The following is a 57,671-nucleotide window of genomic DNA, read 5'->3' on the forward strand; positions in this document are numbered from 1 at the left end:
TTACCTTGCTGACCCTCAAGTGGATTTAAAACGAATAAATTCATTTAAGTCACAACACGTAGAGTCCTTGTCTAATCAGAAAAAGCCGTTGCTGCAAAATTACGATCGCGATACCATTATGTTTAACGAGATGGAAGGTGAAAGACAGACTTTCCGGGCACGTACTTTAGATAAGGTGGTAAACGGACAGCTTTACCGCGTTTCTATGTACATGTCGTTAAAAGAGTCGCAGTTGCTGTTGGGGGGATTATTACGTCGTTGTTTTACGTTTTCCTGGCCCTATTGGCTTTAATGCTGTTACTGAATTATTTGTCGTCGCGGTATTTATGGCAACCCTTTAACCATACGCTGGAGCAGATTAAACATTACTCGCTCAACCAGGGCACGGCCTTGGCCGAAGTGCCCACCACTACCAAGGAGTTTAAAGAGCTAAACAACTTATTTGCCCAAATGACCGGCCGCATTGAGCACGATTTCCGGAATATGAAGGAATTCACCGAAAATATTTCGCACGAAATTCAAACGCCGCTCGCTATTATAAAGGCAAAAATTGAAATGCTGCAAAAGTCGGAAAAGCTATCCGGCGAACAGGCTAAAACCATTGGCGCCATTTACCGGGCTACTTCTCACTTATCTAAGTTAAGCCGGACCTTGGGATTAATCAGTAAAATTGAAAACCAGGAATTTACCAACCGCGAAAAGCTGGATTTAAAGATCTTTCTGGAACCCTTACTTTTTAATTTCAAAGAATTAGCCGAGTTAAAGCAGGTTAAAATTAATTTTAAGGCTGTCGAAGATGCCTTTATTACCATTGATCCGTATCTTTTAGACGTGCTGCTGAGTAATCTGGTAAAGAATGCGTTAAGCCACAACTACGAAAAAGGCGAGATTTTAGTTTGTTTACAGCCGCAGCAACTCACCATTTGCAACACCGGTCCCGTGCTCGATTTTCCGGAATGCGAAATTTTCAACCGTTTCCGGCGCAACGGGCAAAATTCTTCTTCGTTGGGCTTAGGCTTAGCCATTGTTAAGAAAATCTGCTACTTAAATAACCTGGATATTTCTTATTCTTACCAGGAGCCGTTTCATTGCTTTATTCTACAATTTTAAATATTACTTGGCCAACCTTCGCCAATTCCGACGAGCAACGGTAGAGTGAGAAAATGGTCCATTAGCAAAGTAAATCCGGCATTTAGAATTAGCCGTAGTACTGAATTAAAAAGTATATGTTTTTTCCCAGTTCCGAGGGGTCTGCCTTAGGCCTGTTAATTCAAACTTTACCGCAAGTAGGTAATCTTACCTGGATCGGCATTCGTCCGGCGCGTTCGGCTCCGCTGCAAACCGTAGATACCGTAGTGGCTTTAACCGAGCAAGGTTTAGCCGGCGACCATTATAGTGGTAAAGCCGGCAGCAAGCGGCAAGTAACGCTTATACAAGCGGAGCACATAATGACCGTTGCTTCTATGCTGCACCGTAGGGAGTTAGATCCGGGTTTGCTCCGCCGGAATTTGGTGGTGCAAGGCATTAATTTACTGGCTTTAAAAGATAGGCAGTTCTGGGTAGGCGAAGTTTTACTCGAAATGACGGGCTTGTGCCATCCGTGTTCGCGCATGGAAACCAACCTGGGGCCAGGTGGGTATAATGCCATGCGGGGGCACGGGGGAATTACCGCCCGCATTCTGCAAGGAGGCCGCCTGAATTTAGGCGATGCCGTAAAGATTCAGGTTTAAAATTTACTAATAGCAGTTTTTTAAAGAAAGTATAAATATGTTTCACTTAAAAAAATAAAGCCCCGGTTTATTATAACCGGGGCTTCTGTCTTTATTACTAATGTTTAATACCTTATGCCGCTGCGTCGTTGGTTTTAACGCGGAAAGATACTTGCGCATTTTCCCATTTCATGGTAACCATGCCGGCATTTTTACCTTTTGGCGTAATTTCAAATTTCAGGCGCTCGGTCAATTCTTTGCTGGTCATCGGTTTTACTTTAACGCGTAAAGCATCCTGCGCCTGGTCGTATTTAAAAGCTCCCCATTGTTCAGCGGTTTTATTAAAAATTACGGTCCACTCGGTTTGGTTCGGAATAGTGAACAAGGCGTAGGTGCCGGCTTTCAGAGCTTGGCCTTCAATCACTACATCTTTATCGAAGGTGATAGTTGTAGCCTCGTTCGCACCGGTGCGCCATACTTTGCCATACGGCTCTTTTTCGCCAAATATTTTCCGGCCTTTTACCGAAGGAGAACTATAGTTAATGGTAACCTGGGTAGTACCAATTTTACCCGACGCAGTAGCCGGCGGACTCACCCGTTGGGCCTTATCTTGCTGGGCAAAAGCCAGCGTAGTAATAGCTAAAAATAAACCAAGTAACAGGCTTGCTCTTAATTGTTTCATTAACATAATAGGTTTTTAGTTGAATGTAATTTAAAATAAGAAAAAGGTAACAATTCTCTGACTTCTCCCGAGTAACGTTGTTACTGAGCAGATATTGTCAGCGCCATGCAAGAGTTCTATTGCTAAATACTAATAATAGTATTACTTGGATGTACCGGATTTTTATTGGGCATTAATCTTTAAAATATTTTGCTTGGTAGGCCTTGTAATACTACTTAAATATAACTAAAAACCACCAATAGTCGAGTTTATATTTTTTGTTCTTTTACAAAACCCTGTTTTTAGCTACTAGAGGTGGAAAATACTATTCTGAACGAACCGCATCCGAAAAATAAATTGTATAATTTTTAATTATGTATTCAAATAGAGTGGTTTGTTCAGAATCTTCTAGGATGTACTTCATAAACAACCAGTTGCATTGTGTAATTATTAAGTAAATGTTAAATTTTATGAAAATTAATTAATAATAATGCTAATTACTTGCGAATATGATAATGATTGATTTACTTTGTTGCATAATTTAAATGCAAACAAAATGAAAAAAGTAATTTACACCGCCCTACTGGTAACCGGGTTATCAGTAAGCACCTACGCCGCAGACGATTACAGATATAGTAAAGAAGCCAGAGTTACTTCTAATGCCCAAGCTCAGTTTAACGACTTGTACGCCAAAGCTACCAACGTAAACTGGGAAGTAACCGAAAAATTTCAGAAAGCTTTCTTTATTCTGGATGGAGTTACCATGACTGCTTTTTACAATTTAAACGGCGAGCACATTGCCACTACCCAACCTGGTAAAGTAGAGCAATTATCCGAAACTGCCTTAGCCAGAATAGCAAAAGCTTACAAAGGCTACGAAATCGGCAAAGTAATCGAGTATAACAACACTAGTACTGTTTATTTCGTGGAATTGAAAAAAGGCGAAAGAGAGGTTTTAGTGCGGGTAACTCCCGACAATTCTGTTTATTTCTTTAAACAGATAAAATAAAACCTATGCTTATAGTTCTTGATCCTCTATTAAAAACCTTACCTCTTATCTGGTAAGGTTTTTTTATGCCTTTAAACGTACCCGGTTACATTCAACTTCCTGAACCCGTCTTTCCTGTTTTCTTTTGATTACCTAACCTAAATCAGGTAAAACTTGGTAATAACAGCCAGCCATAATGGTTAGTACGGCCTTTGCCTGAATCAAAGGAGTATAAACCCGATTTATAAAAAATATTCGCTTAATTCCGCTATCTATTAAAATTGTTCTTGCTAAAGCTTGCTCTTTACGTAGGAGAGGCGCCTTTTTCTTGTAACTACCTTTTTGGTAAATGCGTTTGTGCTAGCAAAGCTGTTTTAGGCCGAAGAAATCTTCCGGGCAAGGGCCATCGCGCCGTATTTTATAAAACAGTTGATTTACGGGGTACCAATAGTAGGCTCAGGGCTTGTAACAGAAACAGCAATTGCTCCAGTATTACCAAATCAAAATAAAATTATGGCAGAAAAGAAGTTAGGCTGGGCACTCGTTGGGTTGGGTAAATTTGCGACTCAGCAATTAATTCCGGCATTTCCCAATTGTAAGAAATCAAAATTAGTAGCTCTGGTGAGCGGTTCCCCAGAAAAAGCTCAGCAAATCGCGGCTGAAAACGACATTCATCCGGAAAACATTTATGATTACCAGAACTTCGACCGGATTAAAGATAACCCCGCGGTAGATGTTATTTACATTGTGCTGCCCAACAGCATGCACGCCGAATATACCATTCGCGCGGCGCAGGCGGGTAAACACGTAATGAGCGAAAAACCCATGGCTACCAGCGTGGCCGACTGTCAGAAAATGATTGATGCCTGCCAAAAAGCTAACAAAAAGCTCATGATTGCTTACCGGGCGCAATACGAACCGTTCAACTTAAAATCGATGGAACTGATTAAGAGTGGGCAAATTGGCAAATTACGTTTTCTTACTTCCGACCACGGCCGTATGCTGGATCCCGAACAACCCGAAGATAAATGGCGCGCCAACAAAGAACTGGCCGGTGGGGGCTCTTTAATGGATATTGGCGTTTACAGCTTAAATGCCATGCGGTATTTAACCGGCGAAGAACCCGTAGAAATTTCCGCCATGATTCACAGCGACCCGAACGATGCCCGGTTTAAAGAAGTAGAAGAAACAGTAGCTTTTACGTTGCGTTTTCCAAGTGGGGTTTTAGCCAATTGCAGCTCCAGTTACGGGTACGAAGGCGTCAAGCGCTTTCAGGCCTTTGGCTCCAAAGGCTCGCTCATTTTAGACCCGGCTACCGATTACTACGAACACAACCTGGAGCTAAAACTGGAAGACGGTAAGCACGAGGTGAAAGTACAGGAAGAAAATCATTTTGCCGCCGAAATGGATCATTTATCGGAGTGCATTCTGGAAAATAAAACACTCAAAACTCCCGGCGAAGAAGGTTTACGCGATGTGAAATACATGATGGCCATTTACGAAGCTGCAAAACAAGGTAAACCGGTAAAAGTATAAATAGTTGTTCGTTGCTCGACTATTAATTTTTAATAATCAAAGATTTATTAGTCGAGCATAGTCTGAACTGGTTTTGTCGAAGTACTCAGTTTCTTTTACTGGATACTATTAAACAAAAAAGCCCGGTAGATTAATTGCCGGGTTTTTCTGTTTTAGAATAATAATCAGGAATTTAAATTACCCAGTTTAATCCATGAAACCCAACAAAAACGAATTAAAGGTAAGAGCCGGAAGGGGATTGTAAGAGTTTTTGATCGCCAGGTTTTACAAAGATTTAACTTACTTAGGTGCCTATTCGGGTATTTTCCCGTTATCCCGAAAAAGTAAAAGCCGTATACTTATCGCAGTAGTTCTGGGCCACTTTAACCAGATTGGTTTTAACGGATGTTCTTTTTATGCAAAATCTGGTAAACGGGTCAGCATTTATTTTACTATTATTGCAGCTTAAACTCTTCCTACATGAAAATTCACAAAGAAGGACGTAAAATTTTATTTTTTACCTTTCTGGGTCTCCTCATAGCGAACCTGCTTTTATTTCGGTTTAATGCTCCCCACGAAACCTTCAATAAAATTTTCCTGGCAATCTCCGGTATTGCGTTTCTGCTGTTATTGCAGTTTTTTCGGAGCCCGTTTCGCAATTTAATTACGCACGAAGATTTAGTTATTGCCCCCGCCGACGGTAAAGTTGTTGTTATTGAAGACGTACACGAACCGGAGTTCTTTAAAGATACCCGCAAACAGATTTCCATTTTTATGTCGCCAATTAACGTGCACATTACCCGTAATCCGGTTTCAGGAATTGTAAAATATTTTAAATACCATCCGGGTAATTATTTTGTCGCCTGGCACCCCAAATCGAGCACTAAAAACGAACGCACCACCGTAGTAGTAACCTCCGATGCCGGTCCGGACATTTTATTCCGGCAGATTGCCGGCGCCATGGCCCGCCGGATTGTGTGGTACGTAACCGAAGGCGACGAAGTAAACCAAGGAGAAGAATTCGGGTTTATTAAATTTGGCTCGCGCGTAGATATTTTTGTGCCCCTTGATACCGATATTAAAGTAAACCTCGGCACTAAAACCAAAGGTGGTCAAACCGTTATTGCCCAATTAAAAACCAGTGGCTCTTTTTTTGGGTAAGCCTACCGCGTACTTACTTCATTTATTTTTGTTTAAAAACCTGCCAGAATTAGAGCAACTTCAATCTTTGCTCTTTTTAATTTTTATCTATTATTTCTACCTTCTGAGGATTAATTATCTGAATAATAGATGTTTTTTTATTTACACTTATTTTAAATTCAGCTGGTGAGTTCCATTTGATAAACTTCAAATCATTAGTTTCTTCAGGAGAAATATTTAACTCTTTTTCTAAGTTAATCTTAAAGGTTGAACCTATTCTTTGGGAGCCTTCGCCGTAAGACTCCACTTTAGTTAAATACAAAGATTTATAAATTTCGCTTAAATAGATTTCAATTCTATAAGTAAAACCATAAGCTTCGTTGTCGTCCTTTGCCTCGGTGTCTGTAAATTCGCCGGATGATGCTTCAATTAAACTGTTAAATTCTCTTTTCCATCTTTGGAGTTCTGTTTTAAGCGAATCATTCGTTTTTAGAAGATTATTTAAGGTCAATCTTAAAGAATCTAGCTGCTCAACTGGATTTAGTTTTGTTAATTTTTTACGGGATGGGCTTACTTTATTGCAAGAATTAAAAGAAAGAATAAAAGAAGTCAGGAGTATTAGCTTGAATAAATATTGCATTCTTCTTTTTGATTACCCAATACAAAGATTTTAAAAGGTCTATGCAACTATTTAGTGATGCTTACCAAATGTTAAATACTTTTAGTTCAAAACCAATTCCCCATTAAATCTGCTAACCGTTCCAGATATACCTTATCCGTTTCATCGAAATCGGTTAATTGATCGCTGTCTACATCGAGTACCATGACTACTTCGTTATTTTTAAATACCGGTACTACAATCTCCGATTTTGAAGCGGAACTGCAGGCAATATGGCCCGGAAAAGCTTCTACATCGGGCACCAGAATAGTTTCGCGGCGGGTGTAACAGGCGCCGCAAACGCCTTGGTTAAAAGCAATGCGCGTACAGGCTACCGGCCCTTGAAACGGTCCCAATACTAATTCGCCTTCTTTAACCAGGTAAGCGCCTACCCAGAAAAAATGTAACCCGAATTTTAAGGCTGCCATTACGTTAGCCAGGTTGGCAATTAAATCAATTTCGCCGGTTACTAAAGCTTCTATTTGCGGTAGTAAGGTTTCGTACTTTTCTGCTTTCGTTAAATTTGAATCAACAATTACGCTTTCGGCCATTTAAGTAGTATGTTTTAGGTTGTACATTTTACGTTTCACGTAGAACATTACGGGTACTTTCGGTAAATAAACAGTTCATCGTCCCCGATTGTTGCCGTTTGGGTTAAACCGCAAAGGGATAGGGCAGGGGCTTTCACGCCGGCTTCCAGTTGTTGGGGGCTTCGCAAAATCCGGATTTCGTCCCAGGTATTCGATTCCAGAAAATAATTTAACAAAATGGTACCGCCCTCTACTAACACCGATTGTACGGTTCGCCGGTATAAATCAGGTAAAATTTGCTCTAGTAAATCGGCAGCTGGAGTTATTTTTACGTACTCCAGGTTAGGGTTATGCTCGTGGCGTTCGTAGTTGTAAACCAGAGTAGGCTGTTTTTTATCGAATATATGCAAGGTAGGCGGCAGGCGTAAATCTTTATCCATTACTATCCGGATGGGAGCATTGCCCGTCCACTCACGTACATTTAATTGGGGATTATCCGATAAAGCCGTACGAGTACCCACCATTATGGCTTGTTCTTCGGTGCGCCATTTATGCACTAACTTTTTGGCCAGCGGCCCACTGATAGCGGTTGGTTCTCCGTTGGGCCGGGAGATAAAACCATCGGCGGTTTCGGCCCATTTCAATATAATATACGGTCGCTTGTGCCGGTGAAAAGTGAAAAATCGTTTGTTTAATTCTGATCCTTCTTCCTCTAATAAGCCCACGTGCACTTCGCAACCGGCATCTAATAACTTCCTAATGCCCCGGCCGGCAACCAAGGGATTAGGGTCGGTGTTGCAGATAAAGATGCTCCGTATGCCGTGCTCAATTAAAAAATCGGCGCAGGGAGGCGTTTTCCCGTAATGCGAACAAGGCTCCAGGGTTACGTATACTTTACAATGAGGTAGTAAACTTTTATCGGCCAAACTGTTGATGGCATTTACTTCGGCGTGCGGCTCGCCGTATTTTTGGTGCCAACCTTCCCCAATAATTTTACCTTTATACGTTACCACACAGCCAACCATCGGGTTGGGCCGGGTAGTGTTGTGGCCGAGAGCAGCCAGTTCTAATGCCCGCCGCATGTATAATTCATCTGCAAATCTCATTTCAGAAATCCCTATTTTTGTAAAGTAAGTGATGAACGGAAGGAAACAAATATTTTCATCTTTACCGGATGCGCTGTTCTTTGGTTTACCACTCGCCGCTTACAACTTAAAACCTTCTAATTAAACTACTCCAACATACACCTTAAAAATTACTTTGTTTGAAAAATTTGCAAAATCTGTTGGATTATCTGACGCAGGAACTAAACTTGATTTACGATCTCTCCGAAGCAAATAGTATTGCCTGGTTATTGGTAGAGCACGAGCTAGGCTGGAACCGGACGCAAATTAGCCTACGCAAACAAGAACCTATTTCTCCGGAAATCTGGCAGAAATTTACGCCGTATCTGCAACGCTTGCAAAACCACGAGCCCTTGCAGTATATTACCGGGTACGCCCATTTTTACGATTTAGAATTACGGGTAACCCCCGATGTGCTGATTCCGCGACCCGAGACCGAAGAATTAGTGCAACTTACCATTCAGGAAAATAAAAGCTTACCAGATCTGCAAATACTGGATGTGGGTACGGGAAGCGGTTGCATTGCTATTGCTTTAAGTAAGAATTTGCCGCAGGCTACCGTGTACGGGCTGGATGTGTCGGAGCCGGCTTTAGCGGTAGCCCGCGGTAATGCCGAGCAGTATCAGTTGCCTATCCATTGGTTGCAGCACGATATTTTTACATCACCCTTGCCGTTGCCGCCGCAGAGCCTGCATGTACTGGTAAGTAATCCACCCTACGTGCTGGAAAGTGAGAAAAACCTGATGCGCCGGAATGTGCTCGATTTTGAACCGCCTTTGGCCTTGTTTGTGCCCGATACCGATGCGCTTATTTATTACCAACGGATTGCCGAAGTAGCGCAGCAGTTACTGTTACCCGCCGGTAAGCTTTACTTTGAAATAAACGAAAAGTATGCTACCGCTTTAGAAACACTATTGCAAGAATATCACTTTCAAAACATCCGGACTCATACCGATTTATTCGGGAAAGATCGTTTTGTGTCGGCGGCGTATCCGGACACTAAATGATTGGAATTGAATAAATAAAAGAATATAAAATCTGTCTATTTTCAAATTTAGTACTTAACTAATAAATATGTCGGTAAAGAGAACTTTTTTAGGCACCAATTGCTTAGCTTTGGGGCTTATACCTGGTTCGCTTTAATGCGCTGATATGGATTTAACTCCTGCTTACCTGGCCCACGAAACCGCCGTTATCGACGATAATTGTATTATTGGGGAAGGTACCCGGATTTGGCATTTTTCTCACATTATGTCGGGCTGCCGCATTGGGGAGCAGTGTGCTATTGGGCAAAATGTAGTAATATCGCCGGAAGTAATTTTGGGCAATAAGGTAAAGGTGCAAAATAACGTTTCGGTACACAGCGGCGTAATCTGCGAAGACGAGGTTTTTTTAGGGCCGTCGGTGGTTTTTACCAATATTAAAAATCCGCGTAGCGCTATCAGCCGTCGGCATCAATACCAGAAAACAGTAGTAAAAAAAGGCGCTACTTTAGGGGCCAACAGTACCATTTTGTGCGGTATCACCATCGGGGAATATGCTTTTATTGGCGCCGGCTCGGTTGTAACCAAATCGGTATTACCTTATGCGCTCGTATACGGCAATCCGGCTCGGCAACACGGCTGGATGAGCGCCTTTGGGCACCGCTTAAAATTCAACGAACAAGGTATGGCTACGTGTCCGGAAAGTCAGGAAAAGTATGAGTTAAACCAAAACCAAGTTATCCGAATTTCTCCCTCTTAAAATATGTACGATAAGTTAGTAAAGAAAGAAGCTACTTTGGCGGTAATTGGGTTGGGCTACGTTGGCTTGCCCATTGCGTTAGAGTTTGCGAAAAAGTTAAAAGTAATTGGATTCGATATTCACGCGGGGCGCGTTGAAATGATGCGCAACCACGTGGACCCCAGCGGCGAGCTCGCAGCCGAAGATTTTGCAGGCTGCGATATTACTTTTACCCATGAGTTGGCGGTTTTGCGCGAGGCTACTTTTTTTATTGTGGCCGTTCCTACCCCCATTGATGCCCATGCCTTACCGGATTTGAAACCGCTTATCGGCGCTTCTATCTCCGTGGGCAAAGTGTTAAAACCCGGCGATTACGTGGTATTCGAGTCCACGGTTTACCCGGGCTGTACCGAAGAAGATTGTATTCCAATTCTGGAGCGCGAATCAGGTTTAAAATTTAAGCAGGATTTTAAAGTAGGCTATTCGCCGGAACGAATTAACCCCGGTGATAAAGAACATACCCTGGCAACTATCGTGAAAGTAGTATCGGGCTGCGACGAAGAATCGCTGGAAAATATCTCCAAAACCTATGAGCTGGTCGTAAAAGCGGGCGTACACCGGGCTTCTTCCATCAAAGTAGCCGAAGCGGCCAAAATTATTGAAAATACCCAGCGCGACGTAAACATTGCGCTCATGAACGAGCTTTCCTTAATCTTCGACCGGGTCGGGATTAACACTTTTGAAGTGCTCGAAGCGGCCGGTACTAAGTGGAATTTTTTAAAATTTTTTCCGGGCTTAGTGGGTGGCCATTGCATTGGCGTTGATCCGTATTATTTAACCTATAAAGCCAAAGCCTTGGGTTACGATGCCAAAGTAATTCTGAGTGGCCGTACCATTAACGACGGCATGGGAGCCTACGTAGCCAATAAGTTAGTGAAGCTCATGATTAAGCAAGGCAAATCTATTTCGAAAGCCAAAATATTGGTGATGGGCGCCACTTTTAAAGAAAACGTAGAAGATATCCGGAACTCGAAAGTGGCCGATATTATCAACGAGCTTAAAAGTTTTAGCGTGCAGGTAGAAGTAGTCGATCCGTACGCCGACTCGCAGGAACTGCAACACGAATACGGTTACGGATTAGTAGAAAAACCAGCTAATGATTACGACGCCGTTATAGTAGCCGTAGGCCATAGGGATTACCTTAACCTGGACGATGCGTATTTTAAAGAGATTACCAACGGAAACGCCGTATTAGTAGATATTAAAGGCTTGTACCGAAATAAGATAAAGTCTTTAGAGTACTGGAGCCTGTAAGGGAGTTGAAAAGTTTTAAAGTTGAAAGGCTGGAAAGTTGCAGGTTTCAAGTTATAAACTATGATCTATTAACTTATTAAATTTATAAGTAAAATAAAGCGTATAAATTTAGTAAGTTATAATTTCGTTCGCTTGGTTTTGATTATATCTTTGGCCGGGAGTTTAGTTAAGGTGATATTAGGCTTAAGCTAGGCTGTTACTAATAAAGAAAAGCTAGTGTTTCGCCCATTTAAGGTATAGAATAAATCTTAGGAATAAAGTAATCAATGAAGGTATTTTGGCCTCATTTTTAATTCATCATTTCTAATTTTTAATTTAACAGAGCACTAATTACTTTGTCTATCTACTTAAACGAATTATAAGCTTTGGAAACAAAAGGTAAAATAGTAGTAACCGGTGGGGCCGGTTACATTGGGTCGCACGCCGTAGTCGAATTATTCGCAGCGGGTTACGAGCCAATTATCATCGATAACTTTGTCAACTCTCAGCAATCGGCCTTAGAGGGTATTCAAGCCATTCTCCACGCAACGGTGAAATGCCATCCTATCGATTGTACCGATATAGAAGCCTTGCGCGGAGTTTTCCGGGAAGAAGGTAGCATAGTAGGAGTTATTCATTTTGCGGCTTATAAAGCCGTGGGCGAATCGGTAAAAGAACCTTTAAAATATTACCACAACAACGTAGGTTCTTTGGTGGCCTTGTTGCAGGTAATGACGGAATTTAACGTAAATAAACTGGTTTTCTCGTCGTCGTGTACCGTGTATGGCATACCCGATCAGCTACCGGTTACCGAGGCAACACCGGTTAAAAAAGCCAATTCGCCGTACGGTAATACCAAGCAAATCTGCGAAGATATTTTAAGCGATTTAGCGCGTAGCGGGGGCAGTACTATTTACTCGATTGCCTTGCGTTACTTTAACCCTATCGGGGCGCACCCATCGGCCAAAATCGGGGAATTACCGCTCGGCGTTCCTAACAACCTGGTGCCGTTTATTACCCAAACAGCCATGGGCATCCGCGAAAAATTAACCGTATTCGGCACCGATTACGATACACCCGATGGCAGCAATATTCGCGATTATATTCACGTGGTAGATTTAGCTAAGGCCCACGTGGTAGCGGTAGATAGATTGGTGCAAAATAAAGGCGAGCAGATAGAGTTTTTTAATATTGGCACTGGCCGGGGCAATTCGGTACTCGAAGTAATTCATACTTTCGAGAAAGTTACCGGTCAGAAACTTAATTATGTGATTGGCTCGCGGCGCCCCGGCGATGTGCCGCAAATTTACGCCGATGTAACTAAATCTACCCAGGAATTAGGCTTTAAAACCGAGTTAGGATTGGAAGAAGGCCTAAAAAGCGCCTGGGACTGGGAAGTAAACCTAAAAAACAGCAACCGGCAAACGGTATAAGGATATAGCTAAATAGCCGTGGTAAGTAAAGAGGCAAAAATAAGTTAAGATAGATGTTCTTCCGGAGGAATTTATTTTTGCTACATAGCGAAATAGATTTCCCGACTCCATCAGGTTGTGCTTAGAGTTCGCGCTAGCAGTCTCTCCGCATAGCGAAGAAGGATTTTATACAAATAAAGCTCTACCCCTTCCAAAAGGAACATTTCACTTATGTGGCGTTACCCAATTTAACTTAGTTTATCATGAAAATATTAATTACCGGTGGGGCCGGCTTTATTGGTTCGCACGTGGTGCGGTTGTTTGTTACTAAATACCCCCAGTACCAGATTGTAAACCTCGATAAGCTAACCTACGCCGGCAATCTGGAAAATCTGCGGGATATTGAACAAGCTCCTAATTATTCTTTTGTAAAGGGCGATATTGTAGACGCAAGTTTTATCAGCCAGTTATTTGCGGAGCAGCAATTTGAGGCGGTTATTCACCTGGCGGCCGAGTCGCACGTAGACCGGTCCATTACCGATCCTCTGGCTTTTGTGTATACCAACGTTATCGGTACGGTAAATTTATTAAATGCCGCCCGCCGCACTTGGCAAAACAACTTTGAAGGGCATGTGTTTTACCACGTTTCTACCGATGAAGTATACGGCTCCTTAGGCGAAAGCGGGATGTTTACCGAAGAAACCAAGTACGATCCGCATTCGCCGTACTCGGCCTCCAAAGCCAGCTCCGACCATTTCGTGCGTGCCTACCACGACACGTATGGGCTACCAGTAAAAATATCCAACTGCTCTAATAACTACGGCCCCAATCATTTCCCAGAAAAATTAATCCCGCTGGCTATTAACAACATTCGCAACGGTAAACCCGTGCCCGTTTACGGCAAAGGCGAAAACGTGCGCGACTGGCTCTTCGTGAAAGATCATGCTACGGCCATTAACGCGGTTTTTCATCAAGGAAAAATGGGCGATACCTATAACATTGGCGGAGTAAACGAGTGGAAAAACATTGATTTAATCCGGCTGCTCTGCGACGTAATGGACGAAAAAACCGGCAAACCAGTGGGAACTTCGCAGCAGCTCATCACCTTTGTCACCGACCGGGCCGGGCACGATTTGCGTTACGCCATTGATTCGTCTAAAATTATGCGGGAATTAGGCTGGCAACCATCGGTTACTTTTGAGCAAGGACTGGCACAAACCGTAGATTGGTATCTCCAAAACACCGAATGGCTGGAACACGTTACTTCCGGCACTTACCAGGATTACTACGAACAGCAATACACCCGATAAGTAATTAGGAGTTAGAAATTAAAAATTAGAAATGACTCGTTGAGGAGCATTCACTAAAACTAATTTCTAACTCCTAATTTATAATTTCTAATTTAAAAGCACGTGTACGAAAACCCTTTTCACAGCCAACCCCTCAATAATTTATCATTTCTGGTAACCGGCGGCGGCGGCTTTATTGGTTCTAATATTGTGGAGTATTTATTAAAGTATAAGGTGGGCAAAGTTCGGGTACTCGATAATTTTTCGAACGGTTTTCCAAAAAATATTAAAGCCTTCCAGGACGATGCGCGTTTTGAATTAGTAGAAGGCGATATCCGCGACCCAGAAGTTTGCCAACAGGCTTGTGCCGGAATGGATATTGTGCTGCACCAGGCAGCTTTGGGTTCAGTACCGCGCAGCATTAAAGACCCTATTACCACCAACGAAGTAAATATTAGTGGTTTTGTGAATATACTTACCGCCGCCAAAGACCAGCAGGTAAAACGCTTTGTGTATGCGGCTTCCTCCTCTACTTATGGCGACAGCAAAGCCCTGCCCAAAGTAGAAGATAAAATTGGCCGGCCTTTATCGCCGTACGCGGTTACCAAATACGCCAATGAGTTATACGCCGATGTTTTCGGCAAAACTTACGGCATGGAAATCATCGGACTGCGGTATTTTAATATTTTCGGTCCGCGCCAGGACCCGAACGGGGCCTACGCGGCGGTTATTCCTTTGTTTATCGATGCGGTGTTAAAAGGTAAATCGCCTAAAATGAAAGGCGATGGCAATCAAACCCGCGACTTTACCTTCGTAGAGAATTGCGTGGAAGCCAATATCCGGGCCGCGCTGGTGCAAAATCCGGAAGCGATTAACCAGGTATATAATATTGCGGTAGGCGATCGTACTTCGCTCAACGATTTATTTACTATTTTAAAAGAAGAAGCCCAATCAGAGGTAAATCCAACCTACGGACCGGAACGAGCCGGCGATATCCGGGATAGTCTGGCCGATATTTCCAAAGCCCGCACGTTATTAGGTTACGATCCAAAAATTAAAATTAAAGAAGGTTTGCAGATTACTCTGGATTGGTTTAAAAACAATCAGGACTTTATTTATAATAGCTAGACATAATTCATAAAAATGGTAAGAAGTAAATACAGAATAGTTACTGCTGTAATTCTTATAATCATGATTATAGCTGGACCTATTTTAACAATTTTGTCATTTGTAGCTTTTAAGCTATTTTATAATGATCCAAAGCAAATTTTAATTTTAGTACTTCCAGTATTAGCAGTAACTACAATTTTGAGTGCTATTTATCATTTAAAATTCAAATGGGACATAATAGAAATTAGAAGCCAAATAATTAAAATTAAAAAAGTATTTGGCTTAGGAAGAGAGTTGAATTATAATTTAAATGCTTTAAAAATAACTCCTTCGTATGAAAGTGTAAAGGTTGGAACTGGTGAGATAATATTGATCGAAACAAACGGGAAAAGAATTTCTGAATTGTCTGACTTTTCTTACGCCAATTTTCAATCATTAAGAGAAACACTTAAAGAAAAAGTACCTTTTGCTCCTTATTCTAAAACTAATCTATTTGAAAGAATGAAATTGGCAATGAGTTAAAAAAGAACTAAGCTTTAACACGTATATTCTTCTCTTAATTCGCTGTATTTTTCCATACTCAAAGTATTGAATGGATGAAGAATTAGAATGTTTCATAGGAATATAACTTAACAATTCAACAATCTAACCATTCAACAGTATACTAAATGAAAGGTATTATCCTGGCCGGTGGTTCCGGTACCCGACTTCATCCGCTAACTTTGGCGGTAAGCAAGCAATTAATGCCGGTTTACGATAAGCCGATGATTTATTATCCGCTTTCCATTCTATTGATGGCAGGAATCCGGGATATTTTACTGATTACTACGCCCCACGATAATCCTTTGTTTAAAAAATTACTGGGCGATGGCCGCGACTTAGGTTGCAACTTTGAATATGCGATTCAGGCCGAACCCAACGGATTAGCCCAGGCTTTTGTAATCGGGGCAGATTTTATTGGCACCGATAAAGTAGCCTTAGTGCTGGGCGACAATATTTTCTACGGAGCCGGCCTGAGCGAATTACTGCAAAGCAACAACGACCCGGACGGGGGAGTAGTGTATGCCTATCACGTGGTTGATCCGGAGCGATACGGGGTGGTAGAGTTCAATAAAAATAATCAGGTAATTTCGATAGAAGAGAAACCGAAACACCCAAAATCAAACTACGCCGTACCCGGGCTGTATTTTTACGACAACGACGTTATTCAAATTGCCCGGGATTTAAAACCGAGTGCCCGGGGCGAGTACGAAATTACCGATGTAAACCAGGAATATTTGCGGCGGGGTAAATTAAAAGTGGGTATCCTGGGCCGTGGTACTGCCTGGCTCGATACCGGTACCTTTGACTCGCTGATGCAGGCCGCTACTTTTGTGCAGGTAATTGAAGAACGCCAAGGCCTTAAGATTGGCTGTATCGAAGAAATTGCTTACCGTATGGGCTTTATTAATGCGGAACAGCTCCAGAAAATAGCCGCCCCGCTGGTAAAAAGCGGTTATGGTAAATACTTGATGAATTTGCCCAACGAAAAAGTTCTGGAGCGCAGCTAATCGCAGATTATCACGGATTACTGGATTGAGCGAATTTTATTTCTCTACCTCACTATGGCGCGGATTTACTTCCGTGCCTTTCCGTTTGAAACGAGGAAAAAGCAGTTGCTACTAGGAAGCTTGTGCAAGGCACGGAAGTAAATCCGCGCCATAGATTTTCTTAGCTTGCCCGCAGGGCAGAAAGATTACTTTTGCGCTTCGTACTTTTCTTTGAATTTTTGGTATAAAGTTTTTTGCTTATCGGTGAGGTTGATTTTACGGCCTTGGATATAGGCCAAGGTAACCTCGTTGGTGCGCATATCCAGTAAATCGCCGGATGAAACAACCAGATTCGCATCTTTCCCTACTTCTATGGTGCCGGTTAGCTGGTCAACTCCTAAAATTTTAGCTGTATTCGCTGTAACTGCTGCCAGGGCCTGCTCTTTGGTAAGACCGTAAGCCACCGCGGTACCGGCAATAAAAGGCAAGTTGCGGTGCCCATGTAAGGCGCCGTCGTATTGAAGGCCGAATAAAATCCCGGCTTGCTGAAGCAGATACGGTAATTTATAAGGTAAATCCACGTCGTCAACGGTGCGGCTAGGCAAAGCGTGAATGCCCGATATAATAACCGGAACGTTTTGTTCGCGCAGAAAATCGGTAATCTTCCAACTATCGTATCCGCCAACTAACACAATCTTTTTAACGCCATTCCTTTTAGCGAACCGGATACCTTCCACAATTTCTTTCGCTCCGTCGGCGTGGATATATAATCGCTTACTGCCATCGAACAAGCCTTTTAAAGCGGAAAGTTTTAAATTTTGCTTGCCGGTAGCTTCCTGGGAGAAAGCAGCGGCTTCGGTAAATAGTTGTTGCAATTCCCGTAATGTTCTTTCCCGGTTGGTTAGTAATTCGCTTAAGTTGGGCAGGGCATCGGGTTGCGGCGGCCGGGGTATAGTGGGCCAGTTCAGGTGCAAGCCATCGTCGGCTTTTATTACGGCATCTTCCCAATTCCAGGCATCGAGTTGCATTACCGACGAAGAACCGGAAATGGTACCACCCACCGGCGTTGCTTGTACCAGTAAAACACCGTTGCCCCGGATAGTAGGCAAAACATCAGAATCGGTATTATAGGCTATTAAAGCCCGCACATTCGGGTTGAATACACCTACTTCCTGTTCGTCGCGGGTAGCCCGCACCGATGAAATATCGGTTAAACCTAGTTGGGTATTTGGTTGAATAAGACCCGGATAAATATGTTGACCCGTAACTTCTACCACTTCATAGCCGGTGGCAGCCGGAGCGCCACTGGCTGGGCCAGCGTACGTAATTTTACCTTTATCAAAAGCTACAGCGGCTTTTTCGATTACGGAACCGTTACCCACGTGCAGAGTAGCGCCGGTGAGTAACACCGGTTTCGTTTGTTTAGGTGCCGGAGCCGGTACTTGCGCCCAGGTAGTAAGAGTAAGAAAAAGCACAGCCGTTAAAAATGTATATTTCATGTGTTTAGTCGCTAGTCCATGGTTTACGGTCCACAGTTATATTTATAATTATTACTTTTTGCGAAACTTCCGCTACTTGGGAGTTGCGTTTCTGTTCTGTCTCAAACCGGGGCCAGTGTTAAGCAAAGCGTCACTGGTACCTACAGACAATTGTCAGTCTTCCGACTAACGTGTATTGGGTTTCGCCGGTCCGGAGACTGGCTTTTGTCTGAAAGCACAAGTTTCACTTTGCTAAGACTTGCGCTAGAATTTGTATTTCGGAGACGTATAACTTAAAACGTACAACCTATAACCTAGTTAATTTCCTGCTACTACGTCTTCGCAATGTTTTACTTCGCCTTTGCGGGTAACAGAAGCCGGTTGGGTTGGTTCGCCGGATTGCTTTGCCCCGAGCATTTTCTGGATGAGGCGTTGGCGTTCTTTATCCCGTTCTAGGCGGAGTTGTTTATCCGTTTCCAGGTCGTAATAAAGCGTACCATCCACAAAGGTTTTTTCGGCTTTGGCGTAAATGGAGAGCGGGTGATCGGTCCAGAGTACCACATCGGCATCTTTACCGGGTTTTAGGCTCCCCATGCGGTTATCGAGGTGCAGTAATTTGGCTGGGTTAAGCGTAACTAATTTCAGTGCTTCTTCTTCCGATAAACTACCGTACTTAATTGTTTTAGCGGCTTCCTGATTTAAACGGCGGGCCATTTCAGCATCATCAGAATTAATGGCGGTTACCAGACCTACATTGGTCATTAGAGCGGCGTTATACGGAATGGCATCTTTCACTTCCATTTTATAAGCCCACCAATCCGAAAACGTGGAAGCGCCCGAACCGTGATTTTTCATTTTATCCGCCACTTTGTATCCCTCCAAAATGTGCGTAAACGTATTTACCTGAAAACCCATTTGGTCAGCGACTTTCAAAAGCATGTTAATCTCCGACTGCACGTACGAATGGCAGGTGATAAAACGCTGTTTATTTAAAATTTCGGCGAGAGCCTCCAGTTCCAGGTCGCGGCGAGGCGCTCCGGTTTTGGCCTGGGCCGATTTGGAAAGCTTACGGTAGTTTTCCCAGGCCTGGTCGTATTCTTTGGCGCGTTGAAAAGCATCTATGTACACCTGTTCTACGCCCATGCGGGTTTGCGGGAACCGGATGGTATGCTGCGAGCTCCAGTTAGCTTGTTTTACGTTTTCGCCGAGGGCAAATTTAATGTAGTTATCGGCGCCCTTAATTTTTAGTTCTTCCGGCCCTAGGCCCCAACGTAATTTAATTAAGGCCGATTGCCCACCAATAGGATTAGCCGAGCCGTGCAATAATTGCGAAGCTACTACGCCGCCCGCCAACTGCCGGTAAATATTAATATCTTCCGGGTCTACTACATCGCCGATGCGTACTTCGGAAGTAACAGATTGCGTAGCTTCGTTAACCGAGTGGCTGATAGCAATGTGCGAGTGCTCGTCAATAATACCGGGCGTAACGTGCTTGCCCGTACCATCAATGGTTTTAGCGCCATTAGCCGTTAGGTTTTTACCTACTTTCTCAATTTTCCCGTCGCGCAGCAACACATCGGCATTTTCCAGGCGGCCTTCTTTCTCGTTCGTCCAGATGGTAGCATTTTTAATCAGGATGGTTTCTGGTTGAGGTAAAGCAGTTCGACCGAAAGCGGTAAATGGATGCAGCATAGCGCCAAGCGGCGCGGCAGCGGGTGTTTTGGGGGCGGCAACCGGAGCAGGTGGTATTGGATAGGCTTTTTCTAAAGTGGCTACCCATTTTACCGGGGTAGCATTGGGCAATTGGCCGGATCCTTCAAACCCTGGTTTACCGGTAGTGTACCAGCCACTTAAGCGTACCTGGCTTTCCGGGTTTTTAGGATCAACGTTATAAGCTAAGGTGATTAGATCGTTGGTTAAATTTAACCGAACTTTAATTTTGGTAGTATCTTTTTCGGTCGGATTTTTAAAAATAATACGACCATCGGGTTTATCTCCCTGACCGGTAATTTCTAAGCGTACCGGGGTTTGCCCGCCCACTTGCAGGGAGTAGTTTCCGCGTACATCAAGGGGTAGCTGGCGCACCGGATAACGCTCACCCTGAATCCAGTTTTCGAGTAATACATTATCGCCCTGGAAAATGGGTTGCGAAGTAATGATAAAGTTGGCCACCATGCCTTTGCGTAAAGCGCCCACCTGGTTTTCGGCTTGCAGCAATCGGGCCGGCGTAAAAGTCAAGGCTTTTAAGACCTCTTGCTCCGAGAGGCCGTAGGTAATAGCTTTGCGGATGTTCGGCAGAAATTTTTTCTTGTCTTTTAAATCGGCGGCGGTAAAGGCAAAAGCAATGTTGTTTTTAGTTAGTAAGGCGGCGTTAGCCGGCGCCATTTCCCAATGTTTTAAGTCTTCCAGGGCAATAAGATCGGCATCGAGCGGGTCTTCTACGTTGTAGGCATCCGGAAAATTAACCGGTAAAATAAGGGGAGCGTTGGTGGCTTTTACTTCGCGGAGCATCTGGTATTCATCGCCCCGGCCTTTAATGATGTATTGCTGCCCGAATTCATCCCCAATTTTATCGGCACGTAATACGTTTAACTTATCCGATACTTCAAATATATGCGGCAGTTTCTGGTTAGCATAAAAAGCTTGCAAGGATATATTCTGTTCCTCATTGGGGTGTTGCCGGAGCCAGTCAGCATCCAGGTAAGTTTGGCGGATTAACGCAATGGCGCCCATTAAGGAACCCGGATAATCCTGGGTAGAAGAGCCCCGGTTGAAGGAAAGACCCGCCGCCGCTTTTTCGCGTAATATAACTTCGTTTTCTCGTTTCTGTGCTAGAGTTACTAAAGCCGCCGTGCCCCGGGCAATGCCATCCGGATGTTGGGTTAGTACCGTGCCGAAACCTTGCTGGCGATAATCTTCGGCGGCTCGGTTATCTACTTTAAACATTTCTGCCGCATCGGCATCGGCCCGAATAGCTTGGTTCCAGTTGAAAGCGCCTTTTCGAGTGCTTTCGGGTTGCGGGGGCGAAGTAAAGCCAACAGATGCGGGTATAACGGGCGGCAAACCATAAGCCGAAAACAAATCAATAAAACTCGGATAAATAAATTTTCCTTTCGCATCAATCACCACCGCACCGGCAGGAATTTTAACGTCGGCGCCGGCGGCTTCTATCTTACCATGCCGAATAACCAGAGTAGCCTTATCCAGCCGGGTTTGATAATCAATGTAAAGGGTAGCGTTGGTAAAAGTTACTAAACCGGGCCGTTCGTCGTACACGCCGTTGCGCGGGAAAGTTTCCTGAGCCCAACTGTAGCAGGAGGTACCAATAGCTAAAAGAAGAGTAAAAAAGATTTTACGCATGTAAGTAGAAGAATGGAGAACGAAAATTACAGCAGAACCGGATGAATTAGAAATTTATAAAAATAATTCGAACGGATGCAATGAAGTTCTTTTAAACCCGAAAATAGGGCAGCCTTGCTTATGAAATTGATAAAGGAGGGATTGATTTAAGGATATTTTGGCTCAATAAAGCAGTAACTATTAAGTAACTGACACCAGTTTGGCTTGTGAGCGCCTTGTAGGCTTCTGGTGCTGAGGTACGAGGCATTCCGACGAAGGAGGAAAGGAAGGATACACCGCGCGAAGAAGCCAAACGAGACCCGCCGGCCAGGAGGCGATAGCGCCTATAGAAAGTAATAGCTTCTGGAAGCCACGCCAAACAAGTTCAAATAAAAAAGAACTTTAAAGGCAAAACAAAAAGGCTACCAATCTGGCAGCCTTTCTAAAAATCTTAAAATCTAAAAAATTACTCCGTTACAGCAGCAACTTCAGTAGCTACTGGTGCCTCCACCGGAACAACCGAGACAAATGAACGGTCTTTACGGCCTTTTCTAAACTGAACAATACCATCGGTTAAAGCAAATAAGGTGTGGTCTTTACCAATACCTACGTTGGTGCCCGGGTGGTGCGCCGTACCGCGCTGACGCACGATAATGTTACCAGCTATAATAGCCTGGCCACCGTAAATTTTTACACCCAGTCGTTTGCTATGCGACTCACGACCGTTGTTCGACGAGCCTGCTCCTTTTTTGTGTGCCATTTTCTTTTATACTTTTAATTCGGGAACCCGAAAATTTTACAAATTTAAATTACCTTTAAAATACTTGCTCTTTCTAATTAAGCAATGCTCTCGATTAATACTTTGGTATAATCCTGGCGGTGACCGTTTTTCTTTTTGTAACCTTTACGGCGTTTTTTCTTGAAGACAATTATTTTGTCTCCTTTTACGTGGCCAAGTATTTTACCGGTAACTTTAATGTTTTCCACAAACGGTGCTCCTACGTTTAGAGTACCGTTGTCGTCGGTTAATAATACATTGGCGAACTCTACGGCGTCACCCTCATTGCCGGAAAGCTTGTTGGTATAGATGAACTTGCCACCTTCTACCTTGGTCTGACGACCTGCGATATCAACTATTGCGTACATGAAGCTTACTTTTGTGGTTTTATAATTAGGGGGCAAAGGTAACATTTGTTGCGGGAATTACCAAATATGCCTGATTTTAATTTTAGCACTGTTCACAATATTTATTCTTCTCATTTTCAATTAATTAAAGCTTGTTCCACCTGCTCTTAGAAACCTCCTGTGCATAAATTGGTTTATTTATCAACAATTAAGCGGGTATAATTTGTGGAGAAGAAAGGGATAATTTGTGGAGAAATAAATAGTTTTCGGAGGTATATCCGAAGCCTTCTTCCGTATATTTGAATCAGATTCACCTTTAAAAATGAGCAGCGGAAAGTACAAACCGGTTATCCCGCTGGTAATCAGAGTGATTCGTAATTACCATTTTTCGTTTACTTTTAATTAGTATCTATGGAGCCTTTATTGCAAGAGAACCCGAATAGATTCGTCCTATTCCCTATTCAGAACGACGCCGTATGGCAAATGTACAAGAAAGCCGAAGCCAGCTTCTGGACGGCCGAAGAGATTGATTTATCGTCGGATACTAAAGACTGGGAGCGCCTGAACGACGGCGAACGGCACTTTATTTCGCACGTTTTAGCCTTCTTTGCGGCCTCCGATGGTATCGTGAACGAAAATCTGGCCATTAATTTCATGCAGGAAGTGCAATTGCCCGAAGCCCGCTGTTTTTATGGTTTTCAGATCATGATGGAAAACATTCACTCCGAAACGTATTCCCTGCTGATTGACACTTATATTAAAGATCCGGCAGAAAAAGACCACTTATTTAACGCCCTCGAAACCGTAGACTGCGTGAAGAAAAAAGGGGAGTGGGCTTTAAAATGGATTAACTCCGAAAACTTTACGGAGCGCTTAATCGCCTTTGCCGCCGTAGAAGGTATATTTTTCTCCGGCTCGTTTTGCTCTATCTTCTGGCTCAAAAAACGCGGCCTGATGCCCGGTTTAACGTTTTCGAATGAGTTGATTTCCCGTGACGAAGGACTCCACTGTGATTTTGCCTGCCTGCTGTACTCGATGTTGGAAAACCCGCTACCACCGGAACGCGTACAAACCATCATTCGCGATGCGGTTACGATTGAACAAGAATTTGTAACCGACGCGTTGCCCGTAGCCCTGATAGGAATGAACGCCAAACTCATGAGCCAATACATCGAATTCGTAGCCGACCGGCTGCTCGTGGCGTTGGGCTGTTCTAAAATTTATAATGCTACCAATCCTTTCGATTTCATGGAAATGATTTCGCTGCAGGGTAAAACGAACTTCTTCGAAAAACGTGTTGCCGAATACCAGAAATCGGGCGTGATGAGTGAGCGGGTAGACAATATGTTCTCGCTCGACGAAGATTTTTAATCTAAAAACAACGAATGAGGCAACCGGAAAAAATAGCGAATAACCTTCCAAAACTTTCCGGCCTCTTCGTCTCCCTAAAATTTCAGAAACATACCTTTAAAACCTTGCCTGAAGGGGCTTTGGCAATCAGGCTATTATCTTTTACCGGGCGTATTGCGCTCGGCCGGATTCCCTTAACCTATATTTTTTACAGACTATGTTAGTTATAAAAAGAGACGGCCGACGCGAGTCCGTCAAGTTCGATAAAATTACTGCCCGAATAGAGAAGCTCTGCTACGGCCTGAATATGATTTACGTGTCGCCGATTGAAGTGGCTAAAAAGGTAATTGATGGGATTTACGATGGCGTAACCACCGTAGAACTCGATAACCTGGCTGCCGAAATTTCGGCCTCCCTGACTACCAAGCACCCTGACTACGCTATTTTAGCGGCTCGTATTGCTATTTCGAATCTGCACAAAGTAACGGCCAAATCGTTCTCTAACACCATGAAACGGCTGTACACCTACGAGGACCCAAAAACCGGAGAAAATGCGTCGCTGATTGCGAAAGATGTGTACGAGATTATCCGGAAAAATGCCGCTTTGCTCGACTCCAGCATTATCTACGACCGCGATTACAACTACGATTACTTTGGTTACAAAACCCTGGAGCGTTCTTACTTACTGCGTATCGATGGTAAAATTGTGGAGCGTCCACAGCATATGCTTATGCGGGTAGCGATTGGAATTCACAAAAACGACATTGATTCGGCCTTAGAAACCTATAACCTGATGTCGGAAAAATGGTTTACGCACGCTACGCCAACTTTGTTTAATGCAGGTTCGCCTAAGCCTCAATTATCGAGCTGCTTCCTGCTGACCATGAAAGAAGACAGTATTCCGGGCATTTACGATACCCTGAAAAACTGCGCTATGATTTCGCAGAGTGCCGGTGGTATTGGTTTAAGTGCGCATAACATTCGGGCTACCGGTTCTTATATTAAAGGTACCAATGGTACTTCTAATGGTTTGGTACCGATGTTAAAAGTATTTAACGATACGGCCCGTTACGTAGACCAGGGTGGTGGCAAGCGCAAAGGTGCTTTTGCAATTTATTTAGAACCATGGCACGCCGATGTTTTTGAATTCTTAGAACTGCGTAAGAACCACGGAAAAGAAGAAATGCGCGCTCGCGATTTATTCTACGCGCTCTGGATTCCGGATTTGTTTATGAAGCGCGTAGAAAGCAACGGCGACTGGAGTTTGTTCTGCCCGAACGAAGCGCCCGGTTTAGCGGATTGCTACGGCAAAGACTTTGAGCGTTTGTACGAAAAATACGAGAAAGAAGGCCGGGCCCGCAAAACGATAAAAGCGCAGGAGCTGTGGTTCGCTGTTCTGGAAAGCCAGACCGAAACTGGCACACCGTACATGTTGTTTAAAGACCACGCCAACAGCAAATCGAATCAGCAAAATTTAGGTACTATTAAGTCGAGTAACTTATGTACCGAGATTATTGAGTACACTGCTCCGGATGAGATTGCGGTATGTAACCTGGCTTCGCTGGCATTGCCCCGCTACGTAAAAAATGAGAACGGACACAAGGTATTCGACCACGAGAAACTATACGAAGTAACCTACCACGTAACTAAAAACCTGAACAAGGTAATTGACATTAACTATTACCCCGTTCCGGAAGCCAAAAAATCGAATATGCGCCACCGGCCAATTGGTTTGGGTATTCAGGGCTTGGCCGATACGTTTATTGCTTTGCGCATGCCATTCGAAAGCGAAGAAGCGCAGCAGCTAAACAAAGATATTTTTGAAACCATTTACTTCGCGGCCATGACGGCGTCGAAAGATTTGGCGAAAAAAGACGGTCCGTACTCTACTTTTGAGGGTTCGCCTATTTCCCGTGGTATCTTTCAGTTCGATATGTGGGGCGTTACGCCGGAATCAGGTCGTTGGGATTGGGAGGCTTTGCGCAACGAGGTAGTAGAACACGGCGTTCGTAACTCTTTATTAGTAGCCCCTATGCCCACCGCGTCTACTGCCCAGATTTTAGGAAATAACGAAAGCTTCGAGCCGTACACTTCTAATATTTACGTGCGGCGCGTACTGAGCGGGGAGTTTATGGTGGTGAACAAGCACTTACTCAAAGACTTGATTAACCTGGGAATCTGGAACGACAACATGAAAAACCAGATTATCTCGGCGAATGGTTCGGTGCAAAATATTCCGAGCATTCCGCAGCACATTAAAGATTTGTACAAAACGGTTTGGGAAATTAAGCAGAAAACCATCATTGATATGTCGGCCGACCGGGGTGCGTATATCTGCCAAAGCCAGAGCCTGAACCTGCACGTACAGAACCCGAACTTCGGTAAACTGACTTCGATGCACTTCCACGCCTGGAAACGCGGCCTGAAAACCGGTATGTATTACCTGCGCACCAAAGCCGCCGCCGACGCTATCAAGTTCACGGTAGAAAAACAAGCCGCCGAGACTCTGGAACCGATGAACGTATCGGACCAGAACCTCAGCGACATGGCCTGCTCCCTGGATAATCCGGATGCATGCGAGGCGTGTGGTAGCTAAGGGTTTGCTTAGAAATAGAAAGCAGGAGTTAGATAATATTCTTTCTCCTGTTTTTTATTTTTAGACATTTCTCATAATATATTTTAAGAATATGCTTGATAAACTTACTGGAAAGGACGGAAAGAGGTTGACTTCCGAACTGTTACGTAGACAGCCTCTATTTGGAGGTGAAGCAGAAATTATCGAAGAAGCCTTTAGTTTGATAAAGCTGCAAGAGTTTCAGCCCGGTCAAACTTTTATAGAACAAGGCAATGATAGTAGTGAGCTTTTTCTTATTTTAACAGGCAAAGTTACTATTGAAATAAATGGAAGATTAGTAGCAGAACGAATTTCTGGTCAGCATGTTGGCGAAATGTCACTTATCAATCCTGCACTCCCTCGTAGTGCAACTGTAAGGGCTGCAGAAAAAACAGTTTGTGGAGTAATGGCTGAAAAAGATTTCGCTATTCTGGGAGAAAAGCATCCAGTATTATGGAGGTTTCTAGCTATTGAACTGACAGAGCGATTACAAGAAAGAGGCAGGTTTCTATCTCCACCTAATGAAACACCTGAGGTTTTTATAGGATATTCTAGTGAAATGGCAAACATTGGTAGTCAGATTCAATTAGCGCTATCTAAGAGTAAAACACCAATGATTGTAACAACTTGGACAGACAGCTTTTTTCGTGCTTCAAGAACTACAATCGAATCACTATTAGATAATTTCCAAAATTTTGACTTTGCAATACTAATTTTTGGCCCTGACGACATAGTTACTAGCAGAGGCAAAAAAAAGCAAGCTCCACGTGATAATGTAATTTTTGAATTAGGTTTAGCGATGGGAGCACTATCAAGAGATAGAACATTTATCGTCTATGAAAGTGGCTTGGACATTAAAATTCCGTCTGATTTATTAGGCGTAACGGCAATAACCTATGCTAGTGGAGCAGCAAGTTCTCTTGCTTCAAGAATAGCTCCTGTTGCTACTCAAATACAATTAGAAATTGAACAAAAAGGCTCTAAATAAATGGCGCTTAAAGACACTCTACTTACAGACGTAAAAGAAATATTCAAAACAAACTGGAATACTCGTGAAGGCAGAGTTGTACCAGAAGCAGAAGATATTAAGCTCGGTAATGATGCTGTTAAACTGACGGGAGTAGTTCTTTATGCAGACCTAGCAGAGTCAACTTATATGGTTAAAACATTCCCTGCATACTTTGCGGCTGAGGTTTATAAATCTTATTTACATTGTGCGTCAAAAATAATAAGAAATAATGATGGCATTATAACATCATTTGATGGTGATAGAGTAATGGCAGTTTATATTGGCGATTATAAAGCTACCAACGCATTACGAACCGCATTAGCAGTTAACCATGCTGTTATAGATATTATTAACCCTAGCATGCAAGAACAATATAAGAGTTCAAAGATTAAAGAAGAGGTAAAGAAATATACTGTTAAGCAGGCTGTTGAAATTGATATAAGTGAAATATTCGTTGCACGAACAGGCATTAGAGGTTCAAATGATTTAGTATGGGTTGGAAATGCAGCTAATCAAGCTGCAAAGCTTTGTGGTTTACGTACATATAATTATGCATCTTGGGCAACTAAAGCAGTTTATGACTTAGCTAACGATAAAGTCAAGACTTCAACAGATAAGAGGGCAATGTGGGAAAAGGCAACATGGGATGGGAAAGAAGTATATCGCTCTTCATGGAAGTGGGAACAATGATGCTTTTTATTGTTCTTGTGGCAATAAAGGTTAATTTATAATAGTTAATGGCGCGAGCGTCCTCGCTCGTGTCTAACTATTTGGTAGGCCTCTGGCCGGGCGAACCGATATACCTTTCCTTAAAAGCAAATCAGCAACAAATTCCTACCGGCCAGAGGCCGGACGATGGGCATCACGAGCGAGGACGCTCGCGATAGTAAATATCTTTTGTTTTGGTTTTCTGATTCTTGTCGCTAAAAACTATCAATTACCTGTCAAACCCGTATAATCCGGGATATGTCGCGGGCTTATAAAACATACGAAGGCGGGTTGTTTTTTGTAACGCTTACCGTGGTGGGTTGGATAGATGTGTTTATCCGGCGCGAGTACTGTGATTGTTTGATACAAAATTTAAAATATTGTCAGGAAAAGAAAGGCTTGCAACTCTATGCTTATTGTATCATGAGCAGCCACGTACACCTTATTGCTGCTGCCAAAATTGGTACGCTCAGTGATATTCTGCGGGATTTTAAAAGTTATACGGCCAAACAACTACTACAACTCATCCAAGATAATCCACAGGAAAGCCGCAAAGAATGGTTGCTTTACTTATTCCAACATTTTGCCCGTAAAAATAACCATAACATTGAGTTCCAATTCTGGCAACACCACAATCACCCGATTGATTTATCTAGCAATGAGTTAATTGAACAGAAGCTTAGTTATATTCATCAGAATCCCGTAAATGCAGGGCTAGTTAATGAAGCACAGGATTATTTCTATAGTAGTGCTAATTTACTTAGTCCATTGAAAATGTTGCCATTGTAAGGAGTAGAACGGGAGGTTATTAAATAATAGTATTACTATCAGTTATTAGACAATCTAATCTATTATGGCGCGAGCGTCCTCGCTCGTGTCTATAATTTGGTAGGCCTCTGGCCGGGCAAACCGATAAACCTTTCCTTAAAAGCAAATCAGCAATAAATTCCTACCGGCCAGAGGCCGGACGATGAGTATCACGAGCGAGGCGTGCTCGCGATAGTTCGATTGTTTCTGGTTCTTGGTTTCTTGCTACTAAAATATACCGATTACTAACTTAAACCCTTTTAATCTGGAACATCTCGCCGTTTTATAGAAACTGGACGAAGGTGGTTTATAAGTAAAGATTTAAGCTTTTATTTTAAATATCGCCGGGCTTTAATTTAAGGCGAGTGGCTTTTTTCTCGGCGTGGTGTTTTTTGTTTTCCAGGCGCTGTTGCTTCGCCGCTTGACTGGGCTTGGTGGCTTTGCGCGGTTTGAGGCGGGTGAAGGCTTTTTGGAGTAACTCGTAGAACTTTTTAACGCACATTTCCTTGTTGGCGAGTTGGCTGCGCTCGGTTTGACAAATTAGCTGTAAATACCCTTCGCTGGTAAGGCGGTTAGCCAGTTTTTCCTGCAGCACTAATTTTTCTTCGGGTGTGAGCAGCTCCGAATTAGCTACGTGAAAGCGCAGTTCTACCTTAGAGGCCACTTTGTTCACGTTTTGGCCGCCCGGACCGCCACTGCGGGAAGTTTGAAAAATAAATTCGGGGTAAAAGTCCCGGTGTTTACTGGTTAGTATCATGTAAATAAATTAGGCAATCCCGGCGCTAGGTTTATAAATTACGTAATTGTTAATAGCTTGCTCGTTTTAAAATCATATGCTGAAACAGAAACAAAAATTAAAACTGGTGGTATTAAAACAGCTGCCCTATATTTTTGTATTACTGTTTACACGATTATCTGTTTCTTTTTATGAGCAAACCTTTTAATATACCCAGGCAAGTTATTTACGTTTGCACCGGCAGCAAATGCAAAAAACGCGGTGGAAAAGATTTAAGTAAACTTTTTCGGGATCAAGTCAAACAGGCTGGCCTGAAAGATACCGTAGAAGTTATCAAAACCGATTGCACCGACCGCTGCAAATTTGCTCCTATCGTGAGCATTCAACCGCAAAATGTTTGGCTGCACGACGTAGTGGAATACCAGGTGCCGCAGTTGTTTCAGCAATATTTATTAACTCCGATTAAATTTTCCGCCCAAGCTCCTGAAACTCCTGAGGCCCACTCAAGTAATGCACCCGACAAGAATATGGAATAATAAGCCGTTATACGTTTGTTTTTATCACATTATAAAATGCAAAATAGGGTTTAATTAAGGTGGCTGTATGCCGGAATTAAAAATAGAATCTATACCTGAAAAAATATTTATATCCCAATTATATGCTTATCTCCACTTATTTAGTATCTTGACCCTGAGTAACATAAAGATTTGTTGCTAGTTTAACTTGGCTTGCTACTAAAACGAGCAAATGTACCATTACCATGGTTTTCTCTTCGGTAGTTTTTAATCCACATAAACTATTAAATTCTAATATTTACTAAAAAGTAATGTGCCGTTTTTAACCGTACTATTGCTTATTTCTAGGTTGCTTCCCTTTCCCGGGTTAAGTGCGGTACCTGGGTTTCCTTTTCTGATATTCTGGCTATATATACTTCACGGTGGTTTTTGAGCCTTACAAAAGTGAAGTGCTTCCAATTATTCGATCTTCTTGAATGAAAACCTTAACTAGCGGTTTTGTGGCAGATATGGCCGCTGCCACTCCCCGGCACCCGGATACATTTAATGAATTACTCCAAAAATGGCAAACGAAATCGTACGATGATGTGCGAATAAATTACGACGACTTCATTCAGAGTAACCCTATTTTGCAGAAGTTTTTAAACCTGGGAGCCTGTTTAACCTGGATTCTGGATGTTCGGACCATGCAATATACTTTTATCAGTAATAATGTAAAACAGATATTAGGCTACGAGGTGCGCCATTTCTTAAAACAGGGAGCTCCTTTTATGGCCCATATCATGCATCCCGGCGATCTGCCCAAAACGCTTAAATTACTTACCCTTATCTGGGATTTTCTATTAGCCTTGCCCGTTCCTGAGCGGCAAAAATATAAATTTAACGGCGACTACCGCATTATAAAACCCGATGGCAGTTTGGTCCGGATTCTAGCGCAACATACTATTCTGCAACTCGACCGTAAAGGCAATATTACCCATTTACTCGGTACGGGTTCGGATATTACTCACTGGAAAAAGACCGACGATGTAATTGCCTCGGTGGTTTGCACCGAAGATGATACCTGTTTTTTTTGCTCTTCCGACGATGACTGCCTAAAACCGCAAGCCCTCTTGAGCAAACGGGAACGGGAGATTATTAAATTAATCGCCGAAGGGTACAATAGTAAATACATTGCCGATAAGCTGTTCATTAGTTTTCATACGGTAAATACCCATCGCCAGAATATTATTGAAAAAACGCATACTAAAAGCGTTACCGGCCTGATTCAATTTGCTGTTTGCCACGGCCTGATATAAATAATAGATTTTAAATTATTTGCTAAGCATTTTGCTTCGTTCCCACAAGATGCTTTAGAAGAATGGGAAAGGTTGGTCTTACAAGTTAGGACAAGGCATTAAGCGATTATCTTTTATAAACAGCCAAACGAATAATTTTTCCTTGTTCATTAAAAGTAAAAACATCTACAATGGCAGCAATAGTGTTTTCGTCAATCTGAACCTCAAACTCAACGATACAAGTAAAACCGTCAGCAAAATATTTATCGTTTATTATGGGTTTGTTTACTTTTTTTACTTGATTCAGATAAGCTGTTCTTATAGCTTCACGACCTTTAAGAGGTTTAATCGGAGAAATTGGAATCCACTCTGCGTCTTCATCAAACAAATCTGCAATTGATTCATAATCAACAGCATTTGAAAAAGCAATGTATCTCTGAGCAATTGCTTTTATGTCAAGTAACTTTTTCATCTTTCTTTATCAAGCTTCTTAAAGTCCCTATCTAAAATCTTTTATTCTAACTTTTATGGAATGGTTATGATTTTACAATTTGTTTTTGATAACTTCTTCGGAGTAAATCTAGGTGATAGCCAATAAAAAAGCCTGCTTCCGTTAAAGAAGCAGGCTTTTTACTACAATAATCAAGCAGATGTTTAATTATCGTATTTTATTTTAGGCACGGCTTTATCAATTTCGTAACGGCCGGTACCTTCTTCGCCAATCACATCAAATAATTCTAAAGCACGACGGGCCACGTATTCTTCTTCCACCTGCTCTTTCAGGAACCACTGCAGGAACTGGAAAGTCATAAAATCTTTGCTCCGGAAACAAGCATCGGCCATGCGGTTAAATTGCTGCGTTACATAAATTTCCTGTTGCAAAGCTTGTTCAAATACGGTCCGGAAAGATTCAAAATCCTGCGGAATATTAACTACTTCCGGTGAAATGGCATGCCCGCCCAAATCGTTCACAAAATTGAACAACTTAAGCATGTGCTCGCGTTCTTCACCGGATTGCTTCTGGAAATAACCCGCGCTATAATCAAATCCGTTGCGATTACACCACGACGACATCGCCAAATATACGGCCGAGGAGTGGGCCTCCACTTTTATCTGCTCGTTTAAGAGTTTTTCTATTTCTTCGGAAAGCGAAGTTCTAAGTCTGAGTAAGTCTTTCATGATTCTATTATTTTCATAAAAAAAGTCAGGTACTATCTAAAGTCCTGACTTAAATTTAACTTATTATTTTCGAAAAAGTTTTAAAACAAGTTGTTTTTCCCGAAATACAGATTTAATCTAAATAAAAAAAGGTGTATTAAATAGGTATTTAATGTTTACACAGCCATCGCGTGCAGGCTCTCGTACACCAAACTGTTGAGCTCAATCATGACTTTAGCACCCTGCAGCAACTCCCGGAAATGCAAAACATCGGTAAGGGTTAAAACAAAACAACGCTCAGAACGGTGCGGCATTAAAATAACCACATCGGCGGTACGATCGGTATTTTGCGCCATCTCGTTTACGTTAATGGCTTCGAGTTGCTTTTTGAGTAATTTAAAATCCTGCCAAGTAAAAGGCGATTTACCCCCGGCAAATTCTACCCAATAACAATTGCGGCGGTTGCACTGGTAAACGGCCCCCTGCGCTGTCCGGAATATTTCAAGCAAATTACATTTCGTACCCATACTCTAACCTTTACCGGTGGATTTTTTACTCACCGGAATACTACAAATGTAAACACTGTTTAGAATTAGTCCAAATAAACTAAGAGAAAATCTTTTTGATTCTCTTATTTTTTCTGAATGCCGTAAGTAACGATGCTCTCTCCGGCAGGTGAGCAAACTTTAGAAGTGCTTTTGAAAGCCCTAAAAGAAAAGAGTGGGAGGGAAGTTATTAAACAAAACAGATTTAAAGAAAACAGCTAAAGGTTAATCTTCTGATGTATGTCTGTTAGATACTTAAAGGCTTGCGTATACGTCTTCTGGTCTGCCAGCATGCTACTGATATTTACTTGTCCATCTAAAACTAAATTACCGGTTAATAATAAACATTCGCGACACAATCCATCCCCTATGCAAGTTACTTTTGTCCGTCAGAAATTATTACCCAACGTCCCTTCGGGCTCGGGCTTAGAGGTAATTGGTAATAAAGTATTTATCATCGGCGACGATTCGCTGTTGCTGTATCAATTGCAAGCGGATACCTGGGAATTAATTAAAACGTATCCCTTACTGAAAACCGAGCATTTTGCCACGGGCCGCATTCCCAAACCCCTTAAACCGGATTTAGAATGTTTAGCGAGTTTTACCTTCCATAATAATACCTATTTACTGGCTTTCGGTTCCGGCTCTACTTCCGGGCGCACCATGGGCTACCTGGTGCAACTAGCCCATTCCCCGGAAGCGCCACCTGTTGTTCAGGCAATCTCCCTGGAATTGCTTTACCAAGCTTTACAAGCCGATATTGCGGTTACCGCAGGGGGCACTTTAAACCTGGAAGCTGCCGCTACTTCTCCGGACCATTTGTATTTGCTGCAACGGTCGGTGAACAACGGGCCGGATGCCTTACTTACTTTTTCGTTGCCGGAATTTATGGCTTACCTGCAGCACCTAAACAGCAACTTACCCCATTACACGGTGGCTCGCTTGCAATTACCTCAAATAAATAATAATAAGGCCGGCTTTTCCGGCGCCAGTTTTTTCGATAAGAAATTATTTATTACGGCTTCCGTTGAAAACACCATTGATGCTTACCTCGACGGCGAAGTGCTGGGTAGTTTTGTGGGGTATATTCAAATAAATCCGAACTCAGAACCGACTCTTTATACGGCGCGCCTGACCGATAAAGCCGGCCGGTTTTACCTGGGGAAAGTAGAATCTATTAGTATTGTGCAGAAAAAAGATGCCAATCAATACCAGGCATTGGCGATTACCGATAACGACCATGGACAATCGGAATTACTCGAATTTGTGCTTACTTTGCCCTAAGCTAACCCGTTTGCTGCCACCTGATTATCAGGTTGAAATTTAGTCAAACTCAACTCTTTGCTTTGGTTCCCGTTCTGAAATTAAACCCATTCTTCATTATCATGGAAACAGCTGAACAAAAAATAGTTAGTACCCTGCAAGAACTTACTCAGTTCATAAACGATGGCCACAAAGGGTATGAACATGCCGCTAAAGAAACCACTAATCCGCAGCTCCGGCAGCTTTACCAAACCTTAGCGGGCCAACGAGCCGAGTTTGCCCAGGAGTTGAACGAAATAATCAAAAACCACGGCGGTACTGCCCAAACCAGTACTACCACCAAAGGCAAAATCTTCCGGCAATGGATAGATGCCAAAGCGGCTCTTACCAACCGCGACGATAACAATATATTAAGTTCTAACCTGTACGGCGAAGAGTGGGCTCAGAAAGCATACAACAATGCCTTACAGCAACCCGATTTACCCCAGCCTATTCGCCAATTGGTAGAACGGCAAAAACTAGCTTTAGAACAAACGTACCAAACTTTGCAAAAATTGAAAGATGCCGACTAATTCTTTTTACCTTAATCGCAAGTAAAATATTAGCTCTCCGGATTAAAATATTTTACCAAATACCAATCAGGAAGACGTATTTGGTAATGTAATTTCCACTATTTAGAAGAACCAATTAACAAAAGAGGCTTGCCGGTTAGGAGACGAGCACGAACCGTAATTAATTTATAGCGCAGTACAGGGAGAGTTGAAACAAACAGGTAATAAAAACTAAACTTGGTATAATTTATCTGGATCTTTAACCTACCAGCTCCACTTACCCAATAATTAAACCTATAAGCTCTTAAACAATAAAGGAGAGCTGTGATGGGCAGCTCTCCTTTATTGTTTAATTTCAGCAAACTACTCAACGAGTACTTTCATCTGCTTTCTGCCGGATCTGCCTTGCGCGCTTATAATATAATAGCCTCGTTTATAGTTTTGGACCGGTATTTCCGTTTGAGCGGAGCCATTAGCGTGTAAGTACAAAGTTTTAGATTGAACCATTCTGCCCAGCGCATCGTGCAGAAGAATATTAACTGTTTCCTGGCTGGAATAACCGTTCACTTGAACATGAAGAACGCCGCCGGAACTAGGATTAGGATAAACCTGTAGATTTAAGCTCTGCTTTTCCCGTTGCGTTACCGAACGAGTAACAGGTATTTTACGGCTGATCGAGGTCTGCAGGGCACCCAAAGGCTGACTGCTACCGGAGTTGCTTACTTTAAACGATAGGGTTAACGAAGTGCCGGACGCGCCGTTTCCGCTCGCTCCGGAGTACGGAGTTGCCTGTAAAGAATAACTACCTTCCGCAGGTACCCAGCCGACGTAGTCTCCGCTATTTTCTCCAAATAAGGCATAGGGTGGGCTACTTTCGGTTCTGGTATGCAATCTGGTACCGGAAAGCACCAATTTTACGCTGCCAACGGTGCTAGGGCTAGTATTTGCCCGGATGCTCAGGTTCTTAGTAGAGAAATTAGCTAAGTTTAAGGTTGCCCCATCCGAAATAGTTTGAATATCTTTATTCGTATCGGCATTTACTAAAGTATAACTAACTACCTGCTGACTAGAAGTACTGCCACCTACCGTTACATTTACGCAAAAACTGGCGCTTGTAAAAGTGGTACCCGTTCCGGTTCCTTTAATCGTAACAGTAGCCGAGTAACTTCCTTTAGCTAAGCCGGTAGCATCTATGGTAGCTTCCATATCTACTCCGGTTGGAATAGCCGTTCCTGTGGCACGTTTGGTTACTTTAAGCCAGTTAGCATTAGAAGTTAAACTATACGTTTTTTTTCCTTCGATTGTATAGAGCAGATTCTTAATTACCACTTTTGTATTGGTATTTACGGCTTTGCTGAAACACTTGGCCACAAACCCAAACTTGTAAGGTGTATGGCGGGTAAAATTGGCCGTATAAGTTTCTCTACGTTCATTAGAAACACTAGAGTTTAAGGCCCCGTGCGAGATAATTATTTTACTGCCAACAACTTTACTGGATATGCCAAAATACGTATTAGGTAATTTAAACTGAGTCGCATTTGCCCAGGAACCCAGACCATTGTTTCCTTCCGGGGTAAGGACCAATACCGTATTTTGCCCGGCATTAGAAGAGCCTTGTCCGGCAACTACGTAAATTTTTCCATCTACCGGAAACGTGCCCATTTCGTTGTGCGAGCGCGGAGCCGGTAAATTGGTAAGTCGAGTCCAGGTATTCGCTATGGGGTTGTAGGAATGAACAAATACTTGTTCAGTAGCGTCGCAGTCGTGCCGGTATTGGCCGCCAATAGCGTAAATTTTACCTCCTAATACGGCTGTACTCAAATGATTACGCGGGATAGGCATAGGCGCGCTTTTGTTTTCCCATTTGGCCGAGGAGGGGCTGGAAATCCATTTATCTACGTCTAAGGTTAAGTGGTATTTGTTCTGGTCGATGCAGGTAGTTGGCGAAAAACCGCCAAAAACGTGGATGGTACGGCCAATTAATGCGGCTCCACCCCCCCTAAAGGCAGCGCCTGTCCGGTAGCCGGATTTTTCAATTGTGGGCCATTTAGCCACCGGTTATTTGTAATGTCGTAAATAATCACCTGGCTGGTGGCCGGTCCGTTGGTATCTTTGGCCCGGCCACCAATGTGCCAGATTTTATCGTCTACGAGTACTACGCCTTGATGGCTTACGGCTTTGCCACTAGGAAAAGAGGCTCGCAACGTCCATTTATTTGTGGCCGGATCATATACTTCACTGGCTGGTTCAAGATTGGGATACTCTCCAAAACCGCCGAATACATATATTTTGTTATTATATAAAACGCTGGGGCACTCAGAACGTTTGCGAAGGGCATCTGCTTTGCGGGTCCATTGCGCAAAAGAAAAATTAGCCTGTAAAAATAGTAATCCGGTAAGTAAAAGAATGGAGTAAAGCTGTAATCCCTGCTGTTTCCCTCTGGCAAAGTAAATGTAAGCTTGTTTCATAATTTTAATTTTTAATCAGTGAAAACAGGTAAGTAGTTAAGGATAAGTACTTATTAGTTGTTCGTTGCTCGGCTAATCATTATTTGGTAAGCTACTTTAAAGAGTAGACTAAACTAATTTCGTCGGAGTACTTAGATACTTAAAACTTATTACTAATCATTCAATAAAAAATAGACTTTTACTATTAAGAACTGTTGTTATTAGAAATAATAGGCAGAAGTGTTATTTACAGTGTTACTTATTACTGTAGTAGAGACCGGGAAGGAGTGTATTTACAAAAGATCAGAAATATTTAAGTTCTGTATGCTATTGTAGGATTAAAATAATAAAAAGTTTTAATTAACCATAATTTTTGCAAAGTTATTTTTCAATTCGTTGCATAAATAGAAAGAAGCAAACCTTAGTGCTTGATTTATTGCTTTTTACAGTTTTTATAATTTCTTCGATTCCTTTTGAATGGTTACAGTTTCTTTATAGCAGTCAGTTTCGTTGTAAGTACTAATTGTACCTTGAGTTTCGGTGGCAACTTACTTTTTCTCGCGCTTACGCTGGAGTAGGCCGTTGTATTTAATTTAATAAGAATTTTTCCCTGACTTTATTCGGTAAGTTAAGCGCTTTTGTAGTACTTTTCTGCTTCCGGTTATTGACCCGGCCATTCTAACGCTATGATTATTGAAGCCCGTGCATACGCCAGAGCCGCTATCTTAGGCAACCCCTCGGATGGTTATTTTGGTAAAACTATTTCGCTGATTGTTAAAAATTTTGGGGCGCATATTTTATTATACCAAACCCCGGAGTTAGTAATTGAACCTCAACCCCAGGACATTAATCAGTTTAAAAATATTTTTCAGTTACAAGACCAGGTAAATTTAACGGGCTATCACGGAGGCGCGCCCTTGCTGAAAGCGGCCATTAAAAAGTTTGTGGAATATTGCCAGCAGCAACAAATTAAACTTGATAATAAGAACTTTACCATCCGCTATAATTCGTCTATTCCGCGCCAGATTGGGCTGGCGGGTAGCAGCGCTATTATAATTGCTACTTTGCGGGGCTTAATGCAGTTTTACAACGTACAAATTCCCCAGGAGATTTTACCTAATCTGGCTCTAGCCGTAGAAACCGAAGAACTAGGCATAAACGCGGGTTTGCAGGATCGCGTTATTCAAACGTACGAAGGTTGCGTGTACATGAATTTTGACAAACAGCTACTGGCCGAAAAAAAACACGGCTTGTACGAACCACTCGATCCTGACTTACTGCCTAACTTATATATTGCGTATAAAACGGAATTGGGCAAAGTATCGGGCAAAGTGCTGAACGATATCAAAACCCGTTACGATAAAGGCGACCCGCACGTAATTAACACTTTAAACCGAATTGCAAGTTTAGCCGATGCCGGCAAAACCGCTTTGCTTCAGCGCGATTACACCACCTTGCACCAACTAATGAACGAGAATTTCGACCAGCGCTGCCAGATTATGAAAATCAGCGAGAGCAATATGGAGTTGATCAATACGGCCCGGCAATGCGGGGCTTCGGCCACCTTTACCGGTTCCGGCGGTTCGGTAATTGGTATCTACGAAAACGACGAAATGCTAAACAAACTCGTAGCCGAAATGCGCAAAGTAAACGCCCGGGTGATAAAGCCTACGATAGTGTAAAAGTTGGATGGTTGAAAAGTTGAAAGGTTAAAAAGTTTGAAAGTTCTTTAACGATTGGATATGCGTGTTTTCACACTATTCAACACTTCAACATTTAGCAATTTAAAGCTGAGCTATCGACTAAATTAAAGAAATTGAAACATTTTAGTCTATGGACAATCGACCATGGACTATGGACTATGGACTATAAAGAAACTTATGGTAAAAAAAGCAGTAATACCCGCAGCCGGTTTCGGCACCCGTTTTTTGCCGGCTACTAAGGCGCAGCCGAAAGAAATGCTTCCGATTATTGATACTCCTACCATCCAGTACGTGGTGCAGGAAGCCGTTGACTCTGGCATTGAAGATATTCTGATTATTACCGGTAAAGGAAAGGGTGCCATTGCCGACCATTTTGACCGCAGTTTTGAGCTGGAACAGCGCCTGGAAGAGAAGAACGAAGAAGCTTTGTATAAAGAAATGCGCCGCTTATCGGAAATGGCCAATATTTATTTTATCCGCCAGAAAGAAATTAACGGTTTGGGCGATGCCATTTACCACGCCAAAAGCCACACCGGTACCGAACCGTTTGCGGTACTCCTGGGCGATACGGTAATTGATTCTATTATCCCAGTTACCCAGCAGCTAATTGATATTTACCAGCAGTACCAGGCCACCGTAATTGCCGTAGAAGTGGTGCCGCACGATAAGGTAAATCGGTACGGTATTGTGGGCGGCCAGAATATCAGCGATTCCATTATGGAGTTAAATACCTTAATTGAAAAACCGGCCGTAGAAACGGCTCCATCTAACCTGGCCATTGCCGGTCGGTACATTTTAACGCCCGAAATTTACCGATCTCTCGAAGAAACACCCAAAGGAAAAAACAACGAAATTCAGCTAACCGATGCCATGCTGCATTTGCTGAGCACCGAAAAACTGTACTCCTGCTCCATCGAGGGCAAACGCTACGATATTGGTAATAAGCTTGATTTTCTTAAAACCAACGTGGAATTTGCCTTAAAACGCAAAGAGTTTGCCGCTCCCTTTTTTAAATACCTGCAGGAGATCGTTCGTACCCACGAACTGAAGTAAGATGCTGAATACTAGACACTAGACACTAGATGTTGGACTTTTCTTAAACTGAAGGAATCTATTCATTCGATATGTTAGTGCTTCTCGCTACGTAAAGCTCGCTGCAAGTTTATGTGTTTTTTATTTAGCCATTAGCCATCATTAGTTAATGCCAAGCTTATAATTAATTTAAAAAGCTTAGGAGTAATTTTAATTAAAAGTCCAGTATCTAGTGTCAAATATCTAGCGTCTATTTTCTAAAAAGCAAAGCCCACATTAAAGTGCATCCATTTGTGGCGACGACTACCTTTGAATTCCGGAGAAATAAAGGAAACGGCGCTTTCCAGGCGCATGCCTTTGATTATACAAACTAAACCCGTCTGACTTTCGAGTACAGTGCGGGAAATTTCGTTAGGCGCTAGCGTATAAATATTGTTTGAGTTAAAAATTCCGCCCTGCATAGTAGCGTTGTATCCTACTAGTTTGCCTTGCGTTCGCCCGAAAGCGTAAAACTGAAATTTTCGTAAACTCTCCTGGCTACGTGCGGCTTTGTTGCTGATACCCAAATCAGAAAAATAAGAATTCATCCAGCCAAACCGCAGGTAAGCTCCCGCCCGAGCATTCGTGTACAAAGTACCCAGGCTGGCACCGGCTTCGCCTAGTAACTCAAGCGGCTGGGTGCGCAAAATCTCTTTCTGATAATCAAGGTTATAATTTAAAATTAAATCGGTTTTAATCTGGTATTTCCAGCCTTGCGGCACGCCGTGGTGCAAGTACTCGTGAATAGCTCTTTGAAATTTGCCGGCGCCGGTGGCTGGCCCTAAAAATCCTAAGTCGAGGGAGCTGGTAAATCTTTCGTGCCGGATTTTATCTGTTGTACCTGCTACTTGCGTTACGAACATATAAGAGGCATACGGCCGGTCACCGAGGCGAATATTAGGATCGCGAATGTTGGTTGGGGTAAAACTATCGTATTTATAAGCCAGACCGTAAAACTGTTCGGAGCGGGATTTGCTGGGCTGGATTAAAACTTTGTTTATCGGCGATTTGCGAAATGCCGGATTGTAATGTACTACCCCAATTCCTTGCGTATAATAATAATCCACTTTAAAGGTAGCGTCGTTATCAAAAATAAAGTAAAACAGCCTGGTAGAGTTAATAGTGGTAGAATCGGCAGCTACACTGGCTCTTGTTGTTAGCGAAAAAAAGAAGAAAAGCAAAAATAATAGTGGTTGTCCTACTGATTTTAAAAAAAAGAATTCGGATGGAAACCTGTTACGTACAAATTTTAGTAAATGCCTCATAAAGTGAAAAGCCAGGCAAACAACCTGGTGGTTTCTGCTTCAGCCATTGGGGTATAAAATACGTTATAAAAAAATAAACGGTAAAAATTTAAAAATGCGACCCTCATCCACCACTACTATCCCCGACGAACGCCTGAAATGGGTAGAAACCTTGTCTCGTGTAATGGACAGCCAGTTTAGATTACCCGGCACGCAGTTTAAATTTGGCTTAGATCCGCTTTTAGGTTTTATTCCTGTAGCGGGTGCGCTTTCCACTTATGCGGTATCGGGACTTTTGGTCTTTACCATGGCTCGTTACGGCGTTAGCCGGAAAGTAGTTATTCTAATGCTGATTAATATTTTTCTGGACTCCTTGATCGGCAGTATTCCGCTTATTGGTAATCTCTTCGATTTTGTGTATAAAGCCAATGACCGCAATGTGCGTTTACTTCGCCGCCATTACCAGGAAGGTACACACGCGGGCAGCGGTACCGGTATTCTGCTTTTAATTGCCTTATTTTTATTAGTTCTGATGGGCTTACTATTTTACGGTATCTGGACCTTGAGCGCGTATTTGTGGCAACACCTGCAACTTATTTTTAGCAGTTATTAAATATCTTATTTGTAATTATATCTTCTAAAATTGATTGATGATTAAATACCTGTTTGTCCTTAATGCCACTGGTTTTGTCTTCATAAATAATTTTTATTCTTGAAAAATAAAAACCTCTTGCTAGCTAATAGCAAGAGGTTTTTACATAACCTAATGATAACCTTACCTTATACGTTCTATCGGGTAGTATATGCAAAGCCTGTAGCGGAGCAAAGGTTTGGTATATGCCTTGTTAACCACAATATTTTTACTTCAAAATCACCTGCCACTCACTAGGAGATTTAGCAATAGTAGTTATACTGGTAGATTTAGCTATGCCAATATTGTAACCTCTGATTAGTTGAATGACTATGACATTTGTTTTTTTGCTGAAGGATATTTGGTTAAAATAGTTTTTACAACGTCTTTAATTAAGGGAGAATGTTCTAAGGATTCAACTCCCCCTTGATTTTTAAGGGCTTGATCAACAAATATATTACTTGTAAAGCTTTCAGTAACCTTTGTCTCTCCTGATTCAATATAAGTAGTCGTATTCCGGTAAGCACCAGCTTCTTTAACTCCTTCTACTTTTTCCAACTCATTCTTAACTAAAACAAGCTCATCTAATTCAGGGAAATTTCTATTTATATTAATAAAAAATAAAAACATCAAAAGGGATGCAATGCTTCCATAAATATAAAATATATAAGGTTTAACTCTTTTAATTTCCATTGGTTCAAATTCTTGTCCCTCAGAAACAACATAAGTTTTTAGGATAAAGTCATGGAGAGTTTTCCTGTTAAACTTATTTAAAATGTAAAGTAAAATTACCCCAACTATAAATATAGTGCAGATTAAACTTTTTGCCTGATTAAAAGAAGATTCTACAGCTACACCGGGAAATTTGAAGTCTAACAAAAAATAGGGAAGTAATAAGATTAAGGACCTTAAAAATGATTTTTGCAGGGTTAAAAACTTTTCATCTTCATCTATCACCTGAATTTTCATTAATTTCTTTCCAAATGTTTGCCCTTCTTGTAAATAGGAGTTTAAAACAGTAAAATACAATAGGCTAATCGAAAAGCCAATCAAAATACCATTGTTGCCTAATTTCACGAAAGCATCTTTAAAGAAAAGGCCTAATATAAAGCCAAAAGTACCTAGGGATACAATGTCTATTAATAGGGCAAATACCCTAGGCCAAAATTTAACAATTGAAAAGTTCATTTTTTAATTTTTATATTGTGGCTAGCTATCAGGTATGATCCATTAAAAACTTAATCCCGCAGCTTATTATGCAGCTTTTGTGCTTGCAGGCGGGCAACGCCTTTCAGAATATCGCTGGTGTTGGTAATTTCAGTGGCTTGCCAGTAATCACCTTTGTCCTGCATTTTTACCTCCAACACAAACGTAGTATCGTAGCGGGGCTGCGTAAATTCCAAACCAACAAAAGCCGTTTCGCCCTCTTCGCGGGTATATTTTACGCCTTTAAACTTACTGTCTTCGCTTACTACTTTGTTCCATAAACCATTGAACGAAATATCTACTTTTTTCTCCCGGGTGGGGTCTTTGGCAAATGAACCCGTTTCTACGAATTTCTGCACTTCTTTGCGGGCTACACCAGCTAATTGCGGTTTCATAAACTGCAAAGCCTGCTTTAGAACCATACTACCCGGATTTAACATCCCGATCAATCCTTTCTGCCGCGACATGTCGTTTACCAAATTACCGGTAATGCTTTCAAGGTTTACGTATTTTTCGAAAGTTGCCATATCATGATCCTGCAGGGCTTCGTGCGCTTGTAACAGCGAATACTTCGGACTTGAGACTAAATTTTGATAATAGAAATAACCGCTAAGGGCAACAAGAATGACTACAACCAGTAAAAACTTCTTCATAAAATTTGATAATGGGCTAATACAATAATTTTTTGGCAAAGGTATTATGCCTTAACTATTACCTGTGCGCTAAATTTTCAAAAAGCACGACAACATTTAGGTAAGCCTACTAAAACACAGCAAGGTTCTTAAAAAAATACTACCTGTTTATTCCCGGGTTAATTTGATACAGGAGCTTGAAGAAAGGCTCCAATACTTACGCTATTTTATAGTTCTTCATTGCCGTGGTTCTTTCTCTTCCTTTAGGGAATTACTGCCAATAACCACCAGGTTTTTAAACGAGACAACTTAGATGATAGAATTTTGTCATTCTACCAGAAAGAATAATTTCAGACCAAATTTTTGAGGATTTCAGGAGGACTTATCAGATATTTAAATAAAGTACGAAAAATTTCGTATAATTAATTTGGAAGTACGAATTATTTCGTATATGTTTGAATCAAAGTAGTTTTTTATCTTTAAATCCTGATGATATGACAGATATTCAACCTGTAAAACCAACCGAAACGGAATTGGAAATCCTGCAACTATTGTGGGAGCATGGGCCTAGTACGGTACGTTTTGTAAACGAAAAACAAAACGAAAACAAAGAAGTAGGCTATACCACCACCCTAAAAATTATGCAGATTATGGCCGAAAAAAACTTTATCGCCGCCGATAAAAGTAGCCGGTCGCATGTTTACCAGGCATTACTGCCCGAAGAAGATACGCAAAGGCAGTTGCTCGACAAGTTCCTGGATACGGCTTTCCGGGGTTCAGCGAGCAAGTTAGTGTTGCAGGCTCTTGGAAATCACCGCACATCCGAAGACGAATTAAATCAGATCCGCCATTTATTAGATAAACTGGAAGGAGGTCAACAATGAATTACTTACCTGCATTTATCACGCCCAGATTAGTAGAAGCCCTCGGCTGGACTATTCTGCACTCGCTTTGGCAAGGCGCTTTAGTTGCTATTACCTTATCCGTACTCATGATTTTGCTGCACCGGCACTCGGCCCGGATCCGTTACGCAGTAGCTACTATGGCTTTATTTTCGACGCTGGTTATTGCCGGTATTACTTTTATTCGTACGTACCAGCAAGTACCACAACCCGTTCCGGTTTCTAACTCCATTGCTCGGGAAATTCAACCCTCGGTAACGAATTCGGCCAGCAAACCGATGCCTGCTTTAACTCCTTCTGGTAGTACAAAATCGGTGCTGCGGGGGGCTATTTTAATAAATTTTAAGTATTATTTCAGTAAGCATTTGCCGGTAGTAGTACTTGTATGGCTATTAGGTATGCTAACCATGCTGCTGAAATTTTTAGGCGGATTGGCCTACGTGCAACGGTTAAAACATTATAAAACCTATGCATTAGGAACTGCCTGGAATACCCGGTTAGCCAATATGGCGCACAGCTTGCGCGTGAAACAATCCGTGCGCCTCTTTGAATCGGCTCTGGTAAAAACCCCTTTGGTAATTGGTTATTTAAAGCCGATTATACTACTGCCTTTCGGCACTATTGCCAGCCTAAGTCCCGAACAGGTAGAAGCCATTCTGGCCCACGAACTAGCGCATATTTACCGAAAAGATTATTTATTTAATATGCTGCAGGCTTTCGTAGAAATATTGTTCTTCTTTAATCCGGCTATTTGGTGGATGAGCGATTACGTACGGGTAGAACGCGAAAATTGCTGCGACGATCAAGCCATTGCCGTTTGTGGTAACCCGCTTATTTACGCTCGGGCTTTGGCTAGTCTCGAAACCATTGCGGTAAAATCGCCGCGGTTAACTTTAGCTTTTGCGGGTAAAGATGGGTCGTTATTGGGCCGGATAAAGCGATTAGTACAGCAGCCTAATCGGCGGCCTACTTTTTCGGAAGGATTTCTAGCGGCTTGCGTACTTATTGTTGGTTTAACGCTTCTTTCGGTAAGTGCGGTTGCCGGTTTTAAGGTGGCGGTTAAAACGGTTAAAAAAACCAGCTTACCAACAGTGGCAAAGATAAGTCAGCCCAAGAAAGTACTGGTTTCACCAGCCGAAGAGGTAAATAATTTAGAAGCTACTATTCTCAGCTTCGCCGATTCTGTTAGTGGTAAAAAGAGCGATCTTATTATTATAAAAAATAAAAAAGGCGCTATTACCGAGCTTTACGTGGACGGCCAAAAAATACCTAAAGCCAATATTGCCGATTTCCGGAAAGAAATTGATGCCGCCATGGCCGTCACTCAACAGGCGGCTCGCTTGCAACCTGCCGCTGTGCCGGAGCAATTAGCTAAAACTAAAAAAGCATTAAAAAAGCTGGAATCGAACAATAACCAGTATTCCTTTTCTTACCGCGGCGATTTCGACGACTTTTCTGATGTTCCCGTTCCTCCTGTTCCCCCAGTAGAACCGGTGCCGGCTGTTCCGTCTTTTGAGGCTTTCCCACCGTTTCCACCTTTTCCTTCCTTCCCAGCTAAAATGAAGAGTCCTTTGGAATATCTGCGTTCCGATGAAGTAACGGAGAAAACATTACTGGTAATTGATGGCAAAAAAACGCATAAAGCCAAAGGCCAAAATCCGTTAGCTGGTCTTTCCGATGATAATATCCGAGGTATTAACGTACTAGAAGGAGAAAAAGCTGCCCAGAAATACGGTAAAGAAGGAAAAGATGGCGTGGTGGAAGTTTATACCGGACCGGGCAAAGGCCACTTCTTTTATTATGGTTCCGATGAGGATGACGAAACGCTCCGGCAGCACGCCGCCCATGTTAGCCGAGCCGAAGACGAAAGATTGCGGTACCAAGATCGGATGCGCGAAAATCTAAGATTCCAAAACGATAGAAACATTGCCCGCCTGAAGGAACAAGAAATACGGATGAAAGCAGAAGAAGCGCGCATGAAAGAGCACGAAGTTCGCATGAAAGCCGATGAAAAACGACGAATGAAAGAACACGAGATCAGAATGCAAGAGCACGAAGCTAGAATGAAAGAGCATGCCATACGTGCCAAAGAACACGAAGCCCGCGCCGCCCAATTCGAAGAAATTAAAAAAGAACTGGTAAAAGATAAATTAATCGATGCGAACAGTAAAAACCTCTCGATTAATATTAACCAGGATGGCTTTACGCTGAACGGCGTAAAACAACCGGCCGCTATTTTTGAAAAGTATAAAAAACTCTTTTTCCCGGATCGGAAAGACTGGTCCGGCTCTTTTAACCAATCCATTAATATTAACGAGGATTAACAGTTTTAAATTAGTTAGTTTACAGGGAAAGAGAAGCCACTGGCTTCTCTTTTTATTTTTAAATTCCTATCAAATACTAATTAACCAGATTTACTTTATCTTGCCCCACGCTTCCACTTGATACATTCTAGAAGCATGGCAAACCGAAGAAAATTTAATACTTGCCCCAACTGCGCCTATCAATTCCACGGAGTAGATAATTTTTGCCCTAATTGTGGCCAGGAAAATCACAACCTAAACGTTCCGTTCAAACACCTCTTCCTGGAACTGCTCGAAGGCACCCTGCACTTCGATACCAAGTTTTTTCATACTATAAAATTGTTGCTGTTGCAACCTGGCCGGTTAACCGAACGCTTCGTGCAGAATAAACGGGCGGCTTATGTACCCCCAATCCGGTTGTACGTTTTCATTTCGTTTATCTTTTTTCTGATTATAGCCACCGACGTCCTGCACGAACCAGATAAAGGAGAAAGCGGATTGAAAACTTCGGTAACTACTTCTACGGTAAAGCGGCCAGCCAATGATCCGGACCCGAATTTAGATTTATCCGACCGTTCTCAATACAGCCGCATCGCCGCCATGGATAAAGCCCAACAACTTGATTCTGTTTTAAAAGCAAATTATTTCCCCACTAGCCCCTTTGCCCGCCGTTCCCTGTCGAAAGTCGCTAAGTTTTTATCTTATTCTAAAGAAGAGCAAACGCATAGGTTTTATAAGAATGTATCATTATTGATGTTCGTGTTTATGCCCATATTCGGGCTGATTTTAAAGTTAGCCTACTTTCGCCAGAAAAGACACTTCATTCAACATCTTATCTTTTCCATTCATTTTCATTGTTTTATATTTTTAATTTTTACCGTTGCGATCGTACTGGATGCTTTATTTCATACAGATATTATCGAATCCATTGCTATGTTAGGAAGTATTATCTATTTATTTCTGGCGCTTTATTACTTTTACCGGCAAAGTCGCGTACGTATCCTATTTAAAGGCACAGGTATTTTAATTTTATACAGCCTGGCCTTAATAATGCTGGCTGCCACAGCCGGTATATTAAGTATTTTACTTTAATTAAACTGCTTTTTGCTCATGCCGGTCTCTCGTTCCGAAAAAATAAAACGCTCTGTCTATTTCCGTTTGCAACTATATTTCTGGCTTTTCCTAGGAGGAATACTTCCATTAACCAGCTTTGGGCAGGAAACCTGTGTCCTAACCCCCATAAATCTGGAAGAACGTGCCCGCGAAGCCAACCTGATAGTAGAAGCCGAAGTGCTGAATCAGCAAGCGTACTGGGATGCGGCGCACCGGAACATCTACACCCGTCATACTTTACAACTTTACAAAATAATAAAAGGTACTGCCCCCGAAACCCTAGTTGTTGTTACCGAAGGGGGCCAGGTGGGCGGTTCTTATCACGTGTTTTCCGGCACCTTGCAGCTAAAAATTGGCGAGCAGGGCATTTTTTTCTTGAACCCGGCGCCAGCTAAAATGTTGTCGGCCAATCAAAACGAAGCTTTATTTACGGTTTACAGCAGTTCACAGGGTTTTATCTGGTACAATGTACTTACCCAGCAAGCCCTGGAGCCTTTTAAAACTTATTCTACTATTAGTAAAGAATTATACCCGGCTCTCCGGAAAGTAACGCAACCCAATTTTAAAAATATTCGTCCGAACCCAGCGGTAAAAACGCCAACCCCAAGTTCCGGCAAGCCGCAGGCGCCCGCTGGCGCTTGGCGTACCCATGCGGCTCCGGCTATCAGCGGTTTTGCACCGGATACCATTACGGCTGGAACGGGTAGTTTGCTTACGATTCGGGGCTCAAATTTCGGCAGTATCCGCGGAACAGGTTCGGTGCAGTTCCGGAATGCCGACAATGGCGGCAGCAGCTTCATTGATATTCTGGCAGCCGATTATATTTTCTGGACCGATACGGAGATTCAGGTACGCGTACCGGGCAAGAACGGCACCAACAATACACCCGGCAGCGGCGATATTCAGATTACCAATAATGACGGATTGACTGTTAATAGCACCCAACGCCTGGTAATTGAATATTCTATATCGCAGGTAGTGCACGAGGAAAGGCTATTTTCGCCTCGCTTGGTAAATAGCAATGGGCTGGGCGGTTATACTTTCCAGTTTGCGCCTGATTTTTCTCAGAATGAACCCGCTAAAATCGCTTTTACCCGGGCGCTAAATACCTGGTCGTGCCACACGGGTATTAACTGGAACACCGGGGCAACTGCTACTCAAACCATTGCCGCGGACGATGAGGTGAATTTAGTTTGTTTCGACGATGGCGACGAGTTGCCCCGGGGAGTACTGGCCCGTTGCATTAGCCGGTATTCGGGTTGCGGGGATGATACCGCCGACCAGTGGCGGGTTGCCGAAATGGATGTCGTCTTTAATCAATCTACCCGCTGGAATTACAGTATTGCTTCGCCGCAATCTTTGCAAGTAGATTTTGAAACGGTTACCCTCCACGAAATGGGTCATGGCCACCAGTTAAATCACGTAATAAAACCTGGCACAGTCATGCATTACGCCGTAAACCGGGGCCAGGAAACCCGTATTCTGGATGCCCGTACCGATATTGCCGGTGGCCAGTTTACGATGGCCCAAAATGTCATCTCTAACCAGTGTGGTCCGGGCCGCATGATTCCGCAGCCGGTTACTACCTGTTCGCCTTCGCCGGAGTCGCTTACCTTTACCGCCGAGGTTGTTTCTGAAACAGAGGTACGTGCCAACTGGACTTTAAATACTACTTTCCCGGCCACTTCTTTTATTCTGGAACGCAGCAAAGATGCCGCTACCTGGAGTACTCTAAGCACAGTTCCCGTTTCGGGCTCTTCCGCGCCTTACACGTTCTCCGATCTTAAACCTTTATCCGGCGTGAGCTATTACCGGTTAAAAATTGTTACGGCTGACCAAACATTTACTTATTCGCCCATTGAGCGAATTACCCGCGAGGTTCCGGTCAGTCTTGCTATTGCTCCCAACCCGGTAGAGGGAAATACTTTATGGCTCCAATACGTAACCCAAGAAAGCGGACAATTACAAATTCACGTGTACGATGTGGTAGGCCGGTTACATCGGATTTATAACCGGACTTATCAGGCAAACAGCGATTTAATTGATTTGGACGTTTCAGGCTTAGACCCCGGACTTTACGTACTGGTTTACGCCGATGGACGGCAAACCCACCAGGAAAAGTTTATAAAGTTGTGATTTAATTAAAGGATTTTACTTTTTCCGTAAACGTACCAGAAAGCCCCCGCCGGGGGCCATCGTAATGGGAACAAAGTCATTGCGCGAAATGGTTTGAGTGCGCAAAATATAGTCGGAAGCGTAACGGTCGGCGTTTATTCCATCTTCGCAAATACTGGCTTCGTAGGTGCCGGCAGGTAAAAAATTTAGTTTTACATTAAATTGCCGTTTATTCCAATCGGTCATGCCGCCAATGTACCAGTCTTGGCCTTTTTTACGGGCCGTAATAATATAATCGCCCACTTTGCCTTCCAGTACGGTAGTAGTATCCCAAGTAGTAGGAATACTACCCAGCAGCTCCATAAAAGCGGGTTCCAGTAATCCCTGCGAAGGATTACCCGAGAAAAATTGCATGGGGCTGTCGTATACCACAAACATAGCCAACTGGTGACAGCGCGTACCCTGCGACATTACTTTTTCGCTAATCGGCCGGAAAGTCTTAGCGGTAGCGTTATCCAGCAAACCAGGTTCATAATCCATCGGTCCGGCCGTCATCCGGATAAAAGGTAGTTGTACATTATGTTCCGGAGTGGGTTTGTAGCTCCACGCATTGTATTCCGAACCTAATACGCCTTCGCGGGTAAGAGCGTGGGGCCAGGTGCGGGTAAAACCGGCCGGTTTAAAAGCTCCGTGAAACATGAGCATAATTTTATGATTGGCACAGGCAGCCGCCACTTTATGGTAAAAATCAACCGCTTTTTGGTCGTCGCGGTCAATAAAATCAGTCATAATAAAATCTACTCCCCATTTGTTAAATTGGTTTAAAGCCGGTTCCAACTGTTTTTCCAAAGTTAAAGCCAGGGTCCACATGCAAATTTTTATGTTTTTAGCCCGGGCATAAGCCGTTAGCTCGTTCATATCCAGGTTAGGATTAATCTTGAACAAGTCCTGGTTATCGCTCCAACCCGCATCCATCATAATCCTGTCAAAACCGAAGCGTTTCGCAAAATCAAGGTAGTATTTGTAAGTAGCCGTATTAATTCCGGCTTTAAAAGGTATGTTAAACAAATTAATGCCGATAATCCATTCGTCGGTGCCTTTGCCGGGATGAATCCAGGAAACATCCTTTACCCGGGAAGGGGAAGCCAGCCGGTACACCAAATCATTAACCGGCAAATCTTTATCTTCCGGGGCAATGAGTAACACGCGCCAGGGAAAAAAGCGGTTGCCCACCGTACGGGCAATATAGTTGCTGCGCTGCGTAACAATGGCCTGTGGGAATTCGCCGGAAGTAATTTTTTCTGCTGCCGGATAAGGAGCAAAATCGGCCACTAATTGATTATGGCTGGTTCCTCGCAAAAACATACCGGGGTACGCTTCTAAATCCGACTCGGTAATGCTGATTTTCGGGCCTTGCTCCGGAGCGATTAAAGTAGGCGTAAAAATCAAGTGCTCGGTAGTAATGCTATCCAGCGGTTTTATCTGGTAAGGTTCTTCAAAGCTGGTATGGTAAATATCGGCATCGTCTCTTTTTTTAACCGGCGGAAAATATACCCGCTCCGGGGCCGGAAAGTTAAATTCAACCATTTCGTTCTGTACCCGAATAGATTTCTTGAAATGCGTTTGCCAGCGCCAAGCTACTCCGTCGTTATACACCCGCACTACCAGGCTAAACGGTTGCTTAAATTTCACCGTGAGTTCGCGGTAAACATCTGGAATCAATTTTCTTTTTTCCGGTATTGGCGCTACGATGGTGGTTTGCTGCAGGTGCACCGAAGTTTTTTTAATGATCAATTTATTTGCTTTGGCCGAGTAGTTAGCTACATTCAATTGAATGGCGGAAGGCAATAGCAATACTTTTTCTTTATAATAAACCGCGTAATGCAACTGGTCTTTGTTCTGAACAACTACCCTGATGGCTCCATCCGGTGAAACAACACTCACAGAATCTGCTGCCCAAAGGTGAACCGGCAACCACAATAATAAAAGACTGAGCATTAATTTCATGTAGCAGGGTTTCATAGTTCTATCTTTTAAAGTAGTAAGATAATTTTAAACCGGAAATTCTCCGAGCAAAAACTCCTAATGGAATTACTCTCATCCCTCTAAGATAAAATACTATTTTTCATTTTGAGAAGATAAAATAAGAACTTACCTGGTTTTTGATATAATTCATTCGTCGGGTAGTTAGTATGATTCGGCGTGTTAAGTAATGAATTAAGCTAAATTACTTCTATTAAATATAAAATAAATTGAATATAGTTTGCCTAAGTAGAATTTATTCATCTACTTTGTGCTATATTTATTATTAACAATATTATATAATAACTGATTTATAATAACTATTTATATAGTAGGTATAATTTAACCGATAAAACCAAATATTTAAAACTTATTCTACCATGACCAGAACAATTACTCTCACCAAAAAACAATACCTCCTATACTTGCTTTGGTCCTTTATTTCTCAATAAGGTATTAACTCATTATTCTATTATAAGCTATTATAAGATTTTCCAGCCACCAACCAGCTAACCAACATTAAAATGAAGAAGTTTTTTACTACTACCTTATTGATTTTGTCTTTTGTTATTGCTCAAGCAACATCCCTCGTTATTATTAAAAAAGATAGAGGCAATGATGAACGCTTGAAAATGCAGGCAATTGAGCAAACGCGCCAATTAGCCGTTAAAATTGGGTTAAATGAAGCGGATTATATTCGGGTTAAAAATATTACTTACCAGAAACTAGTAGCTACCCAGGAAGCAGAAGAAATGTACGCGAATAATCCTGAAATAAAAGCTAAAAAATTATTAGCCATTGAAACCCAATTTAACGAACAATTAGCCGGCGCCATTTCGGCTAGACAACACAAAATGTACTTGTCCCTGGCTTCGATTAAGTAATACTAAATGGTATTAAGGAAGTGGGGTCACACATTAGATTACCTCTATTTGCTTTCATCTAAGTAGCCAAAAATTAGTAATACTGGTTTGACTGTGGAGAACTTTTCAAGGCTCCGGTGTGCAACAGCTACATTCTGCAGCGGAGCGCGGAAAGGAAGGTTATACTATTCCGGAATAGCCCACCGAATCGGCTAGGCAAATCCGGACTATTCTACCGTATTAGCATCGCCAAATAAAGACCTGAAATAACTCCAAAGCCAAACTTTCACTAGTAACTCTTCTATAAATCCAGCTACATCAGGCACAATTAGCTATAACAAAATCAAATAATACGCGAAGAAGCCATAGAGAGAATGCCTTCTCCGCGTATTATTAAATATTTACCTTTATTGCCGATTCGTCAGTTTATACCATTCCGGCGTTTTAAGCAGTGGCCGGCGACCTTCGTTTTTGGGAGCGTAATTCTTGGCTAAATAGTCTAATATAACCGATTCATCCTTACCTAAATCCCATAAACCCTGGGTTTGCTGCATCCAGCGGATGGTCGCTAGCCAGCCTTCGCGGGTAGCTCGTTTTTCGGTAATTAGTTTCGGAGAATGGCAACGTACACAAGTTGTACTTACTACCGCAAAACCAGGGGCTATGATTAATCCGGTTTTAGTATCCAAACTATCCTTCAACGTTTCCCGTCGACTTAAATCTTTGCGAACCAAAGATGGCTGGGGCTGTCTGGAATGACTGGTAGTAATATTCAATAAGATTAAAAATAACGCCGCTAAACCAAATACAACAGGTTTTATTTTATGCCAATTCCTCTGGCGAATCTTCTCTTTCATTCTCTCTGTCTTTTGGGCCTGATAAACTCTCCGTATTGTTAAAATTTTAAATTATTTCTACGGCAATACGATGGCAGGCATTATTCAGGTAGCCTCCCGGGTTCCAGGCGGGTACTAACATGGGTTGCATTTTGTTGTTACTGTCCGTAGCGCGGGCCCAAACTTCGTAGTATCCTTTATCCGGGAAATTAATTTGGGTAGTCCAATGCTGCCAGCAGTTACGGTTACGCGGTTCTTTTAAAGTGCATTTTTGCCAGGTAGCTCCAAAATCAATAGAAGTATGCATTTCTTTCACCTGTAAATCGCCCACCCAGGCGTGGCCCCGTACTTCCAAGGGTTTACCGGTTGCTACCTGGGCACCTGTTTTGGGGTAAGTAATTAATGATTTTACCGGCATGGCCTCAATAATCCGGAAGTGCTCGTTATCTTCCGGAATTCTAGCGCCCGGCGCAATGGGGTGAATGGGTAAGCGATAATCATGGCCGTTCATTTTAGCTCCGTCGTGTACCTTATTGCGGATAGAAATCCGGGTTAACCATTTGCCACTGGTAGAAGCCGGCCACCCCCCAAATAATACCCGCAACGGATAACCATGCACTAATGGAATATCTTTGCCGTTCATAGCCCAGGCAATTAAAGCTTCGTCTTCGAGGGCCTTGCGCATGGGTACGCCCCGCGAAATAGGCACTTCACCGGGCTTGCCGCTCAAGTGGGTATCTTTCCCGTAATAACCAATATAAACGGCATCGTCTTTTATGCCGGCCGCTTCGAGTACATCGCGCAAACGCACCCCCGTCCACTCACAGCAACCTACACCGCCGGTGGTCCATTGATTACCGCGGCCTGCCGGGCTGAATTCCGAACGGCCGTTACCCGCGCATTCGTGCACCAGTTGGTAGGTATAATGTTTAAATTTCTTTTTTAAATCTTCCAGCGTAAATACTGTGTTCTTTTTAACGGATTCGCCATCAATGGTTAGGGTCCAGGTTTTTACATCAATAGTAGTTGGTTCCAAGCCGTTGTTACGAATAAATAATTTATCGGCGGGAGTAACCGCATCGTCGAGCAGGTGCGGCGGGGTTTCGGCATTTAAAGGTTTATCGCTTAATAAAATTAAGTCCGGATGCTTACCAGCCGGGAGCGGTGATTTATCCGGTAAAGTTGCCGGGGAAGCAAGCTTTTGCGCCGCCCGAACGGTACGATTCGCGAACAATCCCCAACCCCAAGTGAAAGCAGCCATTCGCGCCGATTTAAAGATAAACTTCCGGCGATTAAGTCCGGTAGTATGATTCAAACTTTTTGCACCGGTTTTATTTTCTTCACTTTTCATATTCAGAGTAAAATATATTCTTGCCTAGAACAAGGAAAATTAAGTAGTACCGTTTAGTAAACGAAATTAGCTTGCTATTAGGTAGTAAAACAGCAATTTAATGGATCTACCCCAAATTTTTTAAACCTATTTCTAATTTTAAAGCTGTTAATCCGGGTAAATTGCTTTTAAAACGGATGTATAAAGACTTAAAACTTTGAAATTATACCTTTTAACACCTATTTTTAAATTTTACTTGCCTTATTAGGCGCGTAAATAAATACAATCTTGCGTATATTTGTTTCCCATCCAAATCCGGAAAACTACCAGCTACATTAGTATTTTATTTATCTTCAGCCCACATTTATATTATTGTTTATTTCCATCCATTTTATGAAAAACAAATTATTTACCTGTCTGTTGCTCGGCGCATCTTTTTTGGCGCAAGCGCAAAGCAATAAGATTGATTTTACCGAATATACCCTGGACAATGGCCTGCACGTGATTTTGCAACCCGATAAATCTACGCCCATTGTGGCCGTATCGGTTATGTACCACGTTGGCTCGAAAAACGAACAATCGAACCGCACCGGTTTTGCCCACTTTTTTGAGCACCTGATGTTTGAAGGCTCGGATAACATAAAACGCGGCGAATATGTTAATTTAGTCCAAACGGCGGGCGGTACTTTAAACGCGAACACCACTCAAGACCGTACCTATTACTACGAAGTATTGCCCTCCAACCAATTAGCCTTAGGTTTATGGCTGGAGTCGGAGCGGATGCGCAGCGCCAAAATTGACGAGGCCGGCGTGGAAACCCAACGGAATGTAATTAAAGAAGAAAAGAAAGAGCGCATTGATAACCAACCGTACGGTACCATCCAGGAGAAAACTTTTGCCAATGCTTTTTCGGAACACCCTTACCGTTGGGTTCCCATCGGGTCCGCTCAATACATTGATCAGGCCTCGTTGAGTGAGTTCGTTGATTTTTATAAAACTTTTTACGTGCCCAACAATGCTACCCTGAGTATTGCCGGCGATATTGATATTACTCAGGCAAAAGAACTGATTCAGAAATATTTTGCGGTTATCCCGAAAGGCACGAAAGAAATTCCGCGGCCAACCGTAAAAGAACAACCTAAAACCCAGGAAGTACGGGAAATTGTATTTGATAATGTTCAGTTACCAGCCGTGGTACAGGCTTACCACATTCCGGAGCAAACTAACCCCGATTATTACGCTATTACCATGCTTACCAACCTGCTGACCGGTGGCGAAAGCGCCCGCCTGAATAAGGCTTTGATTGATCAGCAGCAAAAAGCAGTTTACGTGGGCTCGTTTCCAATGCAGCTCGAAGATCCGGGTTTGTTTTTAGCTTTTGCAGTAGCCAATGCCGGCGTAAACATTGATGAGGTGGAAAGAAGCATGGACGCGGAAATAGACCGGGTAAAAAAAGAACAAATCAGCGAAGTGGAGTTTCAGAAGTTGCGCAATCAAATAGAAAACACTTTTGTGCAAAATAATTTTACCGTTGCCGGGCGGGCGGAGCAATTAGCTACTTACCACTTGTTTTATAATAACACGAACTTGATTAATACCGAACTGCAAAACTTTTTAAAAGTAACCAAAGGCGATCTGGCCCGGGTGGCAAACCAATATTTCACCCGCGAAAACCGGGTCGTGCTGCACTATATACCTAAAGTAAATAATTAATTTTAAGAAAATAATATCTGGCTAACTCTAGCCTGCTGGTTCTTCTATCAGCAAGAGCATTCTCCTTAATTAATCAAATTAAAATGAAGCGCATATTTTTTAGTTTACTTCTTTCCTTACTTTATTCCATTGCATTACGGGCGCAAACCCAAACGCCGCCGCCACCCGGTCCGGCTCCCAGCATCCAAATAGGACAAGCCCAATCGTTCCAGCTTAAAAATGGCTTAAAAGTATTTGTGGTGGAGAACCATAAATTACCGGTGGTTTCCATGTCGTTGGTACTGGATAACGATCCTATTGTGCAAGGCAACAAAAACGGCTACGTAGATATAGCGGGCACCATGATGCGCACCGGCACCAAAACCCGCAGCAAAGAAAAGCTCGA

53 protein-coding genes (2 of these 53 cut by a window edge) are annotated in these 57,671 nt (G+C 42.6%); 33 read left to right on the forward strand and 20 right to left on the reverse strand.

The annotated features are described in order from the left end of the window. From AHMF7605_RS18705 to AHMF7605_RS18715, 3 genes are all read left to right on the forward strand, one after another. On the forward strand, nt 1-292 hold the 3' portion of the coding sequence (locus tag AHMF7605_RS18705) for a hypothetical protein (RefSeq protein ID WP_106931566.1). 152 nt of this gene lie to the left of the window's left edge; 292 of the gene's 444 nt are visible here — the last part of the coding sequence; the start codon falls outside the window, past its left edge; it ends in the stop codon at nt 290-292. Further along, on the forward strand, nt 292-1,110 hold the full coding sequence (locus AHMF7605_RS18710) for a sensor histidine kinase (protein ID WP_106931567.1): 819 nt from the start codon (nt 292-294) through the stop codon (nt 1,108-1,110). The genes AHMF7605_RS18705 and AHMF7605_RS18710 overlap by 1 nt, the downstream gene beginning before the upstream one ends. Before the next feature lie 116 nt (nt 1,111-1,226). Continuing rightward, nucleotides 1,227-1,730, forward strand: a complete 504-nt coding sequence (locus AHMF7605_RS18715; protein WP_106931568.1) for an MOSC domain-containing protein — start codon at nt 1,227-1,229, stop codon at nt 1,728-1,730. Between the two features lie 112 nt (nt 1,731-1,842). On the opposite strand, the gene AHMF7605_RS18720 is transcribed toward AHMF7605_RS18715, so the two are convergent. Further along, entirely contained in the window at nt 1,843-2,391 is a 549-nt protein-coding gene (locus AHMF7605_RS18720; protein ID WP_106933530.1) for a DUF2911 domain-containing protein, read from the reverse strand. A 535-nt stretch (nt 2,392-2,926) separates the two neighbouring features. Here AHMF7605_RS18720 and AHMF7605_RS18725 point away from each other — a divergent pair. The 3 genes from AHMF7605_RS18725 (at nt 2,927) to AHMF7605_RS18740 (ending at nt 6,034) form a co-directional block, all read left to right on the forward strand. After that, on the forward strand, nt 2,927-3,379 hold the full coding sequence (locus tag AHMF7605_RS18725; protein ID WP_106931569.1) for a hypothetical protein: 453 nt from the start codon (nt 2,927-2,929) through the stop codon (nt 3,377-3,379). Nucleotides 3,380-3,871: 492 nt separating this feature from the next. Next, a complete protein-coding gene (locus AHMF7605_RS18730; RefSeq protein ID WP_106933531.1) occupies nt 3,872-4,894 on the forward strand; it encodes a Gfo/Idh/MocA family protein in 1,023 nt (340 codons plus the stop codon). A gap of 459 nt (nt 4,895-5,353) precedes the next feature. Next, nucleotides 5,354-6,034, forward strand: coding sequence for a phosphatidylserine decarboxylase family protein (locus tag AHMF7605_RS18740; RefSeq protein WP_106931571.1), 681 nt, complete (start codon nt 5,354-5,356; stop codon nt 6,032-6,034). A gap of 76 nt (nt 6,035-6,110) precedes the next feature. Here the strand turns inward: AHMF7605_RS18740 and AHMF7605_RS18745 are convergent, their stop codons facing one another. The 3 genes from AHMF7605_RS18745 to ribD all read right to left on the reverse strand — a co-directional run bounded on the left by AHMF7605_RS18745 (nt 6,111) and on the right by ribD (nt 8,307). Continuing rightward, nucleotides 6,111-6,653, reverse strand: a complete 543-nt coding sequence (locus AHMF7605_RS18745; protein WP_106931572.1) for a hypothetical protein — start codon at nt 6,651-6,653, stop codon at nt 6,111-6,113. 86 nt (nt 6,654-6,739) lie between these two features. Continuing rightward, nucleotides 6,740-7,222 carry a GAF domain-containing protein gene (locus AHMF7605_RS18750; protein WP_106931573.1) on the reverse strand — a complete coding sequence of 161 codons (483 nt, stop codon included), beginning with the start codon at nt 7,220-7,222 and terminating at the stop codon, nt 6,740-6,742. Nucleotides 7,223-7,269: 47 nt separating this feature from the next. After that, nucleotides 7,270-8,307, reverse strand: a complete 1,038-nt coding sequence (ribD, locus tag AHMF7605_RS18755; RefSeq protein WP_106931574.1) for a bifunctional diaminohydroxyphosphoribosylaminopyrimidine deaminase/5-amino-6-(5-phosphoribosylamino)uracil reductase RibD — start codon at nt 8,305-8,307, stop codon at nt 7,270-7,272. A gap of 158 nt (nt 8,308-8,465) precedes the next feature. On the opposite strand from ribD, the gene prmC reads away from it, so the two are divergent. The 8 genes from prmC to rfbA all read left to right on the forward strand — a co-directional run bounded on the left by prmC (nt 8,466) and on the right by rfbA (nt 16,701). Then, a complete protein-coding gene (prmC, locus tag AHMF7605_RS18760; protein ID WP_106931575.1) occupies nt 8,466-9,332 on the forward strand; it encodes a peptide chain release factor N(5)-glutamine methyltransferase in 867 nt (288 codons plus the stop codon). Nucleotides 9,333-9,477: 145 nt separating this feature from the next. Then, the gene (locus tag AHMF7605_RS18765; RefSeq protein WP_106931576.1) at nt 9,478-10,068 is read left to right on the forward strand and encodes an acyltransferase; all 591 of its coding nucleotides are present in this window, start codon (nt 9,478-9,480) and stop codon (nt 10,066-10,068) included. Nucleotides 10,069-10,071: 3 nt separating this feature from the next. Beyond that, nucleotides 10,072-11,361 carry a nucleotide sugar dehydrogenase gene (locus tag AHMF7605_RS18770; RefSeq protein WP_106931577.1) on the forward strand — a complete coding sequence of 430 codons (1,290 nt, stop codon included), beginning with the start codon at nt 10,072-10,074 and terminating at the stop codon, nt 11,359-11,361. A 365-nt stretch (nt 11,362-11,726) separates the two neighbouring features. After that, a complete protein-coding gene (galE, locus tag AHMF7605_RS18775) occupies nt 11,727-12,773 on the forward strand; it encodes a UDP-glucose 4-epimerase GalE (RefSeq protein WP_106931578.1) in 1,047 nt (348 codons plus the stop codon). Nucleotides 12,774-13,015: 242 nt separating this feature from the next. Beyond that, nucleotides 13,016-14,062 carry a dTDP-glucose 4,6-dehydratase gene (gene rfbB / locus AHMF7605_RS18780; protein ID WP_106931579.1) on the forward strand — a complete coding sequence of 349 codons (1,047 nt, stop codon included), beginning with the start codon at nt 13,016-13,018 and terminating at the stop codon, nt 14,060-14,062. Between the two features lie 102 nt (nt 14,063-14,164). Next, entirely contained in the window at nt 14,165-15,169 is a 1,005-nt protein-coding gene (locus AHMF7605_RS18785; protein ID WP_106931580.1) for an SDR family oxidoreductase, read from the forward strand. A 63-nt stretch (nt 15,170-15,232) separates the two neighbouring features. Next, a complete protein-coding gene (locus AHMF7605_RS18790; RefSeq protein WP_146153621.1) occupies nt 15,233-15,673 on the forward strand; it encodes a hypothetical protein in 441 nt (146 codons plus the stop codon). A 146-nt stretch (nt 15,674-15,819) separates the two neighbouring features. Beyond that, complete coding sequence (rfbA, locus tag AHMF7605_RS18795; RefSeq protein ID WP_106931582.1) at nt 15,820-16,701, forward strand: glucose-1-phosphate thymidylyltransferase RfbA; 882 nt, start codon at nt 15,820-15,822, stop codon at nt 16,699-16,701. A gap of 185 nt (nt 16,702-16,886) precedes the next feature. Here the strand turns inward: rfbA and AHMF7605_RS18800 are convergent, their stop codons facing one another. From AHMF7605_RS18800 to rplU, 4 genes are all read right to left on the reverse strand, one after another. Next, nucleotides 16,887-18,179: an amidohydrolase family protein gene (locus AHMF7605_RS18800; RefSeq protein ID WP_106931583.1), complete on the reverse strand. Its 1,293-nt coding sequence runs from the start codon at nt 18,177-18,179 to the stop codon at nt 16,887-16,889. Between the two features lie 297 nt (nt 18,180-18,476). Continuing rightward, nucleotides 18,477-21,518, reverse strand: a complete 3,042-nt coding sequence (locus AHMF7605_RS18805) for an amidohydrolase family protein (protein ID WP_106931584.1) — start codon at nt 21,516-21,518, stop codon at nt 18,477-18,479. Nucleotides 21,519-21,963: 445 nt separating this feature from the next. Next, a complete protein-coding gene (rpmA, locus tag AHMF7605_RS18810) occupies nt 21,964-22,257 on the reverse strand; it encodes a 50S ribosomal protein L27 (RefSeq protein WP_106931585.1) in 294 nt (97 codons plus the stop codon). Nucleotides 22,258-22,334: 77 nt separating this feature from the next. Next, the gene (gene rplU / locus AHMF7605_RS18815; RefSeq protein WP_106933532.1) at nt 22,335-22,643 is read right to left on the reverse strand and encodes a 50S ribosomal protein L21; all 309 of its coding nucleotides are present in this window, start codon (nt 22,641-22,643) and stop codon (nt 22,335-22,337) included. 390 nt (nt 22,644-23,033) lie between these two features. Between rplU and AHMF7605_RS18820 the strand changes: the two genes are divergently transcribed. The 5 genes from AHMF7605_RS18820 to AHMF7605_RS18845 all read left to right on the forward strand — a co-directional run bounded on the left by AHMF7605_RS18820 (nt 23,034) and on the right by AHMF7605_RS18845 (nt 29,092). Further along, complete coding sequence (locus tag AHMF7605_RS18820; protein ID WP_106931586.1) at nt 23,034-23,993, forward strand: ribonucleoside-diphosphate reductase small subunit; 960 nt, start codon at nt 23,034-23,036, stop codon at nt 23,991-23,993. A gap of 196 nt (nt 23,994-24,189) precedes the next feature. After that, the gene (locus tag AHMF7605_RS18830) at nt 24,190-26,568 is read left to right on the forward strand and encodes a ribonucleoside-diphosphate reductase subunit alpha (RefSeq protein ID WP_106931588.1); all 2,379 of its coding nucleotides are present in this window, start codon (nt 24,190-24,192) and stop codon (nt 26,566-26,568) included. Nucleotides 26,569-26,659: 91 nt separating this feature from the next. Continuing rightward, nucleotides 26,660-27,574: a TIR domain-containing protein gene (locus tag AHMF7605_RS18835; RefSeq protein WP_106931589.1), complete on the forward strand. Its 915-nt coding sequence runs from the start codon at nt 26,660-26,662 to the stop codon at nt 27,572-27,574. Continuing rightward, nucleotides 27,575-28,285, forward strand: a complete 711-nt coding sequence (locus tag AHMF7605_RS18840; protein WP_106931590.1) for an adenylate/guanylate cyclase domain-containing protein — start codon at nt 27,575-27,577, stop codon at nt 28,283-28,285. A gap of 276 nt (nt 28,286-28,561) precedes the next feature. Further along, a complete protein-coding gene (locus tag AHMF7605_RS18845; protein ID WP_106931591.1) occupies nt 28,562-29,092 on the forward strand; it encodes an REP-associated tyrosine transposase in 531 nt (176 codons plus the stop codon). Between the two features lie 352 nt (nt 29,093-29,444). Here the strand turns inward: AHMF7605_RS18845 and arfB are convergent, their stop codons facing one another. After that, nucleotides 29,445-29,867 (reverse strand): alternative ribosome rescue aminoacyl-tRNA hydrolase ArfB, encoded by a 423-nt coding sequence (gene arfB / locus AHMF7605_RS18850; RefSeq protein ID WP_106931592.1) that lies wholly within the window; start codon nt 29,865-29,867, stop codon nt 29,445-29,447. A 170-nt stretch (nt 29,868-30,037) separates the two neighbouring features. Here arfB and AHMF7605_RS18855 point away from each other — a divergent pair, with 170 nt between their 5' ends. After that, nucleotides 30,038-30,382 (forward strand): (2Fe-2S) ferredoxin domain-containing protein, encoded by a 345-nt coding sequence (locus tag AHMF7605_RS18855; RefSeq protein ID WP_106931593.1) that lies wholly within the window; start codon nt 30,038-30,040, stop codon nt 30,380-30,382. Nucleotides 30,383-30,837: 455 nt separating this feature from the next. Next, on the forward strand, nt 30,838-31,659 hold the full coding sequence (locus tag AHMF7605_RS18860) for a LuxR C-terminal-related transcriptional regulator (protein ID WP_106931594.1): 822 nt from the start codon (nt 30,838-30,840) through the stop codon (nt 31,657-31,659). A gap of 106 nt (nt 31,660-31,765) precedes the next feature. On the opposite strand, the gene AHMF7605_RS18865 is transcribed toward AHMF7605_RS18860, so the two are convergent. The 3 genes from AHMF7605_RS18865 to AHMF7605_RS18875 all read right to left on the reverse strand — a co-directional run bounded on the left by AHMF7605_RS18865 (nt 31,766) and on the right by AHMF7605_RS18875 (nt 33,323). Then, nucleotides 31,766-32,110, reverse strand: a complete 345-nt coding sequence (locus tag AHMF7605_RS18865; RefSeq protein ID WP_106931595.1) for a nuclear transport factor 2 family protein — start codon at nt 32,108-32,110, stop codon at nt 31,766-31,768. Between the two features lie 182 nt (nt 32,111-32,292). Next, nucleotides 32,293-32,817 carry a ferritin gene (locus AHMF7605_RS18870; protein WP_106931596.1) on the reverse strand — a complete coding sequence of 175 codons (525 nt, stop codon included), beginning with the start codon at nt 32,815-32,817 and terminating at the stop codon, nt 32,293-32,295. A gap of 155 nt (nt 32,818-32,972) precedes the next feature. Then, a complete protein-coding gene (locus tag AHMF7605_RS18875; RefSeq protein ID WP_106931597.1) occupies nt 32,973-33,323 on the reverse strand; it encodes a hypothetical protein in 351 nt (116 codons plus the stop codon). A 387-nt stretch (nt 33,324-33,710) separates the two neighbouring features. Here AHMF7605_RS18875 and AHMF7605_RS18880 point away from each other — a divergent pair, with 387 nt between their 5' ends. Together AHMF7605_RS18880 and AHMF7605_RS18885 are read left to right on the forward strand one after the other, a co-directional pair. Next, on the forward strand, nt 33,711-34,625 hold the full coding sequence (locus AHMF7605_RS18880) for a DUF6929 family protein (RefSeq protein ID WP_106931598.1): 915 nt from the start codon (nt 33,711-33,713) through the stop codon (nt 34,623-34,625). A 101-nt stretch (nt 34,626-34,726) separates the two neighbouring features. Next, nucleotides 34,727-35,176 carry a ferritin-like domain-containing protein gene (locus AHMF7605_RS18885; RefSeq protein WP_106931599.1) on the forward strand — a complete coding sequence of 150 codons (450 nt, stop codon included), beginning with the start codon at nt 34,727-34,729 and terminating at the stop codon, nt 35,174-35,176. A gap of 342 nt (nt 35,177-35,518) precedes the next feature. Here AHMF7605_RS18885 and AHMF7605_RS18890 read toward each other — a convergent pair whose 3' ends face one another. Both AHMF7605_RS18890 and AHMF7605_RS18895 read right to left on the reverse strand, forming a co-directional pair. After that, nucleotides 35,519-37,210 carry a T9SS type A sorting domain-containing protein gene (locus tag AHMF7605_RS18890; protein ID WP_106931600.1) on the reverse strand — a complete coding sequence of 564 codons (1,692 nt, stop codon included), beginning with the start codon at nt 37,208-37,210 and terminating at the stop codon, nt 35,519-35,521. After that, a complete protein-coding gene (locus tag AHMF7605_RS18895; RefSeq protein ID WP_106931601.1) occupies nt 37,135-37,623 on the reverse strand; it encodes a Kelch repeat-containing protein in 489 nt (162 codons plus the stop codon). Before AHMF7605_RS18895 ends, AHMF7605_RS18890 begins: the two co-directional genes overlap by 76 nt. A 665-nt stretch (nt 37,624-38,288) precedes the next feature. Between AHMF7605_RS18895 and AHMF7605_RS18900 the strand changes: the two genes are divergently transcribed. After that, nucleotides 38,289-39,284, forward strand: a complete 996-nt coding sequence (locus AHMF7605_RS18900) for a mevalonate kinase family protein (RefSeq protein ID WP_106931602.1) — start codon at nt 38,289-38,291, stop codon at nt 39,282-39,284. Nucleotides 39,285-39,482: 198 nt separating this feature from the next. Further along, a complete protein-coding gene (gene galU, locus AHMF7605_RS18905) occupies nt 39,483-40,358 on the forward strand; it encodes a UTP--glucose-1-phosphate uridylyltransferase GalU (protein WP_106931603.1) in 876 nt (291 codons plus the stop codon). A 236-nt stretch (nt 40,359-40,594) separates the two neighbouring features. Here galU and AHMF7605_RS18910 read toward each other — a convergent pair whose 3' ends face one another. After that, the gene (locus tag AHMF7605_RS18910) at nt 40,595-41,557 is read right to left on the reverse strand and encodes a lipid A deacylase LpxR family protein (RefSeq protein WP_158267563.1); all 963 of its coding nucleotides are present in this window, start codon (nt 41,555-41,557) and stop codon (nt 40,595-40,597) included. A 178-nt stretch (nt 41,558-41,735) separates the two neighbouring features. On the opposite strand from AHMF7605_RS18910, the gene AHMF7605_RS18915 reads away from it, so the two are divergent. Further along, the gene (locus AHMF7605_RS18915) at nt 41,736-42,233 is read left to right on the forward strand and encodes a DUF4112 domain-containing protein (protein ID WP_106933533.1); all 498 of its coding nucleotides are present in this window, start codon (nt 41,736-41,738) and stop codon (nt 42,231-42,233) included. 348 nt (nt 42,234-42,581) lie between these two features. Here the strand turns inward: AHMF7605_RS18915 and AHMF7605_RS18920 are convergent, their stop codons facing one another. Together AHMF7605_RS18920 and AHMF7605_RS18925 are read right to left on the reverse strand one after the other, a co-directional pair. Then, entirely contained in the window at nt 42,582-43,439 is an 858-nt protein-coding gene (locus AHMF7605_RS18920) for an RDD family protein (protein WP_106931605.1), read from the reverse strand. Nucleotides 43,440-43,489: 50 nt separating this feature from the next. Continuing rightward, nucleotides 43,490-44,110 carry a hypothetical protein gene (locus AHMF7605_RS18925; RefSeq protein ID WP_106931606.1) on the reverse strand — a complete coding sequence of 207 codons (621 nt, stop codon included), beginning with the start codon at nt 44,108-44,110 and terminating at the stop codon, nt 43,490-43,492. Between the two features lie 473 nt (nt 44,111-44,583). Here AHMF7605_RS18925 and AHMF7605_RS18930 point away from each other — a divergent pair, with 473 nt between their 5' ends. The 4 genes from AHMF7605_RS18930 to AHMF7605_RS18945 all read left to right on the forward strand — a co-directional run bounded on the left by AHMF7605_RS18930 (nt 44,584) and on the right by AHMF7605_RS18945 (nt 50,543). Then, nucleotides 44,584-44,973 (forward strand): BlaI/MecI/CopY family transcriptional regulator, encoded by a 390-nt coding sequence (locus AHMF7605_RS18930; RefSeq protein WP_106931607.1) that lies wholly within the window; start codon nt 44,584-44,586, stop codon nt 44,971-44,973. After that, nucleotides 44,970-47,315, forward strand: a complete 2,346-nt coding sequence (locus AHMF7605_RS18935; protein ID WP_106931608.1) for a M56 family metallopeptidase — start codon at nt 44,970-44,972, stop codon at nt 47,313-47,315. Before AHMF7605_RS18930 ends, AHMF7605_RS18935 begins: the two co-directional genes overlap by 4 nt. Before the next feature lie 135 nt (nt 47,316-47,450). Then, entirely contained in the window at nt 47,451-48,386 is a 936-nt protein-coding gene (locus tag AHMF7605_RS18940; RefSeq protein WP_106931609.1) for a DUF3667 domain-containing protein, read from the forward strand. A gap of 18 nt (nt 48,387-48,404) precedes the next feature. Further along, nucleotides 48,405-50,543, forward strand: coding sequence for a T9SS type A sorting domain-containing protein (locus AHMF7605_RS18945; protein WP_106931610.1), 2,139 nt, complete (start codon nt 48,405-48,407; stop codon nt 50,541-50,543). 15 nt (nt 50,544-50,558) lie between these two features. Here the strand turns inward: AHMF7605_RS18945 and AHMF7605_RS18950 are convergent, their stop codons facing one another. Beyond that, nucleotides 50,559-52,544, reverse strand: coding sequence for a glycoside hydrolase family 97 protein (locus AHMF7605_RS18950; protein WP_233219186.1), 1,986 nt, complete (start codon nt 52,542-52,544; stop codon nt 50,559-50,561). Between the two features lie 524 nt (nt 52,545-53,068). Between AHMF7605_RS18950 and AHMF7605_RS18955 the strand changes: the two genes are divergently transcribed. Further along, nucleotides 53,069-53,428, forward strand: coding sequence for a hypothetical protein (locus tag AHMF7605_RS18955; RefSeq protein ID WP_106931612.1), 360 nt, complete (start codon nt 53,069-53,071; stop codon nt 53,426-53,428). Nucleotides 53,429-53,814: 386 nt separating this feature from the next. Here the strand turns inward: AHMF7605_RS18955 and AHMF7605_RS18960 are convergent, their stop codons facing one another. Together AHMF7605_RS18960 and AHMF7605_RS18965 are read right to left on the reverse strand one after the other, a co-directional pair. Continuing rightward, entirely contained in the window at nt 53,815-54,264 is a 450-nt protein-coding gene (locus AHMF7605_RS18960) for a monoheme cytochrome C (RefSeq protein WP_106931613.1), read from the reverse strand. Nucleotides 54,265-54,310: 46 nt separating this feature from the next. Beyond that, a complete protein-coding gene (locus tag AHMF7605_RS18965; RefSeq protein WP_199200264.1) occupies nt 54,311-55,594 on the reverse strand; it encodes a sulfite oxidase in 1,284 nt (427 codons plus the stop codon). A gap of 372 nt (nt 55,595-55,966) precedes the next feature. On the opposite strand from AHMF7605_RS18965, the gene AHMF7605_RS18970 reads away from it, so the two are divergent. Both AHMF7605_RS18970 and AHMF7605_RS18975 read left to right on the forward strand, forming a co-directional pair. Then, nucleotides 55,967-57,286, forward strand: coding sequence for a M16 family metallopeptidase (locus AHMF7605_RS18970; RefSeq protein ID WP_106931614.1), 1,320 nt, complete (start codon nt 55,967-55,969; stop codon nt 57,284-57,286). A gap of 83 nt (nt 57,287-57,369) precedes the next feature. Beyond that, a protein-coding gene (locus AHMF7605_RS18975; protein WP_106931615.1) for a M16 family metallopeptidase crosses the window boundary here: on the forward strand, nt 57,370-57,671 show its start. 1,765 nt of this gene lie beyond the right edge of the window; only the first 302 of its 2,067 coding nucleotides appear in the window; the start codon lies at nt 57,370-57,372; its stop codon lies off the right edge, out of view.

It is taken from the genome of Adhaeribacter arboris, from assembly GCF_003023845.1.
Lineage (GTDB): Bacteria > Bacteroidota > Bacteroidia > Cytophagales > Hymenobacteraceae > Adhaeribacter > Adhaeribacter arboris.

What these genes read in the sequence shown, in the direction of transcription:
- AHMF7605_RS18710 (WP_106931567.1), top strand. Translation starts at nt 292, where the DNA reads ATGCTGTTACTGAATTATTTGTCGTCGCGGTATTTATGGCAACCCTTT.
- AHMF7605_RS18715 (WP_106931568.1), top strand. Translation starts at nt 1,227, where the DNA reads ATGTTTTTTCCCAGTTCCGAGGGGTCTGCCTTAGGCCTGTTAATTCAA.
- AHMF7605_RS18720 (WP_106933530.1), bottom strand. Translation starts at nt 2,391, where the DNA reads ATGAAACAATTAAGAGCAAGCCTGTTACTTGGTTTATTTTTAGCTATT.
- AHMF7605_RS18725 (WP_106931569.1), top strand. Translation starts at nt 2,927, where the DNA reads ATGAAAAAAGTAATTTACACCGCCCTACTGGTAACCGGGTTATCAGTA.
- AHMF7605_RS18730 (WP_106933531.1), top strand. Translation starts at nt 3,872, where the DNA reads ATGGCAGAAAAGAAGTTAGGCTGGGCACTCGTTGGGTTGGGTAAATTT.
- AHMF7605_RS18740 (WP_106931571.1), top strand. Translation starts at nt 5,354, where the DNA reads ATGAAAATTCACAAAGAAGGACGTAAAATTTTATTTTTTACCTTTCTG.
- AHMF7605_RS18745 (WP_106931572.1), bottom strand. Translation starts at nt 6,653, where the DNA reads ATGCAATATTTATTCAAGCTAATACTCCTGACTTCTTTTATTCTTTCT.
- AHMF7605_RS18750 (WP_106931573.1), bottom strand. Translation starts at nt 7,222, where the DNA reads ATGGCCGAAAGCGTAATTGTTGATTCAAATTTAACGAAAGCAGAAAAG.
- ribD (WP_106931574.1), bottom strand. Translation starts at nt 8,307, where the DNA reads ATGAGATTTGCAGATGAATTATACATGCGGCGGGCATTAGAACTGGCT.
- AHMF7605_RS18765 (WP_106931576.1), top strand. Translation starts at nt 9,478, where the DNA reads ATGGATTTAACTCCTGCTTACCTGGCCCACGAAACCGCCGTTATCGAC.
- AHMF7605_RS18770 (WP_106931577.1), top strand. Translation starts at nt 10,072, where the DNA reads ATGTACGATAAGTTAGTAAAGAAAGAAGCTACTTTGGCGGTAATTGGG.
- rfbB (WP_106931579.1), top strand. Translation starts at nt 13,016, where the DNA reads ATGAAAATATTAATTACCGGTGGGGCCGGCTTTATTGGTTCGCACGTG.
- AHMF7605_RS18790 (WP_146153621.1), top strand. Translation starts at nt 15,233, where the DNA reads ATGATTATAGCTGGACCTATTTTAACAATTTTGTCATTTGTAGCTTTT.
- rfbA (WP_106931582.1), top strand. Translation starts at nt 15,820, where the DNA reads ATGAAAGGTATTATCCTGGCCGGTGGTTCCGGTACCCGACTTCATCCG.
- AHMF7605_RS18800 (WP_106931583.1), bottom strand. Translation starts at nt 18,179, where the DNA reads ATGAAATATACATTTTTAACGGCTGTGCTTTTTCTTACTCTTACTACC.
- AHMF7605_RS18805 (WP_106931584.1), bottom strand. Translation starts at nt 21,518, where the DNA reads ATGCGTAAAATCTTTTTTACTCTTCTTTTAGCTATTGGTACCTCCTGC.
- rpmA (WP_106931585.1), bottom strand. Translation starts at nt 22,257, where the DNA reads ATGGCACACAAAAAAGGAGCAGGCTCGTCGAACAACGGTCGTGAGTCG.
- rplU (WP_106933532.1), bottom strand. Translation starts at nt 22,643, where the DNA reads ATGTACGCAATAGTTGATATCGCAGGTCGTCAGACCAAGGTAGAAGGT.
- AHMF7605_RS18820 (WP_106931586.1), top strand. Translation starts at nt 23,034, where the DNA reads ATGGAGCCTTTATTGCAAGAGAACCCGAATAGATTCGTCCTATTCCCT.
- AHMF7605_RS18830 (WP_106931588.1), top strand. Translation starts at nt 24,190, where the DNA reads ATGTTAGTTATAAAAAGAGACGGCCGACGCGAGTCCGTCAAGTTCGAT.
- AHMF7605_RS18835 (WP_106931589.1), top strand. Translation starts at nt 26,660, where the DNA reads ATGCTTGATAAACTTACTGGAAAGGACGGAAAGAGGTTGACTTCCGAA.
- AHMF7605_RS18840 (WP_106931590.1), top strand. Translation starts at nt 27,575, where the DNA reads ATGGCGCTTAAAGACACTCTACTTACAGACGTAAAAGAAATATTCAAA.
- AHMF7605_RS18845 (WP_106931591.1), top strand. Translation starts at nt 28,562, where the DNA reads ATGTCGCGGGCTTATAAAACATACGAAGGCGGGTTGTTTTTTGTAACG.
- arfB (WP_106931592.1), bottom strand. Translation starts at nt 29,867, where the DNA reads ATGATACTAACCAGTAAACACCGGGACTTTTACCCCGAATTTATTTTT.
- AHMF7605_RS18855 (WP_106931593.1), top strand. Translation starts at nt 30,038, where the DNA reads ATGAGCAAACCTTTTAATATACCCAGGCAAGTTATTTACGTTTGCACC.
- AHMF7605_RS18860 (WP_106931594.1), top strand. Translation starts at nt 30,838, where the DNA reads ATGAAAACCTTAACTAGCGGTTTTGTGGCAGATATGGCCGCTGCCACT.
- AHMF7605_RS18865 (WP_106931595.1), bottom strand. Translation starts at nt 32,110, where the DNA reads ATGAAAAAGTTACTTGACATAAAAGCAATTGCTCAGAGATACATTGCT.
- AHMF7605_RS18870 (WP_106931596.1), bottom strand. Translation starts at nt 32,817, where the DNA reads ATGAAAGACTTACTCAGACTTAGAACTTCGCTTTCCGAAGAAATAGAA.
- AHMF7605_RS18875 (WP_106931597.1), bottom strand. Translation starts at nt 33,323, where the DNA reads ATGGGTACGAAATGTAATTTGCTTGAAATATTCCGGACAGCGCAGGGG.
- AHMF7605_RS18880 (WP_106931598.1), top strand. Translation starts at nt 33,711, where the DNA reads ATGCAAGTTACTTTTGTCCGTCAGAAATTATTACCCAACGTCCCTTCG.
- AHMF7605_RS18885 (WP_106931599.1), top strand. Translation starts at nt 34,727, where the DNA reads ATGGAAACAGCTGAACAAAAAATAGTTAGTACCCTGCAAGAACTTACT.
- AHMF7605_RS18895 (WP_106931601.1), bottom strand. Translation starts at nt 37,623, where the DNA reads ATGAAACAAGCTTACATTTACTTTGCCAGAGGGAAACAGCAGGGATTA.
- AHMF7605_RS18900 (WP_106931602.1), top strand. Translation starts at nt 38,289, where the DNA reads ATGATTATTGAAGCCCGTGCATACGCCAGAGCCGCTATCTTAGGCAAC.
- galU (WP_106931603.1), top strand. Translation starts at nt 39,483, where the DNA reads ATGGTAAAAAAAGCAGTAATACCCGCAGCCGGTTTCGGCACCCGTTTT.
- AHMF7605_RS18915 (WP_106933533.1), top strand. Translation starts at nt 41,736, where the DNA reads ATGCGACCCTCATCCACCACTACTATCCCCGACGAACGCCTGAAATGG.
- AHMF7605_RS18920 (WP_106931605.1), bottom strand. Translation starts at nt 43,439, where the DNA reads ATGAACTTTTCAATTGTTAAATTTTGGCCTAGGGTATTTGCCCTATTA.
- AHMF7605_RS18925 (WP_106931606.1), bottom strand. Translation starts at nt 44,110, where the DNA reads ATGAAGAAGTTTTTACTGGTTGTAGTCATTCTTGTTGCCCTTAGCGGT.
- AHMF7605_RS18930 (WP_106931607.1), top strand. Translation starts at nt 44,584, where the DNA reads ATGACAGATATTCAACCTGTAAAACCAACCGAAACGGAATTGGAAATC.
- AHMF7605_RS18935 (WP_106931608.1), top strand. Translation starts at nt 44,970, where the DNA reads ATGAATTACTTACCTGCATTTATCACGCCCAGATTAGTAGAAGCCCTC.
- AHMF7605_RS18940 (WP_106931609.1), top strand. Translation starts at nt 47,451, where the DNA reads ATGGCAAACCGAAGAAAATTTAATACTTGCCCCAACTGCGCCTATCAA.
- AHMF7605_RS18945 (WP_106931610.1), top strand. Translation starts at nt 48,405, where the DNA reads ATGCCGGTCTCTCGTTCCGAAAAAATAAAACGCTCTGTCTATTTCCGT.
- AHMF7605_RS18950 (WP_233219186.1), bottom strand. Translation starts at nt 52,544, where the DNA reads ATGAAACCCTGCTACATGAAATTAATGCTCAGTCTTTTATTATTGTGG.
- AHMF7605_RS18955 (WP_106931612.1), top strand. Translation starts at nt 53,069, where the DNA reads ATGAAGAAGTTTTTTACTACTACCTTATTGATTTTGTCTTTTGTTATT.
- AHMF7605_RS18960 (WP_106931613.1), bottom strand. Translation starts at nt 54,264, where the DNA reads ATGAAAGAGAAGATTCGCCAGAGGAATTGGCATAAAATAAAACCTGTT.
- AHMF7605_RS18965 (WP_199200264.1), bottom strand. Translation starts at nt 55,594, where the DNA reads ATGAAAAGTGAAGAAAATAAAACCGGTGCAAAAAGTTTGAATCATACT.
- AHMF7605_RS18970 (WP_106931614.1), top strand. Translation starts at nt 55,967, where the DNA reads ATGAAAAACAAATTATTTACCTGTCTGTTGCTCGGCGCATCTTTTTTG.